This is a genomic window from Pseudomonas sp. TH34, from assembly GCF_016650865.1.
GTDB classification, from domain to species: domain Bacteria; phylum Pseudomonadota; class Gammaproteobacteria; order Pseudomonadales; family Pseudomonadaceae; genus Aquipseudomonas; species Aquipseudomonas yamanorum.
Genome location: NZ_JAEKFB010000035.1, coordinates 286,225 through 343,428, shown reverse-complemented (window position 1 = coordinate 343,428; position 57,204 = coordinate 286,225). Strand labels below are relative to the sequence as shown.

Below are 57,204 nucleotides of genomic sequence, written 5' to 3'. Positions count from 1 at the left end.
ATCTGCGCACGCACACGGTCCGCATCCGCCTGTTTCGGGAACGAGCCCGCCTGCAGGAAGAACTTGGTCACCGGCGCTGCTTTAGTCGTAGCGACTGGCGGCGGCGGCGGCGGGGTAATCCCGGCCAATGCCGCCTGGGCCCGTGCAGTGTCGATTTTCGCCGCTTCCGCCGGAGTCACAGGTGTGGTCGGCACCGGCTGTGGTGTCGGCAGGGTTTTTTCCGGTACGGCATCCGGCGGCACGATCACTTCCGATTCCGGCAGCAATGTGTAGAAGTCGTACTTCGGCTTCACCGGCGCAGTCGGGCTCGGGACGGTCTTGTTCGCTTCGGCCATTTTCGTGGCCCTCTGCTGCTCTTGCTTGACCCGTTTGACGTCATCGCCCTTGCCCGGGTCCAGCTTCATCAGGAACACGACAAACGCGCCGACCGTCAGGCCGATCGCCATCCACAACCAGCCCGGAATAGGTTTCTTCGCAGGTGCCTGGTAGCGGCTGGCGCCGCGCTTGGGTGCAGGTTTTTTCTTGGCAGCCAACTTACATACGCTCCAGAGTTTCCAGGCCCAACAATTCCAGGCCTTGCTTGAGGGTCCGTCCTGCCAGTGCGGCGAGGCGCAGGCGGCTCTGCTTTTGGGCTTCGTCGTCTGCGGTCAGGATCGGGCAGTTCTCGTAGAAGCTGGAGAACAAACCGGCGACTTCGTACAAATAGGTGCAGAGGATGTGCGGCGTGCCTTTTTCACCAACGCTGTTCAGCACTTCGCCGAATTGCGCCAGCTTGGCCGCCAGTTCCTGCTCGTGCGGCGCTTCAAGGTTGATCTGGCCTTCGACTTCACTGAAGTCCTTGCCCAGCTTGCGGAACACACCGGCCACCCGGGTGTAGGCATACAGCAGGTACGGCGCGGTGTTGCCTTCGAAGTTGAGCATCAGCTCGAAGTTGAAGCTGTAGTCGCTGGTACGGTGCTTGGACAGGTCGGCGTATTTCACCGCGCCAATCCCCACCACGCGGGCGATATTGCGCAGGTCGGCTTCGGCCAGCTCCGGGTTCTTTTCCTTCACCAGGTTGTAGGCGCGGTCCTGGGCTTCGTTCAGCAGGTCGATCAGCTTCACGGTGCCGCCGTCACGGGTCTTGAACGGGCGGCCATCGGCGCCGTTCATGGTGCCGAAGCCCATGTGTTCCATCTGCATCGGATGGGTGACGAAACCGGCGCGGCGCGCCACTTCGAACACTTGCTGGAAGTGCAGGGCCTGGCGCTGGTCAACGAAATACAGGGCGCGGTCGGCTTTCAGCACGCCGCTGCGGTAGCGCACGGCGGCCAGGTCGGTGGTGGCGTAGAGGTAGCCGCCATCGGCCTTGACGATGATCACCGGCAGCGGGTCGCCGTCGGCCGTCTTGAATTCTTCGAGGAACACGCACTGGGCACCGTTGCTCTCAACCAGCAGGCCCTTGGCCTTGAGGTCGTTGACCACGTTGATCAGGTCGTCGTTGTAGGCGCTTTCGCCCATCACGTCGGCCATGGTCAATTTGACGTTGAGCAGCTCGTAGATTTCCTGGCAGTGGGACAGGGATATCTCGCGGAAGCGGCCCCACAGCTCCAGGCATTCGGCATCGCCGGCTTGCAGCTTGACCACCAGGCCACGGGCGCGGTCGGCGAATTCTTCGGATTCGTCGAAACGCTTCTTGGCGGCGCGGTAGAAGTTCTCCAGGTCCGACAGCTCGTTGCTGGTGATCGGGTTTTCCTGCAGGTACGCCATCAACATGCCGAACTGGGTGCCCCAGTCGCCCACGTGGTTCTGGCGGATGACGTCGTCGCCGAGGAATTCCAGGACCCGCGCTACGCCGTCACCAATGATGGTGGAGCGCAAGTGACCTACGTGCATTTCCTTGGCCAGGTTCGGTGCCGACAGGTCGATGGCCACGCGTTGTGTCGGGCCGGCCTTGCGTACGCCGATTTTGGCATCCGCCAGGGCCGCGTCCAGGCGCGAAGCCAGGGCCTGGGTGTTCTGGAAGAAGTTGATAAAGCCAGGGCCGGCGATTTCAGCCTTGGTCACCTGCGGGTCGGCCGGCAGCGCGGCGATGATTTTTTCCGCCAGATCGCGTGGCTTCAGGCCGGCCGGCTTGGCCAGCATCATCGCGATGTTGCTGGCGAAATCACCGTGGGTCTTGTCTCGGGTATTTTCCACCTGGATCGCCGGCGTCAGGCCTTCAGGCAACACACCTTCGTTGACGAGTTGGGTGAGGGCTTGTTGGATCAGCTGGCGAATGGTGTCTTTCATGGTGTTCTCTTTCGACCGCAAGCGGTGGCGCGCGATGCGCAGGTGGAAAAACTGGGCATTATCCGTGGCGAGGGCGGGCTTGCCAACCTTCGCTGGACCTTGACGGACGATTAACCTGTGGCGAGGGAGCAAGCTCCCTCGCCACAGGGGGTTAGTACAAATCTACCGGGTCTACGTCCAACGACCATCTCACTTGTCGCCCGCTGGGCATTTGCTCCAGGGCAAGTAACCAGCTGCTTAATAAGCGATGCAGCGGGGCGCGGGCACTGGCTTGCAAGAGTAGCTGGGCGCGGTAACGACCGGCGCGGCGTTCCATGGGCGCGGGCACCGGCCCGAGCAATTCGATGCCGGTCAGACCCAGCTCCCCCAGCAAACGTTCAGCCTCGCTGCACGCTTCATCCAGGAAACCTTCGGCCTGCCCCGGCTTGTGCGCCTCGGCCCGCAGCAGCGCCAGATGCGCAAACGGCGGCAAGCCGGCCGAGCGGCGTTCGCTCAAGGCCTGTTCGGCGAAGGCAAAGTAGCCTTGCTCCGTCAGTTGAATCAGCAATGGATGGTCGGCCAGGTGCGTCTGGATGATCACCTTGCCGGGCTCTTCAGCCCGACCGGCACGGCCTGCGACCTGCACGATCAGCTGTGCCATGCGTTCGCTGGCGCGGAAGTCCCCGGAGAATAACCCGCCGTCGGCATCCAGGATCGACACCAGGGTCACCCGCGGGAAGTGATGCCCTTTGGCGAGCATCTGGGTGCCCACCAAAATGCACGGCTGGCCCTTCTGGATCGTGGCGAACAGCTGATTCATCGCGTCCTTGCGCGACGTGCTGTCACGGTCGACCCGCAGCACCGGGTAATCCGGGAACAGAATGCCCAGCCGCTCCTCGGCGCGCTCGGTGCCTGCGCCCACCGGACGCAAGTCGACTTTGCCGCACTGCGGGCAGTGACGCGGCACCCGTTCCACATGGCCGCAGTGATGGCAGCGCAATTCGCCGGAGCGCTGGTGTACGGTCATTCGCGCATCGCAGCGATTGCACTCGGACATCCAGCCGCAGTCATGGCACAGCAGCGTCGGCGCAAAACCCCGGCGGTTGAGGAACACCAGCACTTGCTGGCCCGCCGCGAGGGTTTGGCCGATGGCTTGTTGCATTGGCCCGGAAATGCCGCTGTCCAGCGGGCGACTTTTCACGTCCAGGCGCAGGAAGCGTGGCTGCTTGGCGCCGCCGGCCCGCTCGTTGAGACGCAGCAGGCCGTAGCGACCGGTGTAGGCGTTGTGCAGGCTTTCCAGGGAGGGCGTGGCCGAACCCAGCACAATCGGGATGTTTTCCTGGCGGGCCCGCACCAGTGCCAGGTCGCGGGCGTGGTAGCGCAAGCCTTCCTGCTGTTTATAGGAGCCGTCGTGTTCTTCGTCGATGATGATCAGCCCGGGATTTTTCATCGGGGTGAACAGCGCCGAGCGGGTACCAATAATAATGTCGGCCTCGCCGTCCCGGGCGGCAAGCCAGGATTCCAGGCGCTCGCGGTCGTTGACCGCCGAGTGCACCAGGGCGATGCGCGCGTTGAAGCGCTGCTCGAAACGCGCCAGGGTTTGCGGGCCGAGGTTGATCTCGGGGATCAACACCAACGCCTGTTTGCCGGCCTCGAGGGTTTCGCGGATCAGCTGTAAATAGACTTCGGTCTTGCCGCTGCCGGTGACGCCGGCCAGCAGGAACGCGTGGAAGCTGTCGAAGCCGGCGCGAATTGCCTCGTAGGCGGCGCGTTGTTCGGGGTTGAGCGGCAATTCCGGCTGAGCCAGCCAGTGTTCGTGGCGCTCGCCGGGGGCGTGCTTGCGGATCTCCACCTGCACCAAACCCTTGGCGAGCAGCAAGTCCAGGCTGTCCTTGCTCAGCATCAGCTTGCTTAACAGCTGATGGGCGACGCCGTGGGGATGCTGGGCCAGGGTTGCCAGAGCTTCACGCTGGCGCGGGGCGCGGGCGATGCGCGGGTCGTCCATGCGCGCCCCCGGGACCATCGACCAGAAACGCTCCTGGCGCGCCTCGGCCAACTCGCCCTGGCGCAACAGCACCGGCAGCGCCCAGCTCAGGGTGTCACCCAGGCTGTGTTGGTAATACTGCGAGGTCCACAGGCACAGCTTGAACAGCGCGGGCGGCAACGGCGGCGTGCTGTCGAGGATCGCCACGGCGGGCTTGAGCTTCTCGGCGGGCACTTCGCTGTGATCGGCGACTTCCACCAGGATGCCGATCATCTCCCGCCGGCCAAACGGCACGCGCACACGCATGCCGGGCTGCAGCTGCGACCGCAATACACCGGCAGGGGCCCGATAATCGAACAGGCGGCGCAGGGGCGAGGGCAGGGCGAGGCGCAAAATGGCGTCGGGCACGCGGGGGTTCTCATATGACGGGCGGCGAAGAAGGGCGGGAGCCTAGCAGACCAGCGGTGGATGTGGGAGCCGGGCTTGCCCGCGATAGTAACGATACGGTGCACCTGCGACACCGCAGCGTCTGCATCGCGGGCAAGCCCGGCTCCCACAGAGCCTTGTGTATGCCGCGCTTTTCTGATGAAAGGGGCCGTTGTGCTTCTTGCGCGTTTAAAAAGGTCTGGTAGAATCCGCGGCCTAATTACGTGCGGTATTCAACAATAGTGTTGATTGGCGGCACGCTAGCCTGAGGAATACACCATGAAAGCCGATATCCATCCAAACTATGTTGCCATCGACGTTACCTGCAGCTGCGGTAACAAGTTCGAAACCCGTTCGACTTTCGGCAAAGCTCTGCCAATCGACGTGTGCAACGAGTGCCACCCGTTCTACACCGGTAAGCAGAAGACTCTGGATGTTGGCGGCCGTGTTGACCGCTTCAAGACCCGCTTCGGTGCTTTCGGCGCTAAAGCTGCTCCTAAAGCTGAGTAAGGCTGGTCCGCTTGGATGGCCTGTATGGCTTGTCCTCGCTGATGAAAAAGGCGTCCCTTGTGGGCGCCTTTTTTGTGTCTGCGATTTGGCTGGCGCCCGCCCAGGCCGAGGTCTTCTGCCCGGCGCCCGGCAATGTCGCTATTTTTGACGTGCAGCGGGTGGTGGATGGCGACACGGTGCGCCTCAAGGACGGCCGCAACGTGCGCATGATCGGCGTCAATGCCCCGGAAACCGGCAAGAAGGGCCGCACTGACGAGCCCTTCGCCGTGGCCGCTCGCGAGCGCCTGCAAAGCCTGGTGGATGCGAGCGGTGGGCGCGTTGGCGTGGTGCCCGGACGGGAGAGCAAGGACCGTTACGGTCGCACCCTGGCCCATCTTTACGGCGCCAATGGCGAAAATCTGGAGGCGCAGTTGCTCGCCGAAGGCCTCGGCTTCCAGGTGGCCGTCGCGCCGAATGTGGAGCTGGTGGCCTGCCAGCAAGCCGCCGAACGCGGTGCCCGGCAGGCCCGGTTGGGGCTGTGGCGCCAGTCACCGGTGGTCGATGCGGCGAAGATCCGGCGTTCGGGCTTTGCGGTGGTCAGCGGCCAGGTGAGCAAAATCGAACGCAATCGCGGTGGAGTCTGGATTGAGTTGCAGGGCTCACTGGTATTACGCATTGCGCCCAATCGGGTGGCCGCGTTCGACAGTGCATTGTTGAAGGGTTTACAGGGGCAATCCATCGAGGCGCGCGGCTGGGTGCTGGACCGTTCCCGGCGCGGTGGCCTGGAAAATGGCCAGGCACGCTGGCTGCTGCCACTGACCGATCCCGGCATGCTTCAGCGGGTGCCGTAAGAAAAAATTGTAGACATTTTTTCGCGTGATTGTGAACAGTTGAGCCCTTGTATCCCGTGGCTCTTGGCCAAAAGTCGTAGGGCAAGGCCCTTGACACCTGTGACTGCCCAGTCTTGTGGGGACTTTGCGACACGCGTATCCTCGGCGGTCCGTCGACCAACAGTAAAAGCGGAATGCCGATATGTCTGATTTGAAAACTGCCGCTCTCGAATATCATGCCCATCCTCGTCCAGGAAAGCTGAGTGTAGAGCTCACCAAAGCCACTGCCACCGCCCGCGACCTGTCGCTGGCCTACAGCCCTGGCGTTGCCGAGCCCGTACGTGAAATCGCCCGCGATCCTGAACTGGCCTACAAGTACACCGGCAAAGGCAACCTGGTTGCAGTGATCTCTGATGGCACCGCGATCCTCGGCCTGGGTAACCTCGGCCCATTGGCTTCCAAGCCAGTCATGGAAGGTAAAGGCGTACTGTTCAAGCGCTTCGCCGGCATTGACGTATTCGACATCGAAGTCGATTCCGAAAGCCCGCAGGCTTTCATCGACACCGTAAAGCGCATCTCCATCACATTCGGTGGCATCAACCTGGAAGACATCAAGGCACCTGAGTGCTTCGAGATCGAAAAGGCCCTGATCGAACAGTGCGACATCCCGGTATTCCACGATGACCAGCACGGCACCGCGATCGTTACCGCGGCCGGCATGATCAACGCCCTGGAAATCGCTGGCAAAACCCTCGGCGAAGCCAAGATCGTTTGCCTGGGCGCCGGCGCTGCGGCCATCTCCTGCATGAAGTTGCTGGTGAGCATGGGCGCCAAGCTGGAAAACATCTACATGGTCGACAGCAAGGGCGTTGTGCAGTCCGAGCGTACCGACCTGAACCAGTACAAGGCGATGTTCGCGCATCCGTCCTCCAAGCGTACCCTGGCTGACGCCCTTGACGGTGCAGACGTGTTCGTTGGCCTGTCCGGTCCGAACCTGCTGAGCGCCGAAGGCCTCAAGTCCATGGCCGCCAACCCGATCGTGTTCGCGTGCTCCAACCCGGATCCGGAAATCTCCCCGGAACTGGCCCACGCCACCCGCAACGACGTGATCATGGCCACCGGCCGTTCGGACTACCCGAACCAGGTCAACAACGTACTGGGCTTCCCGTTCATCTTCCGTGGTGCCCTGGACGTTCGCGCCAAGCGCATCAACGAAGAAATGAAAGTAGCTGCCGCCAACGCCCTGCGCGAACTGGCCAAGCTGCCGGTACCGCAGGACGTTTGTGACGCCTACGGCGGTGCGAAACTGGAATTCGGTCGTGAGTACATCATCCCGAAACCAATGGACAAGCGCCTGATCACCCTGATCTCCGATGCTGTGGCTAAAGCTGCGATCGAGACCGGTGTGGCCACCCTGCCGTATCCGAAGAACTACCCGCTGAAAAGCGTGGACGATGTGTTCAACGGCTAAGCCGTTGTAGCGCACCAACAAAAAGCCCCGGCTCTTGCGAGTCGGGGCTTTTTTTGTGGCTGGCAATTAGCTCGAGCCTGGCGGTGATCCAAATGTGGGAGCGGGCTTGCTCGCGAAGACGGTGTGTCAGTCGGCCCATCTGAGCCTGATACCCCGCTTTCGCGAGCAAGCCCGCTCCCACATTGGATCTGCGGGTTAGAACAAGTCGATCGGTGCCGCCTCATCCGCCGGCAGCGGGCTGCCCGGTGCAACGCCGTTGCCCAGTTCGTTGACCGATGGCGGCGTGTCCTCGCTCTTGAACAGCTCGAAGTACGCATTCGGCGTGCTCGGCGCTGCTGCTCGGCCGCTGACCGGGTCGATCCGCAGGCTGAGTATGCCTTCCGGCTCCGGCTGGGTGTGCAGCGGCTTGTCCTTCAATGCAGCACCCATGTAGCTCATCCAGATCGGCAGCGCGACGGTGCCACCGAACTCCCGGCGACCGAGGCTTTCCGGCTGGTCGTAACCGGTCCATACGGTGGTCACGTAGTCTCCGTTGTAGCCCGAGAACCACGCATCCTTGGATTCGTTGGTGGTACCGGTCTTGCCGGCGATGTCGGCGCGGCCCAGGGCCAGGGCGCGACGCCCCGTACCTTTCTTGATCACGTCTTCCAGGATGCTGTTGAGGATGTAGGTGGTGCGGCCATCCACAACGCGTTCGGCTACCGCCGGCGCTTGTGGTGCGGCAGGGGCGCCGGCGGCCGGTGCTTCGCCTGGCGTCGGCTCGATGGTGATGCCGCCGTTGGTCGGTGCTGCCTGGCCGTCAGTGGCGGCGACGCCATTGACCACGTCGCCCGGTACCCGCGGCGGGTTGGCGGTAAACAGGGTTTCGCCGCTACGGCTTTCGATCTTGTCGATCAGGTACGGGGTGATCTTGTAGCCGCCGTTGGCAAAGGTGCTCCAGCCGGTGGCGATTTCCATCGGCGTCAGCGTGGCGGTACCCAGTGCCAGGGACAGGTTGGGCGGCAGGTCCGACTTGTTGAAGCCGAAGCGGGTGATGTAGTCGATGGTCTTGCCTACGCCCATCGCCTGCAGCAGGCGGATCGACACCAGGTTACGCGACTTGTACAGCGCCTCGCGGACGCGGATCGGGCCGAGGAAGGTGTTGGTGTCGTTCTTCGGGCGCCAGACCTTGTCCAGGTACTCGTCGACAAACACGATCGGCGCATCGTTGACCAGGCTGGCGGCGGTGTAGCCGTTATCCAGGGCGGCGCTGTAGATGAACGGCTTGAAGCTCGAGCCCGGCTGGCGCTTGGCCTGGGTGGCGCGGTTATAGTTGCTCTGCTCGAAGGCAAACCCGCCGACCAGGGCGCGGATTGCACCGTTCTGCGGGTCAAGCGACACCAGGGCGCCCTGTGCCACGGGCACCTGGCTGAATTTCAGGCTGTCGTCCTTCTGGCGCTGCACACGAATCAGGTCGCCGACCTGGGCCACGTCCGACGGCTGCTTGGGCATCGCCCCCATGCTGTTGGTGTTCAGGAACGGGCGGGCCCATTTCATGCTGTCCCACGACACATGTTCTTCGCCGGTGCGGGTCAGTACCTGCACGCCATCTTTTTTCACCTGGGTGACGATGGCTGGCTCAAGGCCGCTGATCGGGCGTTGTTTGCCCAGTTCGACGGTCCAGGCGCTCAGGGTCTTGCCCGGCAGGCGCGATTCAGGGCCGCGGTAGCCGTGGCGCTGGTCATAGGCGATCAAGCCTTCGTGTACCGATTTATTGGCGATTTCCTGCAGGTTGCTCGGAATCGTCGTGGTCACGCGGAAGCCTTCGGTGTACGCCTCGCTGCCATAACGGCCGACCATCTCGGCACGGGCCATTTCGGCGATATAAGGGGCATTCACTTCCGGGGTCGGCACGTGATAACTGGCGTTCAACGGCTCGGCCACCGCACTTTCGTATGCGGCCTGGTCGATTTTGCCCAGCTTGTACATGCGGCCCAGGATCCAGTCGCGGCGCTCTTTGCTGCGCGCCGGGTTGGCCAGCGGGTTGAAGCGCGAAGGCGCCTTGGGCAGGCCGGCAATCATCGCCATCTGCGCCAGGCTGGCGTCACGAATCGACTTGCCGTAGTAAACCTGGGAAGCCGCCTCGATGCCGTAGGCACGGTTGCCGAGGTAGATCTTGTTGACGTACAGCTCAAGGATCTCGTCCTTGGTCAGCTGACGTTCGATCTGCAACGCCAGGAGAATTTCCGTGGCCTTGCGGGAAAAGCTGCGTTCGCTGGTGAGGAAGAAGTTCTTCGCGACCTGCATGGTGATGGTGCTGCCACCGGACTGAATGTGTCCGCTTTTTACCAACTGCGTGGCGGCCCGCACCAGGCTGCTTGGGTCAACGCCATAGTGGTTGGCGAAATTATCGTCTTCAGCCGACAGCAGGGCGTTGATGAAATTGGGTGGAATGTCGGCGAAACGGATCGGGGTGCGGCGCATTTCGCCGAACTCCGCGATCAGTTTTTCATCGCTGCTGTAGACCCGCAAAGGAATCTGCAACTGGATACTTCTCAGGGCCTCTACGGAGGGCAAACCCGGACTAAGGTAGAGATAGGCCCCGCTGAGCACGAGCATCAGCCCGCAGACGATCGCGACAATGGAGTACCCGAAAAACTTCAGCAGACGAATCAAGGCTTTTGGATTTCCAAGGAAAAGAATGGGTTAGGCGTCGGGGCATGCACGGCAAGCGGTGGATCGACCCGGCCAGCAGATAAACGCGGGAAAAAACGCTGGGCATTAAAGCATTTTTCGGCTTCGGGCGTCATTCGCACCGCTCATACAAGCCGACCGAATGCATGAAGCCTGGCAGCAATCAGTCCGTAAGACAGGGAAAGTTTTGGGGAGTTTTATGATAAAGGGATTTTTCAGGCGAAAAGCCGATGCCGTCCTGGGTATCGACATCAATGACGCCGGCGTCAAGCTGGTGGAACTCGAGGTTTCAGGCAACGGCTACAGCGTCCGCGGCTACGCCATGCAGCCGTTGCCGGCCCATGCGGTGGTCGACAGTAGCGTGGTGGATTTTGATGCCGTCGCACAGGCCCTTTCCAGAGCACTGGCACAGGTGCATACCTCGCTCCGACAAGCCGCCGTCGCCGTCGCCGGGCCTTCGGTGATCACTCGTGTGCTCGAGATGGACGCCGGGCTCACTGATGCAGAAATGGTGCAACGAATCCACGGGGAAGCCGACCAGTACATTCCTTATCCGCTGGAGGATGTGGCCATCGACTTTCAGGTGCAGGGCCCGTCGGCCCATGACTCGCAAAGCGTCGATGTGCTGCTGGTTGCCTGCCTCAAGGAACAGGTAGAGGCCCGTGAGGCGGTTTTGGCCTTGGCGGGGCTGGCGACACGGATAGTGGATGTCGAAGCATTTGCATTGGCTCGCGTGGGCAGGCAGGCTTCGGACAGCATCACGCCGGGCCGTCGTGTCGATGGCGCGCAATGGGCCGTGGATGCCCAGGGAATGGGAGTGGCCTGCGGGTTGGCCCTGAGGAGTTTCGACTGATGACACGAATCAACCTGCTGCCGTGGCGCGCAGAACGGAACCAGCGGCGGCGCAAATATTTTCTGGTGTTCCTGGCGGGGGCTGCAACTGTGGCGCTGGCTGCGGTATGGCTGGCAGACCAGGTGATCGACCGCGCGATTGATCGGCAATTGGCCCGTAACAGCCAACTGAAGGTGGGCGTTACCGGGCTCGACTCGCGGATCAAGGCCATCGACGAGCTGCATGAGCAACGCCAGCAGTTGATGGAACGGATGAAAGTTGTGCAGGGTTTGCAGGACGATCGTTCGGCGGGCGTTCAGTTGCTGGACCAATTGGCTCGTGCCATGCCGGATGGGGTGCAGTTGCGTGAGGTGAGTGTTGATGGTGGATCTGTTTCGATCAGCGGTACTGCCGAATCGAACCGTGATATTGCTCAGTTGATGCGTGGCCTTGAGGCAACCGGTGACTTGCAGGCGCCCCGGCTTCAACGGGTTAGCGGTGCGCAGGGCGGTGACGACAATAGCTTTCAGCTGACGGTTCGCCATGGTCATTCCGATGAGGTGCGCCCATGAGAGGGGCGTCAGGCCTGCCAGGGCTGACGGAATCCGATATCACCCAGTTCTGTCGAAACGCTCTCGACTGGCCCCTGCCGGGCAAGGCTTTACTGGGGAGCGCGGTTTTTTGCCTGCTGTGGGCAGTAGGCAACACCTTCTACTTGAGCGGGACGCGGGAGCAACTGCGCCAGCTTGAGGCGCAGGAAGTGACGCTTGAGCAGCAGATCGCGCTGAAAACCAGCCAGTCTGCCGGCCTGGAATCCCAGGCCCGGGAACTCGAAACGATGCGAGGCCGTTTCGCCAACCTGTTGCGGCAGTTGCCTGTTGATACCCAGGTGCCCGGCCTGCTTGAGGATATTGGCCACCTGAGTGCCGCCAATGGCTTGGTGCTGGAGGCCATCGAACTTCGGGATGACCAGCCTCGGGCCTTGTACATCGAGTCGCCCCTGCAGATTGGAGTGACCGGGACTTTTCACGAGCTGGCGGCGTTCATCAACGGCATGGCCGGCTTGCCAAGGATTGTCACGGTCCATGACTTGGCGTTCAGTCATGTCGATCGCTCCCTGTTGCGCCTCAGCCTGGTGGCGAAGACTTATCGGCACAACCGACAGGCGAGCGATGACCTTGAGGTTGGCCTACGCGAGCCGTCGTCTGCTTTCGTAGAGCCAATTGCCTACGATTTTGCATCCTTACGCGATCCTTTCCAGCCACCCTTTCGCCAGCTTGTGAGGCCCGCTGGGCGACCGGCTACCGGACCGGATTTAGCCAGGCCCCGCGGAATCCTCGAAGGCTTCGCTGTTGAGCAGTTCGAGATGGTGGGGACCTTGTCCCTTGGTGCCCAAACCTTCGCCCTGCTGCGGGGAGCGTCGTCTGTCCATCGGCTGGCAATCGGCGATTACCTGGGCCCGGACCACGGGCGCATCACGGCGATTCATGACTCCCATGTCGAACTGGCCGAGCTTTTCCCGGACGGCCAGGGCGCTTGGCTGGAACGCTCGCAAACCCTTGCCCTGAACGTGAATTCATAACGGAAACAAACAATGAAAAGGACTTTTTCGTCCTTCGGTGTGGCGCTATGGATAGCGTTCACGGCACCGATGGTCATGGCTGTGCCCAATCGAATCGACCTGATTCACCTTCCGCCACCTGGCAATGCGCCCCTGAGTACCGAGCGCGTGGCATTTACCGGCGACAAGCTGTCCCTCAACTTCCAGAACATCGAGTTACGTGCGGTGCTGCAGCAGATTGCCGACGTCGCCGGCCTCAATCTGGTGGCCAGCGACGACGTGCAGGGGGCGATCACCCTGCGCCTCAAGGACGTGCCCTGGGACCAGGCCCTGGATCTTGTGCTGCAAACCAAGGGGCTGGACAAACGTGTGACGGCCAACGTACTGCTGGTGGCGCCTGCCGAGGAGTTGGCGGCCCGCGAGCTGCTGGTGCTGGAGTCGCGCAAGCAAATGACGGAGCTGGCCCCGTTGCGCCGTGAACTGCTGCAAGTGAATTATGCCAAGGCGTCGGACCTGGCCAAGCTGTTCCAGTCGGCCGTGGGCCTGGAAGGTGCAACCGATGAGCGCGGCTCGGTGGCGGTGGATGATCGCACCAACAACATCATCGCCTACCAGACCCAGGAGCGGCTGGAGGAGCTGCGTCGGATCGTGGCGCAACTGGATATTCCGGTAAGGCAGGTGATGATCGAGGCGCGGATTGTCGAGGCCAATGTGGATTACGACAAAAGCCTGGGGGTACGCTGGGGCGGGCAGATGAGTCGGGGTAACTGGGGCGCTGGCGGTATCAGGAAGCCGCTGGCCGAGGGCGTCGAGCCTCCCGAAAACCCGCCCAGCTCGCCGTTTGTAGATATGGGCACGGTCAACGGCAGCGCCGGCCTGGGGATCGCCTTTATCACCGACAACCTGCTGCTGGACCTGGAGCTGACCGCCATGGAAAAAACCGGCAACGGTGAAATCGTCTCGCAGCCCAAGGTCGTCACCTCCGATAAGGAAACCGCACGAATCCTCAAGGGCACCGAGATTCCCTATCAGGAATCCAGCTCCACCGGTGCTACCTCGGTGTCGTTCAAGGAAGCCTCGCTGTCACTGGAAGTGACGCCGCAAATCACACCGGACGGCTGGGTGAACATGGAGGTCAAGGTGACCAAGGACGAACCCGACTACCTGAACAAGCTCAACGATGTGCCGCCGATCAAGAAAAACGAGGTCAATGCCAAGGTGCTGGTCCAGGACGGGGAGACCATCGTGATTGGCGGAGTTTTCTCCAATACTCAAAGCAAAGTGGTAGATAAAGTGCCATTTTTGGGCGATGTGCCGTATCTTGGCCGCCTTTTCCGGCGGGATGTGGTTTCGGAGAAAAAATCCGAGCTGCTGGTATTCCTGACTCCGCGTATTATGAATAACCAGGCGATTGCTGTGAGTCGTTGATTCTGTGCGAAATTTGATTCTTGTAGGACCGATGGGGGCTGGAAAAAGCACCATCGGCCGTTTGCTGGCCAAAGAGCTGCGCCTGCCATTCAAAGACTCCGATAAGGAAATTGAATTGCGCACGGGTGCCAATATCCCGTGGATCTTCGATAAGGAAGGCGAACTGGGCTTTCGCGACCGCGAGCAGGCGATGATTGCCGAGCTGTGCGGTTGTGATGGCGTGGTATTGGCCACCGGCGGCGGCGCGGTGATGCGCGATGAGAATCGTCGGGCGCTGCACGCCGGCGGTCGCGTGGTTTATCTGCATGCTTCTGTCGAGCAGCAGGTGGGCCGCACCGCTCGCGATCGCAACCGCCCGTTGTTGCGTACCGCCGACCCGGCAAAAACCCTGCGGGACCTGCTGACGCTGCGCGACCCGCTGTATCGGGAAATCGCCGATCTGGTGGTGGAAACCGATGAGCGGCCGCCGCGAATGGTCGTTCTCGACATTCTTGAGCGCCTGGCACAGTTGCCGCCCCGTTAAAGCCAGAGCCGAAATGCGCTATCCTCGGCGGCGCGTCATGACCGTCCGAGTTGTGGCGTAGAGCCATCAGGCGACGTCAGATCCCGACGATGCCGACAACGTTAATGTAGGGCAGGACGCCTGCTTTCATCTTCAACGCGGGGACACATGCAGACACTTAAGGTCGATCTTGGCGAGCGCAGCTACCCGATCCATATTGGCGAAGGTTTGTTGGACCAGCCCGAGTTGCTCGCACCGCATATTGCCGGGCGGCAAGTGGCGATCATCTCCAATGAAACGGTCGCGCCGCTGTATCTTGAGCGTCTGAGCCGCAGCCTCGCGGCGTACTCGGTGATCTCGGTGGTGTTGCCCGACGGCGAGGCCTTCAAAACCTGGGAAACCCTGCAACTGATCTTTGATGGCCTGCTGACGGCCCGTCATGACCGTCGCACCACCGTGGTGGCGCTGGGCGGCGGCGTGATCGGCGACATGGCCGGCTTTGCGGCCGCCTGCTACCAGCGCGGCGTGGACTTTATCCAGGTGCCGACCACGTTGCTGTCCCAGGTCGATTCGTCGGTGGGCGGCAAGACCGGTATCAACCATCCGCTGGGCAAGAACATGGTCGGTGCGTTCTATCAGCCGAATGTCGTGCTGATCGACACTGCCACCCTCAATACCCTGCCGCCCCGCGAGCTGTCGGCAGGCTTGGCGGAAGTCATCAAGTACGGCCTGATCTGCGACGAGCCTTTCCTGACCTGGCTTGAAGAGCATGTCGACGCCCTGCGCGCCCTCGACCAGGTGGCGCTGACCGAAGCAATTTCCCGCTCCTGCGCTGCCAAGGCGTTGGTGGTAAATGCCGACGAGCGTGAGTCCGGTGTGCGCGCCACGTTGAACCTCGGCCACACCTTCGGCCATGCGATCGAGACTCACATGGGCTATGGTGTGTGGTTGCATGGAGAGGCCGTAGCGGCTGGCACGGTGATGGCATTGGAGATGTCGCAACGCCTGGGCTGGATCAGTGCCCAAGAGCGTGATCGCGGGATCCGCCTGTTCCAGCGCGCCGGGTTGCCGGTCATTCCTCCTGAAGAGATGACTGAGGCAGATTTTCTCGAACATATGGCAATAGACAAGAAAGTGATCGACGGTCGACTGCGACTGGTGCTGTTGCGCCGAATGGGCGAAGCGGTAGTGACCGACGATTATCCGAAAGAGATTTTACAGGCCACGCTGGGAGCGGATTACCGCGCCCTGGCCCAGCTTAAAGGTTAATAAGATCCCGATGACTAGTTTGCATGCCGACGAGGCGTTCCTCGGCCATTACCAGTTAAGCCACGACCCTTTTGCTCCACGGGTGCCTGGTTTCAAATTTTTCCCTGCACAACGCAAGCCGGTGCTCGGGCAGTTGCACCACCTCGCGCGCTACAGCCAGCTGTTGCTGGTGGTCACCGGCCCGTTGGGCAGCGGCAAGACCTTGCTGCGCCAGGCGCTGGTGGCCAGCACCAACAAGCAATCGGTGCAGAGCGTGGTGGTTTCCGCCCGTGGTGCCGGTGATGCGGCGGGCGTGTTGCGCCAAGTGGCCCAGGCCCTGGACGTGTCCACTGCCGAGCCGAATGCGATCCTCAAGCAAGTGGTGCAACTGGGCCTGACCGGCCAGGAAGTCTACCTGCTGGTGGATGACGCCGAGCAGCTCGACGAATCTGCCCTGGAAGCGTTGCTGGCCCTGGCGGCCGGTACGCCTGAAGGTCGTCCGCATGTGTTCCTGTTTGGCGAGTCTTCGCTGATTGCCGAACTTGAGCAGATCAGCGGCGAACAGGAACTGTTCCACGTCATCGAACTGCAGCCTTACGAAGAAGAAGAAACCCGCGAATACCTCGCCCAACGGCTGGAAGGCGCAGGGCAGGGCATCGAACTTTTCTCCGCTTCGCAGATCTCTGATATTCACGAAAGCTCCGACGGCTGGCCTGGCACCATCAACCAGGTTGCCCGCGATGCCATGATCGAAGCCATGATTGCCAGCCGCTCTGCGGTCAAGCGTCCAAAGATGGGGTTCACTATGCCTAAGAAGCACGTATTGGCAATTTCTGCCGTTGTCGTGGTCGCTGTCGCCGCCGCCTGGTTGATTCCAGGTCGCAACAAGGCCCCGACCACCGCTGGCGCGCCAACCGAACAGGCGCAGTTGCCACTGGGCAAGCCAACACCGAATGTTGAATTTGCCAACTCCGGCCAGCCCACCAATCTGCCGATGGTCGGCCAGCCTGTGATGCGTGGTCCATTGGCTGAAGCCGCTGGCGGTATCAGCGAAGGCGACGATGGCGTGCCGGTGGAAGGCTCCAGCGCCACGCCGCCGACCGTGACCACCACTGCGCCCCCTGCGGGCGTGCCTGCGGGTCAGCCAGCGGCCAAGCCTGCGCCGACGCCAGCGCCAGCGCCGGCCCAAGTCGCTACCGCCAAGCCAGCGCCTGTTGCGAAGCCAGTAGTCCCTGCGCCTGTGGCCAAGCCAGCGCCTGCCGCCAAGCCTGCTGAAAAACCGGTGACCGTGGCCAAGGCCGGCGCTACCGGCAGCAGCTGGTACACCAGCCAGCCTACCGGTAACTTCGTGGTGCAGATCCTGGGCACCAGCTCCGAAGCCAACGCCCAGGCGTTCGTGAAAGAGCAGGGCGGCGAGTACCGTTATTTCAAGAAAGTCCTCAACGGCAAGCCGCTCTACGTGATCACTTACGGCAACTTCTCCAGCCGTACAGCAGCGGAATCCGCTATCAAGGCCTTGCCAGCGAAGGTTCAGGCTGGTAAACCTTGGCCTCGCACTGTCGCCAGCGTTCAACAAGAACTGGCAACAACTCGCTGAAGATCCGGCGGCCTTACCCAGGCCGCCCTCTCGGCACCTCAAAAAAAACAACAAAGCGTGCAGCCCTGAAGGCCGCGCGCTTTGTGGTGTCTGCGTCACAGTAGCTTTTGAGTCGTAGCGGTCAGAATTAAAAAAGTTTTGACTAGCACAGCATATCGCTTTAAACCTTTCATAAATGCGACATAGATTTGCGACATTTCGTCGCTAAATTTGTGAGCGTCTGTGTCGGTGTGTACAATGACCTCCCTTTTGCCCCCGCTAAGCCGGCGTACGTTCGGCGTGGAAGGTAACCGGTTGAATTGAAAAGAAATTTGCCTCGAAATAAGAGGCAGCCTGGTGAGAAAGTGTCTATGAAAGCAGGTCTGTACCAACCCGATGAATTCAAGGATAACTGCGGTTTCGGCCTGATAGCCCATATGCAGGGCGAGCCCAGTCATACCCTTTTGCAAACGGCCATCGAGGCCCTGACCTGCATGACCCACCGCGGTGGGATCAACGCCGACGGCAAGACCGGTGACGGTTGCGGCTTGCTGATTCAAAAGCCCGACCAGTTCCTGCGCGCAGTCGCCAAGGAGCATTTCGGCGCCGATTTGCCCAAGCAGTACGCCGTGGGCATGGTGTTCTTCAACCAGGACCCGGTCAAAGCCGAAGCTGCTCGCGAGAACATGAACCGCGAGATTCTGGCCGCTGGCCTGCAACTTGTCGGCTGGCGCAAAGTGCCCATCGACACCAGCGTACTCGGCCGCCTGGCCCTGGAGCGCCTGCCGCAGATCGAACAAGTGTTCATCGCTGGCGATGGCTTGAGCGACCAGGACATGGCGATCAAGCTGTTCACATCGCGTCGTCGTTCGTCCGTGGCCAACGCCGCCGACACCGACCACTACATCTGCAGCTTTTCTCACAAGACCATCATTTATAAAGGCCTGATGATGCCGGCGGACTTGACCGCCTTCTATCCAGACCTGAGCGATGAGCGCCTGCAAACCGCAATCTGCGTGTTCCACCAGCGCTTCTCCACCAACACCCTGCCGAAATGGCCGCTGGCCCAGCCATTCCGCTTCCTCGCCCACAACGGCGAGATCAACACCATCACCGGCAACCGCAACTGGGCCGTGGCCCGTCGCACCAAGTTCGCCAACGACCTGATGGACCTGGAAGAGCTCGGCCCGCTGGTCAATCGCGTGGGTTCCGACTCATCCAGCATGGACAACATGCTCGAACTGATGGTCACCGGCGGCATCGACCTGTTCCGTGGCGTGCGCATGATCATTCCGCCAGCGTGGCAGAACGTTGAGACCATGGACCCCGACCTGCGGGCGTTCTATGAGTACAACTCGATGCACATGGAACCGTGGGACGGCCCGGCCGGCGTGGTAATGACCGACGGTCGCTACGCCGTGTGCCTGCTCGACCGTAACGGCCTGCGCCCGGCGCGTTGGGTGACCACCACCAACGGCTTTATCACCCTGGCGTCGGAAATCGGCGTGTGGAACTACAAGCCGGAAGACGTGATCGCCAAGGGCCGCGTCGGCCCGGGCCAGATCCTGGCTGTGGACACCGAAACCGGTCAGATCCTCGACACCGATGCTATCGACAACCGCTTGAAGTCCCGTCATCCGTACAAGCAATGGCTGCGCAAGAATGCCCTGCGCATCCAGGCGACCATGGAAGACAACGACCACGGCTCGGCTTTCTACGACGTCGACCAGCTCAAGCAGTACATGAAGATGTACCAGGTCACCTTCGAAGAACGTGACCAGGTGCTGCGCCCGTTGGGCGAGCAAGGCTATGAGGCCGTCGGCTCCATGGGCGATGACACGCCAATGGCCGTGCTGTCCCAGCGCGTGCGCACGCCGTACGACTATTTCCGCCAGCAGTTCGCTCAGGTGACCAACCCGCCGATCGACCCGCTGCGCGAAGCCATCGTGATGTCCCTGGAAGTGTGCCTCGGTGCCGAGCGCAACATTTTCCAGGAATCGCCTGAGCACGCTTCCCGCGTGATCCTCAGCTCGCCGGTGATTTCCCCGGCCAAATGGCGTTCGTTGATGACCCTGGACCGCCCGGGCTTCGACCGGCAGATCATCGACCTGAACTACGACGAGAGCCTCGGCCTTGAAGCCGCGGTGCGCAACGTCGCCGATCAGGCTGAAGAAGCCGTGCGCGCCGGCCGTACCCAGATCGTGCTGACCGACCGTCATACTGCCCCTGGCAAGCTGCCGATCCACGCCTCCCTGGCCACCGGCGCAGTGCACCATCGCCTGACCGAAAAAGGCCTGCGTTGCGACTCCAACATCCTGGTTGAAACCGCCACAGCCCGCGACCCGCATCACTTTGCGGTGTTGATCGGTTTCGGCGCTTCGGCGGTGTACCCGTTCCTTGCGTACGAAGTACTCGGCGACCTGATCCGTACCGGTGAAGTCCTGGGCGACCTCTACGAGGTGTTCAAGAACTACCGTAAAGGCATCACCAAGGGCCTGCTGAAGATCCTGTCGAAGATGGGCATCTCCACCGTCACGTCGTACCGTGGCGCACAGCTGTTCGAAGCCATCGGCCTGTCGGAAGAAGTCTGCGACATGAGCTTCCGTGGCGTGCCGAGCCGCATCAAGGGCGCGCGTTTCGTCGACATCGAAGCCGAGCAGAAAGCCCTGGCAGCCGAAGCCTGGAGCGCGCGCAAGCCGATCCAGCAAGGCGGCCTGCTGAAGTTCGTCCACGGTGGCGAATACCACGCCTACAACCCGGACGTGGTCAGCACCCTGCAAGCTGCCGTGCAGCAGGGCGACTACGCCAAGTTCAAGGAATACACCGCGCTGGTGGATAACCGTCCGGTGTCGATGATCCGTGACCTGTTCAAGGTGAAAACCCTGGACACGCCGCTGGCCATCAGCGAGATCGAACCACTGGAATCGATCCTCAAGCGTTTCGACTCCGCCGGTATTTCCCTGGGCGCCTTGTCGCCTGAGGCTCACGAAGCCCTGGCCGAAGCCATGAACCGCCTGGGTGCGCGTTCCAACTCCGGCGAAGGCGGTGAAGACCCGGCGCGCTACGGCACCATCAAGAGCTCGAAAATCAAGCAGGTCGCTACTGGCCGTTTTGGTGTAACCCCGGAATACCTGGTCAACGCCGAAGTGCTGCAGATCAAGGTCGCCCAAGGCGCCAAGCCGGGTGAAGGCGGGCAACTGCCAGGCGGCAAGGTCAATGGCCTGATCGCCAAGCTGCGCTATGCAGTGCCGGGCGTGACCCTGATTTCGCCGCCGCCGCACCACGACATCTACTCCATTGAGGATTTGTCGCAGCTGATTTTCGACTTGAAACAAGTCAACCCGCAGGCCCTGGTCTCGGTGAAGCTGGTCGCAGAAGCCGGCGTGGGCACCATCGCCGCCGGCGTGGCCAAGGCCTATGCCGACCTGATCACCATCTCCGGCTACGACGGCGGCACCGGCGCTTCGCCGCTGACCTCCATCAAGTACGCCGGTGCGCCGTGGGAACTGGGCCTGGCTGAAACGCACCAGACCCTGCGCGGCAACGACCTGCGCGGCAAAGTCCGGGTGCAAACCGACGGTGGCCTGAAAACCGGCCTCGACGTGATCAAGGCCGCGATCCTCGGCGCCGAAAGCTTCGGCTTCGGCACCGCGCCCATGATCGCCCTGGGCTGCAAATACCTGCGCATCTGCCACCTGAACAACTGCGCCACCGGCGTGGCGACCCAGAACGAGAAGCTGCGCAAGGACCACTACATCGGTACCGTCGACATGGTGGTGAATTTCTTCACCTACGTTGCCGAAGAAACCCGTGAGTGGCTGGCCAAGCTGGGCGTGCGTTCCCTGGAAGAGCTGATCGGCCGTACCGACCTGCTGGACATCCTTGAAGGCCAGACTGCCAAGCAACAGCATCTGGACCTGACGCCGCTGTTGGGCAGCGATCACATCCCGGCCGACAAGCCACAGTTCTGCCAGGTTGACCGCAACCCGCCGTTCGACAAGGGCCTGCTGGCCGAGAAGATGGTCGAGATGGCCAGCTCCTCGATCAACGACGCAAGCGGCGGCGAATTCGCCCTGGATATCTGCAACTGCGACCGTTCCATCGGCGCACGCATCTCCGGCGAAATCGCGCGCAAGCACGGCAACCAGGGCATGGCCAAGGCGCCGATCACCTTCCGCTTCAAGGGCACCGCTGGCCAGAGCTTCGGCGTGTGGAACGCCGGTGGCCTGAACATGTACCTCGAAGGCGACGCCAACGACTACGTGGGCAAGGGCATGACCGGCGGCAAACTGGTGATCGTTCCGCCAGTCGGCAGCGTCTACAAGACTCAAGACAGCGCCATCATCGGCAACACCTGCCTGTACGGCGCAACCGGCGGCAAGCTGTTTGCAGCCGGCACGGCCGGTGAGCGGTTCGCAGTGCGTAACTCCGGTGCCCACACCGTGGTTGAAGGCACGGGCGATCACTGCTGCGAGTACATGACCGGTGGTTTTGTCGCGGTGCTGGGCAAGACTGGCTACAACTTCGGTTCGGGCATGACCGGCGGTTTCGCCTACGTGCTGGACCAGGACAACACCTTCGTCGACAAGGTGAACCACGAGTTGGTGGAGATCCAGCGGATCAGCGGCGAAGCGATGGAATCCTATCGCAACCACTTGCAGCATGTGCTGGACGAATACGTCGAGGAAACCAACAGCGAATGGGGTCGTAACCTCGCTGAAAACCTCGATGACTACCTGCGTCGTTTCTGGCTGGTCAAGCCCAAGGCTGCCAACCTGAAATCGTTGCTTTCCAGCATCCGTGCCAACCCGCAGTGATATGCGCCTGAAGAGTTTGATGAGGTTTTAACATGGCTGAACGTCTGAATAACGACTTCCAGTTCATCGATGTCGGGCGCAAAGATCCGAAGAAGAAACTGTTGCGTCAACGCAAGAAAGAGTTCGTGGAAATCTACGAACCCTTCAAACCCCAGCACTCGGCCGACCAGGCCCACCGCTGCCTGGGTTGCGGTAACCCGTATTGCGAATGGAAGTGCCCGGTGCACAACTTCATTCCGAACTGGCTGAAGCTGGTGGCCGAGGGCAACATCCTCGCCGCCGCCGAGCTGTCGCACCAGACCAACACCTTGCCGGAAGTGTGCGGCCGGGTGTGCCCGCAGGATCGTCTGTGCGAGGGTGCGTGCACCCTCAACGACGGCTTCGGCGCGGTGACCATCGGTTCGGTGGAGAAGTACATCACCGACACCGCGTTCGCCATGGGCTGGCGCCCGGACATGTCCAAGGTCAAGCCGACCGGCAAGCGCGTCGCGATCATCGGCGCGGGCCCTGCGGGCCTGGGCTGTGCCGACGTGCTGGTACGTGGCGGCGTAACCCCGGTGGTGTTCGACAAGAACCCGGAAATCGGCGGTCTGCTGACCTTCGGCATCCCCGAGTTCAAGCTGGAAAAAACCGTACTGAGCCATCGTCGCGAAGTCTTCACCGGCATGGGTATCGAGTTCCGCCTCAATACCGAAATCGGCAAGGACGTGACCATGGAGCAACTGCTTGAAGAATACGATGCCGTGTTCATGGGCATGGGCACCTACACCTACATGAAGGGCGGCTTTGCCGGTGAGGACCTGCCGGGCGTGTACGACGCTTTGGACTTCCTGATCGCCAACGTCAACCGCAACCTGGGCTTTGAAAAGTCGCCGGAAGATTTCGTCGACATGAAAGGCAAGAAGGTCGTGGTGCTGGGCGGTGGTGACACCGCGATGGACTGCAACCGTACTTCGATTCGCCAGGGTGCCAAGTCGGTGACCTGTGCCTACCGTCGTGACGAAGCCAACATGCCGGGCTCGCGCAAAGAGGTTAAGAACGCCAAGGAAGAAGGCGTGAAATTCCTCTACAACCGCCAGCCGATCGCTATCGTTGGCGAGGACCGTGTCGAAGGCGTGAAAGTGGTCGAGACCCGTCTTGGCGAACCGGACGCCCGTGGCCGTCGCAGCCCTGAGCCGATCCCGGGTTCCGAAGAGATCATCCCGGCAGACGCCGTGGTCATCGCCTTCGGTTTCCGCCCAAGCCCGGCGCCGTGGTTCGAGCAGTTCGAGATCCAGACCGACAGCCAGGGCCGCGTTGTAGCCCCGGAACAAGGCCAGTACAAACACCAGACCAGCAACCCGAAAATCTTCGCCGGTGGCGACATGGTGCGCGGTTCTGACCTGGTAGTGACGGCCATCTTCGAAGGCCGCAACGCCGCCGAAGGTATCCTGGATTACCTGCAGGTCTGACCCCGATCCCGGATTGAAATGGGATCAAAATGTGGGAGCGGGCTTGCTCGCGAATGCGGTATATCAGTCACCAGATGTGTTGGCTGACCCACCGCTTTCGCGAGCAAGCCCGCTCCCACATTTGTTTTGTGGTGCTTTCATATCCGCGACAAATTGACCCGATAGACAAAAGGCACGGCTCTTGCCGTGCCTTTTGCGTCGCGCTCTGAGAAAATGCCCGCACTTTTTTTGCGGATGCCGACATGACTGCCCTCAAGAACGACCGTTTCCTTCGTGCCCTGCTCAAGCAACCCGTGGACGTCACCCCTGTGTGGATGATGCGCCAGGCCGGTCGCTACCTGCCGGAATACCGCGCCAGTCGCGCCCACGCCGGCGACTTCATGAGCCTGTGCATGAACCCGGAGTTCGCCTGCGAAGTCACGATGCAACCACTGGACCGCTATCCACAGCTGGATGCGGCCATCCTGTTCTCCGATATCCTGACCATCCCTGACGCCATGGGCCAAGGCCTGTACTTCGAAACCGGCGAAGGCCCGCGTTTCAAGAAAGTCGTCAGCACCCTGGCCGATATCGAAGCCCTGCCGATCCCCGATCCCCACAAGGACCTGGGCTACGTCATGGACGCGGTCAGCACTATCCGCCGCGAGCTGAACGGCCGCGTGCCGCTGATCGGCTTCTCCGGCAGCCCGTGGACCCTGGCCACCTACATGGTCGAAGGCGGCTCGTCGAAAGACTTCCGCAAGACCAAGGCCATGCTCTACGACAACCCGCAAGCCATGCACCTGTTGCTGGACAAGCTGGCACAGTCGGTTACCTCCTACCTCAACGGCCAGATCATGGCCGGCGCCCAAGCGGTGCAGATCTTCGATACCTGGGGCGGCAACCTGTCGGCGGCGGCGTACCAGGAATTCTCCCTGGCCTACATGCGCAAAATCGTCAGCGGCCTGATCCGCGAACACGAAGGCCGCAAAGTGCCGGTCATTCTGTTCACCAAGGGCGGCGGCCTGTGGCTGGAAAGTATCGCCGACGCCGGCGCCGACGCGCTCGGCCTGGACTGGACCTGCGACATCGGCGAAGCCCGTCGCCGCGTGGGCAGCAAGGTCGCGCTGCAAGGCAACATGGACCCAACCGTGCTGTACGCCAAGCCGGAAGCCATCCGCACTGAAGTGGGCCGCATCCTCGCCAGCTACGGCAAAGGCAGCGGTCACGTATTCAACCTCGGCCATGGCATCACCCCGGAAGTTGATCCAGAGCACGCAGGCGCGTTCCTGCGGGCTGTGCATGAGTTGTCGGCGCAGTATCACGAGTGATCGAGCGGCAATGAAAAAGCCCGGCAGATGCCGGGCTTTTTTGTGAGCGGTGTTTAAGCCTTAGCTTCCTGCAACGGTGGCAACTTCGCCAGCTTTAACGCCACCAGCAACGCGACGATCAACAGCGCGACGATAAACCCGCCAATTCCGTTCCACCCGGCGTAGTGCCAGAAGAAACCACCCGCCGTCCCCGCAATACTCGACCCGACGTAATAACTGAACAGGTACAGCGACGACGCCTGGCCCTTGGCTTTCAGTGCGCGGCGGCCGATCCAACTGCTGGCCACCGAGTGGGCGCCAAAGAAGCCGAAGGTGAAGATCAGCATGCCTGGCACTACCAGCCACAGCGGGGTAAACAGCGTCAGGGCGATGCCGCCGAGCATCAGCACGATGGTGCCCCAGAGCACGCGGCGACGGCCCAGGCGGTCGGCCAGGGAGCCGATTTTCGCCGAGCTGTAGATACCCGAGAGGTAGACCAGCGACAGCAGGCCTACCACGGCCTGGCTCAAATCGTACGGGTCAGCCAGCAAGCGGTAGCCGATGTAGTTGAACATCGTCACAAAGGCGCCCATCAGCACGAAGGCTTCGAGGAACAGCCACGGCAGGCCGGCGTCCTTGAAGTGCATGGTGAAGCCGTCCACCAGGCTGCGCGGGTGCAGGGTGCTGGCGCGGAAGTTGCGCGATTCGGGGAGGATCTTCCAGAACACCGTGGCCGCGATCAGTGCCAGGGCGCCGATGATCAGCATCGCCGTGTGCCAGCTGACGAAGTCGATCAGCACGCCGATGATCAAGCGCCCGCTCATGCCACCGATGGCGTTACCGCCGATATACAGGCCCATGGCGAGGCCTATGTGTTGCGGGTGGATCTCTTCGCTCAGGTAGGTCATGGCCACCGCTGCCAGGCCGCTGAGGGACAGGCCCACCAGTGCGCGCATCAGCAGGATGCCTTCCCAGGTCGGCATCAGGCCGCTGGCGATGGTGCACAGTGCGGCGCAGAACAGCGCGGCAACCATGACCGGCTTGCGCCCAAAGGTGTCGGAAATCGGCCCGGTGATCAGCAGGCCAATGGCGAGCATGCCGGTGGCCACCGAGAGGATCAGGCTGCTTTGTGCGGCATTGATGGAAAATTCGTGGGACAGCGCCGGCATCATCGGCTGTACGCAGTAGAGCAAGGCAAAGGTGGCGAAACCGCCGGAAAACAGCGCCAGCACCGTGCGCATGAACATCGGGGTGCCTTTTTCGATGTACTGCTCGTTGAGCTGTGCCACCACTTCATCGAGGGCGGTAGGCGGTACTTCTTGAGCAAGCGGAGCGACAGCAGATTTCACGCGGGACCTCGGGGAGGAAAGACTGCCAGGGCTGGCAATGCAAAAAAGAATATAGCTCGCTAATGATTCTTTCCAATATATTGTTCGACCTGTTTAAGAGCTTTTACGACCTAATGAGGTTTTCATGGAATTGCGCCACCTGCGTTACTTCATCGCCGTGGCTGAAGAGCTGCACTTTGGCCGCGCCGCGCAAGTGCTGGGCATCTCCCAGCCGCCGCTGAGCCAGCAGATCCAGGCGCTGGAGCAGGAGATTGGGGCGCGGTTGTTCGAGCGTACCAATCGTCGGGTCGAGCTGAGCGAGGCGGGCCGGTTGTTCCTGCAAGAGGCGCGGTTGGTGCTGGCGCAGGTGGATAAAGCGGCGGATGTGGCGCGTCGGGCGCAGTTGGGGGAGCTGGGGGAGTTGAAGATTGGCTTCACTTCTTCCGCGCCGTTCAACTCCAGCATCCCACAGGCGATCTTCGCGTTTCGCCAGGCGTTCCCGGCGGTGCATCTGAATTTGCAGGAGATGAGCAGCACGGAAGTTGCCGAGTCGCTGGTGGATGAGTCGATACAGGTGGGGTTGATGCGGCCACTACCGTTGGCTGATTCGCTGAGCGTCGTGGAACTGATGCGCGAGCCCTTGGTGGCCGTGCTGAACGCCGGGCATCCGTTGGTGGAGGGCAGTGAGCGTGGTTTACACCTGGTGCAATTGGCTGAAGAGCCGTTTGTATTTTTCCCGCGGACTTATGGCAGCGGCTTGTATGCCCAGTTGCTGAACCTGGCGCGCGATGCCGGCTTCAGCCCGCACTTCGCCCAAGAGGCCGGGGAGGCAATGACCATCATCGGCCTGGTGGCGGCGGGGTTAGGTGTTTCGGTGTTGCCTGCGTCGTATCAGCGGATACGCATTGATGGCGTGGTGTATCGCACGCTTTTGGATCAGGAAGCGGTGACGGCGGTGTGGCTGGTGCAGCGTAAGGGTCAGCAGACGCCGATGGCCAAGGCGTTTGTCGAGTTGCTTGTGGCGAGGGGGCAGTAGGCCAAGCCGAGCGAAGTGTAGGAGCTGTCGAGCTTTAGCGAGGCTGCGATGGCGTCGGCACTGTCAGCAGTGTGTTGCCTGACCTACCGCTATCGCAGCCTCGCTAAAGCTCGACAGCTCCCACACTTCGTCGTTTCTGGCCTGTCAGTTCTGTTTCGAAGTCCCGGTCTGCTGGAACAACTGCGCGGCAGACCCGTTGTCACTCACACCATTGGTGCGCAACGCCGCCAGGATGTCCCGGTCCAGCATGCTCACCCAACGGTTGTAGTTGCGGTGGATCTTGCCGTCCTTGTAGCCCAGGTCGCGGCTGTCGCGGTAGGTGATGGCGTAGCTGGTGGCCGTGTAGCGGATGTCGATTTCAGCGTGGAATTTGTTGCGCACGTTGATCTCGGCCTGCACCAGCTGCGGGCTCAGGCGTTGCACGACCCATTCGCGTTTGTTCAGGGCTGCAACGATGGTCTGCTTCATTTTTTCTTCGTTGACCTGCGGGTTCGCCGGCAAGTCGTGCTGGGGGTTGAGCACCGGTTTATTGGTGCAGCCAGCGGTGGTGAGCAGGGCCAAAGCGACCAGTGTTGCGCGTAGCAGGGAAGACATTCCATTTCTCCAGTCAGTAAAAAAACTTACACCCAGCGGCGGAAAATCAGCGAAGTGTTGACGCCGCCAAAGGCAAAATTGTTGTTCATCACGTAGTCGTTGTGCAGCTCGCGGAACTCACCTTGCAGGTAGTCCAGCTCACCGCAGCGCGGGTCGACCTCGTCGAGGTTGAAGGTGTGCACGTATTGGTCGCTGTTCATCATTTCGATGCTGAACCACGACTCCAACGCGCCGCATGCGCCCAGGGTATGCCCAAGGAAACTCTTCTGCGAACTGATGGGCATGCGGTTGCCGAACAGGCTGTTGGTGGCCAGGGTTTCGGCGATGTCGCCCTGGTCGGTGGCGGTGCCATGGCCGTTCACATAGCCGATGGCGTCGGGCGAAAGCCCGGCATCTTCCAGGGCCAACTCCATGGCGCGGCGCATGGTGGCCTGTTCCGGGCGAGTGGTGTGCTGGCCGTCGGCGTTGCTGCCGAAACCGACGATCTCCGCGTGGATGTGCGCGCCGCGGGCCAGTGCATGTTCCAGCTCTTCGAGCACCAGGATGCCGCCGCCTTCGCCAATCACCAGGCCGTCGCGGCCACTGTCGTAGGGACGCGGGCTGGTTTGTGGTGCATCGTTTTTCAGGCTTGTGGCGTACAGCGCATCGAACACCATGGCTTCGGTAGGGCACAGCTCTTCGGCGCCACCTGCCAACATCAGCGGCAGGCGGCCGAACTTGATGGCTTCATAGGCGTAGCCGATGCCCTGGCTGCCGCTGGTGCACGCGCTGGACGTGGGGATCAGCCGGCCGGTGAGGCCGAAGAAGATGCTGATGTTTGCTGCCGTGGTATGGGGCATCATGCGCACGTAGGAGTTGGCGTTCAGCCCCTCGGCCACCGAGTTCAGCAGCATATTGCCGAAGGCCTTGATCTCGTCGGTGCTGCCGGTGGACGAGCCACAGGCCACGCCCATGCGCCCGTCCTTGATCGACTCGTCGCCCAGCAAGCCGGCGTCTTTCAGCGCCTGTTCCGCCGCCCATACCGCCAGCCGGGACACCCGGCCCATGCTGCGCAGTTGCTTGCGGGTCCAGTGGGCGGGCACCACGAAATCATCAATCGGCCCGGCCAGCCGTGTGTTCAGTTCGGTGAAGCGCTCCCACTCGTCCATGCGCCGGATGCCGCTGCGGTTGGCGCGGAAGTTGGCGGCGATGGTTGCCCAATCGCTGCCCAGGGACGTAACGCCGGCCATGCCGGTGACCACCACGCGTTTCATCAGCACAGGCCTCCATTCACGGCCAGCACTTGGCGGGTGATGTAGCCGGCTTCCGCCGACATCAGGAAATTCACCGCCCCGGCGACTTCTTCCGGAGTGCCCATGCGCTGGGCCGGGATCATTTTCATCAGCTCTTCCACCGGTACGTTTTCATCGAGCATCGCGGTGTCGATCAGCCCGGGGGCCACGCAGTTGACGGTGATCTTGCGCTTGCCCAGCTCGATGGCCAGGGCCTTGGCGGCGCCGATCAGGCCGGCCTTGGACGCGCTGTAGTTGACCTGGCCGCGGTTGCCGATCAGCCCGGATACCGAGGTGATGCACACGATCCGCCCGGCGGCGCGACGACGAATCATCGGCATCATCACCGGGTGCAGCACGTTGTAGAAACCGTCGAGGTTGGTGCGCATCACCACGTCCCAATCGTCTTCCGACAGCGCTGGAAACGCGCCATCGCGCGTCAGGCCCGCATTGAGCACCACGCCGTAATACGCGCCATGGGCTTCCACGTCGGCTTCAAGGATCTCCTTGCAGCTGGCGCGGTCCGCCACATCGAATTGCAACACCCGGGCCTTGCGCCCCAGCGCTTCGATTTCGACCTGCACCGCATCCGCCTCGGCACGCCCGCTGCGGCAGTGCAGCACGATGTCGTGCCCGGCCTGGGCCAGGCGCACAGCGATAGCGCGGCCGATGCCACGGCTGGAGCCGGTCACCAATACGGATTCAGTCATGGCGTGGTGTCCTTCGATTCATCTAAATAGTTGGCCGCCTGGGGCGGTCGAAATACGTTCAAGCGCGCGCTGGCCTGGATGCCGTCGCCGGTGAGGTGGCATTCGAACACACCCATGCCGTTGTCGTCTTCCAGGGAGCGCAGGCCGTGGATGGTCAGCTCGGTGCCGGCGGGAAAGTGCTCGACGTTGCACTCAAACTTGCGCGTGCCCAGCAGGAAGCCCAACTCCACGGCTTCACCTTTCTGGCGCGCACGGCAACCGGCGTAGGCCGCGACGCTTTGCGCCATCAACTCAACGCCGACCCACGCAGGCAGGCTGCCATCGGCGCGGTTGAAAAGACCGCCGGGCTTGACCGTCAGGCGGGTCTGGATCTGTTCTTCATCAAAGCTCAAGACCTGATCGATCAGGATCATGTCACCGGCGTGGGGCAGCAGTTCGGCGAGCGGCCAATCAGTCATGGGGCGTCTCCGATAATCAGGCTGACGTTGTTGCCGCCGAAGGCAAACGAGTTGCTCATCAGGCAGCGTTTTTCCAGGGCGTCGCCGGGCGACGCCCACTTCAGTACGGGCAGGTCGGGGTCCGCCTGGCCATCCCAGACATGCGGCGGCACTATGCCTTCTGCCAGGCTCAGCCAGCAGAACGCCGCTTCCAGCGCGCCGGCGGCGCCCAGGGTGTGGCCGGTCATGGGTTTGGTCGAGGAGCAGGCTACGCCGTCCGGGAACAGGGCCGCGACCGCCAGGCTTTCCATGGCATCGTTATGTTGGGTAGCGGTGCCGTGCAGGTTCAGGTAACCGATTTGTCCGGGCGCCAGTTGTGCGCTGGCCAGGGCCTTGCGCATCGCTTGCAACGCACCCTTGCCGGTAGGCTCGGGGGCGGAAATATGGTGGGCGTCGCAACTGGCGCCACTGCCCAGCAGTGCGAACGGCGCCGGGGTTTTGCTCATCAGGAACAGCACGGCGGCTTCGCCGATATTGATGCCGTTGCGGTTCAGCGAAAACGGATTGCAGCGCTCTGCCGAAACCGCCTCCAGCGACGAAAAACCATTGAGGGTCAGCTTGCACAGTGTGTCGACGCCACCGCAGATCACCGCATCGCACACGCCCAGGTCCAACAGGCGTTGGGCACTCATCAGCGCTCGTGCGCTGGAGGTGCAGGCGGTGGAAATCACGTAGGCCGGGCCGCTCAGTTGCAGCCAGTCGGCGAGGAAATCGGCCGGGGCGCCAAGCGCCTGTTGCTGATAGTCGTAGTCGGCGGGGAACTGGTTTTCCCGCAGATAGTGGGCGATGCCACGGCTGGCTTCATCGATGCCCGAGGTGCTGGTGCCGAGCACGATGCCAATGCGCGACGCGCCGAACGTCTGGATCGCTTGCCGGATCTCGTCGTCAATCTGCAACGCGGCTTCCAGCAGCAACTGGTTATTGCGGCTGCGATGGGATTCCAGCCCGGGCGGTATCGCCGCCAGTTCACCGTGCACAGCGGCCACCGGCAACACACGCTCCGGCACCCAGCCGCTTTCGGCGCGCATGCCGGAGCAGTCGCCGGCAAACAGGCTGCGGCTGACTTCGCGCTTGTCGCGGCCCAGGGCGCAGATCACGCCGAGGGCATTGAGGTAGGCGCTCATCGGGCAGCCCCTAGCGGCGAGATGTGGTAGGTCAGGTGTTGCCCGATCACGTCCACGCGAAACACCAGGGAGGAGTGATAGGTGATCTTCCAGTGGGACGGCAGGGTGCGGATCAGGTCCATTTCCTGGGTCCCGGGGTACAGCCTGGAAACTTCATCCGCCGAGGTCAGGGCGAACAACAGCGCGGCAAACAGTTCACGCGCCTGGGGATTGGGCGGCAGCAGACCGTCGGCCTGCCAGGCGCCATTGATCAGCATCTGCCGAGCCTGGGGAATGCCCAGCGGGTCCATCATCGACCAGCGAATCCCGCCGCCTTCGCGCTGCATCACCAGCAACCAGTCCTGGCGTTGGCCATCCTGTTCGCGCTGCACATGCAGTTGCAACGGCAGGCTCAGCACCGGGTTTTTCGACGGCAACGGCGGCTGGCTGGCGCACGCGCCCAGCAGCAACAGGCAGCCGATCAACAGCATTCGGATCATGTTTCAGCGCTCGCCAGAGGTTTGCGGGCAACCACGTTGACCAGGGTTTCTTCGCGCTGGCCGGCCGGTTTTGGCTGGCGCAGGCCCCAGCGCTCAAGCAGGCCGAAGTCGGTGGCGCGGCTCCACCACAGGTACGGGTACGAGACGTTCTGCGGGCCGAACTCAAAGCCCTGCTCGCGAATCATCTCAAGGTACTCCTCGGCGCTTTTCTGCACATGCATCGGGTGACGAAACAGCCAGCGAATGACCCAGGTGTCGATATAGGCCTCGGTGGATTCGGCAAACAGCAGGTAGCCGCCCGGCTTGAGCACGCGATAGAACTCTTTCAGGGCGCGATGTTGTTCTACCAGATGATGGAAAGTCTGGTGACAGAACAGCACATCGACACTGGCGTCGGCCACGTCGAGGGTCGCGCAATCGCTGCCGATCAACTCGATGGCGATGCCCTGGCGCGCGGCTTCGGCGCGGCTCAGGTCGAGGCTGTGGGGGTCGGCGTCGAGGCCGATCAGGCGTTCGGGGGCGAACACCTGCTGCAGGTACTGGAACGACTTGCCCTGGCCGCAACCAGCGTCCAGCAGCACCGGGGCAACCGGCAGCGGGTCGCTGAACAGGCTGCGCAGGTCGTTGATGGCCACGCGCAGCACATGGTGCTGCCAGGTGTGGCTGCGCAGGAACCAGAAGCCGAATTTGGTTTCTTCGACGTAGTTTTTACTCAGGTATTGGCTGCTCATCTCATCTTCCTTGTCCCGGACGGGCTGGCCCACGGCGCCAGCATGAAGCTGAACGCCAGCCCCAGGCTCACCGACAGCCCAAAATTACTCACCGCCGGTGTGCTGGAAATAGCCAGCAGGCCGAACGATAGCCAAGTAGTCACGGCCGCCAACAGTGTGCCCAACAGGCTCACGGCGGCGCCGCCAATTTGTTCACGCATCAGGATCGCGTAGTCGACGCTGATGGCGGTCACCAGCAGCAGGCCGAACAGGCTGAACAACGTCAGCGGCTGCCCCAGCCAACCGAGGCTGGCCAGGCTGCACAGCGCCGCCAGCAACGGCAGGGCAACAATGCGCAGGGCGCCGCCGAAGCCGAACGGCAGGATCAGCAACAGTACGATCAACACGCACGACATCAATTTCAATTCGGCGGCGCTGATTTGCGTTGCGGCAAACACCTGGTTCAAGTCGCCCAGGCGGTCCACCAACTGCACGCCGGGCAAATCCAGGGCCTGTACCCGCAGCAAGGCCGGATTGTTCAACCCTTGCAGGCTCACCATCGCTGCCACACCACCGTCGACATTCCCCAGCCACAGCGTGCGCCACGGCTCAGCCAGCGGGCCGACCAGCGCTGCGTCGATGTCTTCGGTGGGCAGTGACTGCAACTGGGCCAACTCGGCTTGCAGCGCGGCGGCCGGTACGCCGAGGTCCAGCAATGGCTGCCAGTACTGCGGCAGTTGGTTCAAGGCTTCACGCAGCTGTTGTTGCTCAGCCGGCGGGCTGACCAACTGGTTGAGCGCGAGGTAACCCTGGAGCTTGTCCATGTTCACTAACTGATCCAGACGCTGACTCAGCGCGGCCTGGCGCTCCAGCAATTGCGGTTGATTGTCCGCCCGTACCAGAAAGAACTGGCTGGTGGGCTGGAACCCGGTAATCCGCGCAACGGCCTGGGCTTCCTGCAGCAACTGCGGCGGCGCACCGATCCACTGGCGGATATCGTTTTTGCTGTTCAGGTGCCATAGGCCGCCTGCGCAAAACACCAACACCAGTACCAATAACACCGGACTGGGCAGGCGCTTGAGCAGCGACTCGCGCACGCTCAGCAGAAACTCGGCAATGCGCAGCGGCCATTGGGCCGGACGCAGTTCTACGCCCTTGAGCAAGGCCGGCAGCAGGCATACGGCGGACAGGTAGGCGCCCACGAGGCCCGCCGCCGAGAACACCGCGATTTGCGTCAGCGCCGGGAACGGCGTCCACGCCAGCGCCAGGTAACCGATGCAACTGGTGGCCAGGCTCAGGCTCAAGCCCGGCAAGGTCAGGCGCAAGGCCGGCCAGCTGCGCCAAGGGCTCATGCTCCAGCTCTTGGACAGGTAATGCAGCGGGTAATCCACCGCCACGCCGATCAGGCTCGAACCCAGCACCAGCGTGATCACATGCATATGCCCGAACAGCGCCACACAGGCCACCGCACCAAACAACATGCCCACCAGCACCGGCACAAACGCCAACAGCACACGCCAGCGGCGGAATGCCAACAGCAGCAATAACAGGATCCCGGCAGTCGCGCCGCCGCCGACCCAGGTGATTTCCCGCGTCGCCTGCTGCTGACCATTGGCCGCGTACAACAGGCCGCTGGCCGCGAGCAATTGCGCACCTTGCTGGTCGGCCTGCTCGCGGCTGGCCTTGAGTAGATCAGCCACTTGCAGCGGCAGTTTCATGTCGAAGGCATTACCCGTGGTGCGGGCCCGCAGCAGCACCCAGCTTTTGCCGTCGGCGTCGGCGATCAACGCGCCGCTGCCGATATCCAACTGCACCGAACCGTGCTGCGGCTGGCTGTTCTGGATACGCCCGGTGAGGCCCAGCCAATCGTCCTGGCTCGGCACCAGGCTGAAGCCGGTGAACGGGTCGAACAGCGCCTGAACCCGTTGCTGGATAAACGCCTGGGGCTCGTCGATCAGTTGCTCGCGGTCCTTGGCCGAGAGCATCGCCAGCCGGCCTTGCAGCAACTGCTGACGCAGGGCCGGCAGGTCGGCTTGCAGGTTCCACTGGACCTTCTCAAACAGGCCGCTGGCTTGCCAGGCTTCGCCCAATTGCGTCGCCATGGCCACGGCTTTTTGCCGGTCGGCATGCCCCACCAGCACCAGTATTTCGCGGTTCAGAGGTTCCTGCATGCGTTGTTCGGCGCGCAGCTCCAGCGCATCCGGCGCGGTACCGGGCACCAGTTCCATCAGGTTCGCCGACAGCGGCGCGCCATGGCGCCATTGCCAACCCGCCAGGGCCAACACGGCCATTAGCAGGATCAGGAACAGGCGCGGCAACCAGCGTTCACTCGGCAAAGTCGTGTTGCTCCGCGTCGCTCAAGGGTTGGCTGCTGGTGCTGTCCTGCATGCGCAGTACGGTGCTGTCGCCCTGGGTTTCCAGCAGCTCGATTTTTTGCACCAGCTCGCCGCCGTCGATATTGATCTGGGTGAACACCTGCTTGAGCAGCAGCGAGCGCGGGATCAACGTGAGTTTCCACTGCGTGGTTTCGCCTTGCAGCTGCAGTTCGAAGTCACGCTGCAAGCCGCTGCTGTCGCCCTGCAACACGGCGAGGAACAAACGGTTCTGCTCGGCACCGGCACTCTTGTTCGGCAGCAATTGCCAGCCGTTGGCGTCACGCCGGGCGATGCCGGTGGCGCTGATGCGGTAGTCCTGTTGCAGCGGGGTTTTCAGCAGCCAGAGCAAGCCGTGGTCCTTGGCCAGGACGAAGGTGCCCTTGCTGGTCAGCGGCTGCGGCAGGGCGCGCAAGTGTTTTTCCTGGATGAAGTTGCCGTGGATCACCGTTGGCTTTGCAAGCTGATCGCTGAGTTGTTGCAGGTCGAAGGCGTGGGCCAGGCCTGGAATGCCCAACAACAGGATTAGCGCGGTCCTTGTGGGAGCGAGCTTGCTCGCGAAGAACCTGAGGGCGCCGAGAAGTGTCAGGCGTCTCGCGTTATCGTTGACGACCATCGCGGGCAAGCCCGCTCCCACAGGGTTGTGTGTCATGACAGCGCCCTCTCGACTGCGTCGACAAATACTTTCGGCGATGCCAACTGCATTTCGCGACTGGCAATTTCCACCGCCACCTGCACGGTGCTGGCGCGAGTCAGACGCTCACCGGTGGCCTTGTCGCTGATCAGGTAATTGACCTTCAAGCGGTTCTCCCACTCCACCAGGCTGGCGCGTACGTTGATGGTCTGGCCGAAGGTTGCACCGCGCACATAGCGCAGCTGCATATCGATCACCGGCCAGGCATAACCCGCTTCCAGCATCGCCGTGTAGTTGTGGCCGAGCTTGTCCAGCAGGGCGCAGCGGGCGACTTCCAGGTACTTCACGTAGTGCCCGTGCCACACCACGTTCATGGTGTCGATGTCGAAAAACGGCACGAGGATTTCAGTGTCGCAGTGCAACACGCCGGGGCTACGCATGCAGCCTCCAGTGTTGCTCGGCAATACGCTTGAGGCACAGGCGCAGTTCGCCTTCCAGGGCGCGGTCTTCGATGACCGGCGGGAAGTCTTTGGCCAGCTCGATGTGCATGGCGGCCAGCGCTGGGGGCAGCGGGCGCGCGTCTTCAACCTGGGCCCGCAGCCATACGCCCTGGTTGGCGGCGAGCAAGGTGGCGGCGGCGACTTGTTCGGTCAGTTCCAGCACACGAATCGCATCGCGGGCGGCGATGGTGCCCATGCTCACCTTGTCCTGGTTGTGGCACTCGGTGGAGCGCGAGAACACGCTGGCCGGCATGGTGTTTTTCAGCGCTTCGGCGGTCCAGGCGCTGGTGCCGATCTGCACGGCCTTGAAGCCGTGGTTGATCATCGCCCGCTCGGCTGGCGCACCGGACAAATTGCTCGGCAGGCCGTGGTTGTAGCGCACGTCCACCAGCAGGGCGAGCTGGCGGTCCAGCAGATCGGCGACGTTGGCCACCAGGGTCTTGAGGCTGTCCATGGCGAAGGCGATGTGGCCGCCGTAGAAGTGGCCACCGTGCAGCACGCGCTCTTCTTCCGCGTCGATGATCGGGTTGTCGTTGGCGCTGTTGAGTTCGATCTCGATGAACGAACGCAGCCAGTTCAGGCTGTCGGCCAACACGCCCAAGACGTGGGGCGCGCAGCGCAGCGAGTAACGGTCTTGCAGGCGATGCAGCGGCGCGGTCGGTGCGTCGATGGCCAGGTCCTTGCGCAGCCAGGCGGCAACTTGCATCTGCCCTGGGTGCGGCTTGGCGGCAAACAGGCGCTCGTCGAAATGCTCCGGGTTGCCTTGCAGCGCCACCACGTTCAGCGCGGTGATGCGCGTGGCCAGTTGCAGCAGGTAGTCGGCACGGGCGAAGGCCAGGCAGGCGAGGCCAGTCATCACGGCGGTGCCGTTCATCAATGCGAGGGCTTCTTTCGGGCGCAATACCAGCGGGTCCCAACCCAGCTCGCGGTGTACGTCGGCGGCCTGGCGACGTTCGCCACGGAACAGCACTTCGCGCTCGCCGGACAAGGTCGCGGCCACGTAGGACAGCGGCGTCAAATCACCGCTGGCGCCCACCGAGCCTTCTTCCGGAATCAGCGGCAGTACGTCGAATTCCAGGAACGCATGCAGACGTTCCAGCAACTCCACGCGCACGCCAGAAACGCCGTGGCACAGCGACTGCAACCGCGCCGCCAGCACCGCGCGGGTGGCTTGCGCGTCCAGCAACTTGCCCAGTCCGCAGCCGTGGAACGTGTAGAGGTGGCGGGGCAGCGCTTCGACGTGCTCCAGCGGCACCGCCACCACGCACGAGTCGCCATAGCCGGTGGTGACGCCGTAGATCACGCCTTCCTTGTCCAGCAACGAATCGAGGAACTGCGCGCCCTTGGCGATACGCTGGCGGTACTTGGCATCGTCTTGCAATTGAGTCGGCGCCTGACGGTTGGCCAGGGCCAGCACGTCTTCGATGCGCAGGGGGAGTTCGCCGAAGGTTACCGGCTCAAGATGCGTCGTCATCGGTCTTCCAGAAAGGGTAAAAGTTGAACCATTGTTGGGGCGCTTCCAGGCAGAACTGGCCCAGGCGCTCGGCGTAGCGGGCGGTCCATTGCGCGATCACCTGCTGGCGATCGCTGCGTTTCCATTCGATCAACCGGGCGAACGGCTCGATGATCAGGCGATAACGGCCTTGATGCTTCAAGCACATCAGCAGGTTGACCGGGCATTTCAGCAGGCCGGCCAGCAGCCATGGGCCTTGGGGGAAGGCGGCGTCATGGCCGAGGAAATCCACGCGCACCGTACGCCCGCCATGCAGCGGTACGCGGTCGCCGGCAATTGCCAGCCACTCGCCGTCGTCCAGGCGCTGGCTGAGCATCATCATTACCGCCGGGTCGAGTTCGCTCACTTGAATCAGGCGCAAATTGGTCGCCCCGGCTTCGCCCAATATGCGGTTGAAGCGTTCGGCGTGCTTGGTGTGCACCAGCACGTTCATGGTGACCTTTTCGCCGAGCTCGGCGAGGGCGCGGCACACTTCAAGGTTGCCCAGGTGCGCGCCCACCAGCATCTGCCCGCGCTCGCTGCGCAACTGGCCACGCAGTTGAGCTGGGTCGATGATTTCGATCTGCCCCAGGCGCAACTTGCCGTTCCATACGTCGAGCTTGTCCAGTAGGGCGTCGGCGAACGCCATGAACTGGCCGAAGACCCTTCGGTGGGTAGGGCGCAGGTCGTCGCGCTGGCTCCAGTCGGCCAGGCGCTGCTGGTACTGCCAGGCGCTTTGGCGGGCCGTGCGGCCGAACAGAAAGAAGTAGAAAACGATGCCGTAGAGCAGCGGGCTCAGCAGCCGGCGCCCGAGGACCTTGGCGGCGAAGGCGGTGAATTTCATCAGCCAGAAGCTGCCGCGTTCCTCGCGGTCGGCCCAGTGCTTGGTGTCCTGGGTCATGCCTGCCACCGGCGCCAGAGGATCATCGGCGCGCGCACCAACATGCCGAAGAACAGCCGGGTGTGCATCGAGGAAATCAGCGCGTTGTCGTGGAACAGGCGAAAGTGCGACAGGCCGTCGGCGGGGTAGTGCACCTTGGTCGGCAGCCAGCGCATCGGCTGGTTGCGCCAGGCCAGGCGCACCAGAATGTCGGAGTCGAAATCCATGCGTTTGCCGATGTTGGCCGAGTCCATCAAGGCCAGGGTCGGTGGCAGCGGGTACACGCGAAAGCCGCACATGGAGTCGCGAATTTGCAGCGACAAGGTATTGATCCACACCCACACGTGGGTCAGGTAGCGCGCGTAAAGGCGACCCTTGGGCACGCTGTCGTCGTATTCCGGATAGCCACAGATCACTGCATTCGGGTGGGCGCGGGAGGCATCGAGGAAGGTGCTGACTTCCCGCAGGTCGTGCTGGCCGTCGGCGTCCACTTGCAGGGCATGGGTGAAGCCCAGGCGCGCGGCTTCGCGAAAGCCGGCCATGACGGCCGCGCCTTTGCCCTGGTTGGTGGGCAGGGTCAGCAGGGACACGTTGTCGAGGGTTGCCAGTTGCGTCAGCACGGCGGCGCAGGCGGCGCTGCTGCCGTCGTCCACCAGCAGGCACGGCAGGCCGCTGTCCAGCACGGTACGGACCACGGCGGGCACAGCGGCTTCGTGGTTGTAGACCGGGATCAGGGCGCAAGGGTTATGCATAACAGGCACCCCCTCGCCACAACAGAAGCTTATTCACTCGCCAGCTCCAAAAGAATGCGCCCACTGGAGCAGGCCGCCGCCTCATTGCGGTAGGCGAAGTACAGCTTGCCGCGCTCCTGGTCGAACCGCAGGTGCAGTTCGATCCGGTCATCCGGGCGCACCAGTTGCTGGAACTTCAGCACTTCCATCCCGGCGAACTGCCCCGGCAGGTTGAGCAGTTGCTGGCCCAGGTTCAGCGCCCAATCCACTTGCACCACACCCGGCAGCACCGGGGTTTGCGGGAAGTGGCCGTTGAAGTAGGCGAGGTCCGGCGGGATCGCCAGTTGCAGGGTCCATTCTCCGTTGGTTTCGACTTGTCCCAACACTTCCGGCGCTTTCGGCCGGGGCGCCAGCAGCAGGGTTTCGACATCAGCCTGGGGTAGCTTGCCTTGGGTGTTCAGCGGCAATTGGCGCAGCAGGCGCCAGCGGCGGGGCAGGGCCAGGGCTTCGCAGTGTTGGCTCAAGTGCTGGCGCAGGGTTTGGGTGACGGTGCGCCGGCCCTGGTTGCGCAGGGCGTGCAAACCTTCAGCACTGAGCACCACGAGGGCGCCGAGGGCTGCGCGGTTTTCCTGCACCACGCCGAGGCGCGTTTCGGCAACCCAGGCATGGTTCATCAGCGCTTGTTCGAGCATCGGCAGGGAGATGCGTTTTTCTTCCAGTTTGACGATGCGGTCCAGCCGGCCCAGCAATTCGAAGCGGCCGTCAGCGTGGATGTTGGCGGCGTCGGCGGTCTGTTCGACATGGCCGGCGGGCAAGTAAGGCGAGGCGATGCGCAGCGCTCCGTCGGCGTCCTGACTCAGGTGCACGTCGGCAAACGGCTGCCACGGTTGTTCGCCCTGGCGCCAGGCGATGCCACCGGTTTCCGAGCTGCCAAGGATTTCCGTCGGCCATTGCTGCAAACGCTGATGCAGGCTGCTGGCGGCTTCAAGGGGCAAGGCGCCGCCGGAGGAGAACACCCGTTTGACCGGCGTGAGCGCTGGCCAGTCGAGGTTGTCGCCCATGCGCTTGAGCAACGCCGGGCTGGCGACCCAGGCGAACTGCGAATGCTCACGGCTGGCGCGCTGCAAGTCTTCGGGGAATGCCAACTGCTGGCGCACAAAGGTGCGCCCGGCACACAACGGCCACAGCACCCGGAACAACAAGCCATAGATATGCTGGGTGGCGACGCTGCCGATGATGCACGCCTCGCCCAGGTCGGCGCCCCACAGGGTTTCCAGCGCCTGGACCTCGTTGGCCATCTGCCGCAGGGTTTTGTCGATGCGCTTGGGCTCGCCGCTGGAGCCGGAGGTGCACAGGCTCAGGCAGCTGGTGTCCAAGTCCAGGGCCGCGGCGCTTAAGGGTGCTTGATACAGCGCGTCCAAGTCGCCGGCTTCGGTCAACCAGGCATCGACGGCATCGTCCCAGCGTTGGCGCGTTTGTGGTTGCAGGTCAGCGGGCAACAACACGCTGACGCCAGCACGCCACGCGCCCAATAGGGCGATCGCCAGCACGCCGGCATCCTCAAGGTGCACCGCCAGGCGCTGGATGCCCCGGGCTTGCAACCCGGCGGCCAGGCTCAGGGACTTCTCCCACAACTGTGGGTGATCCAGGGCAGGTTCGGTGGTCACCCAACGCTGCTCTACAGGCTCAAGCAGCAAGTGCTCAAGATTCAACCAATTCATACGCGGCCTCGAACCCTTTGTCGTACCAGCCATTCCACGGCAAACAACAGCCCCATCAGCCCGTAGGCGATCATGCCGTTGTACAACGTCCACCAGCTCAACGGCGCCCACAGGGTGAGGGCGGCGGCGAGCAGGCCGTTACACAGAAAAAACACACTCCACACCACGGTGACCTGGCGGGTATACACAATCGCTTTTTCGGGCAGTTGCGGCTCGGTCATACGGGCCAGGCGCTCGACCATCGGCGGCCCGTATTTCAGGCTCAGGCCGAACAGCGCCAGCATGAACGCACTGACCAGGCTCGGGTACCAGCGCAGCATCTGCGGGTTATCGAACCAGGCGAGCAACAGGCAAAAGACGATGATCGCCGCCGCCATCCAGCGGCTGCCCGGGCGCCTGGCGCCGGTCAGGGCGCGCAACAGCCAAAGGCTGCCCAGCAGCAGGCCAAATTGCCAGGGGGCAAAATGCTCCGTGCCGTAATACACCGCAAAAGGGTACAGCAGCCCCGCCAGCAACAGGCCAAGGCCGATCAGCCGGCTCATGCGGCCGGTTGAACCAGACGGTAGACCGCCTCGACCACGTCGTTCACGGTGCGCACGGCCTTGAACTCTTCGGCAGCGATTTTCTTGCCGGTCTGGCGCTTGATGTGGTCGATCAAGTCCACCGCATCAATGCTGTCGATTTCCAAGTCCTGGTACAGGTTGGCGTCGAGCGTGACGCGTTCAGGTTCCAGTTCAAACAGTTCCACCAAGGCGTCGCGCAAGGTGTTGAAAATATCGTCACGAGTTTGCATGGTACGGTCTCAAGCTGCCTGTCGGGCCGTGACGAACGCCGCGAGGCTGGCCACGTTGGTGAAGTGATTACGGGTGTCCTTGGCGTCGGCATCGATCTTGATGCCGTACTTTTTCTGGATCGCCAGGCCCAATTCCAGGGCGTCGACTGAATCCAGGCCAAGGCCTTCGCCGAACAGGGTTTGCTCGTTGCCGATGTCGCTCTCGCTGATGTCTTCCAGGCCCAGGGCCTCGATGATCAGCGTTTTTATGTCGTGCTCAAGGCTGTGTGGGTTGCTCATCTTCGGCGAGCTCCTTAATAAAATACTGGTGCAGGTAATCGTTGAGCTTGCGTGAAGCCTGGGGCGCGGGCCCTTGTGCGGCAAACGCCTGTGGTTCTATATCGGCACCCACGCGCAAACTGAAGTGAAAGCGACGATTCGGGATGCGATACCAGGGTTCGGCCTTGGTCAGGGTGGTGGGGCTGACCTTGATCACCACCGGCGTAATGATGCTCGCACCGCGCAGGGCAATGGCGGCGGCGCCGCGATGAAAGGTCGGTGCCTGGCCCGGTGAGGTGCGGGTGCCTTCCGGGAAAATGATCAGGGTCTGGCCGTCTCGCAGGGCATCGGCAGCGGCATCGAGCATGTCGGCGCTGCCATCGTTGCTGATGTAGCCTGCGTCGCGCACCGGCCCGCGAGTAAACGGGTTCTGCCACAGGCTCTGCTTGACCACGCAGTTGGTCTGGCGCATCTGGGCGATCAGGAACACCACGTCCACCAGCGATGGGTGGTTAGCGATGATCATCTGGCCCGGGCGGCCGAGCTTTTCTGCGCCTTCGACGCTGTAGGTCAGGATGCCCAGGCGATACATCATGCGAATAAACAGCCAGAACAGGCAGCTGATGGTGTGGCGCGCACGTCGTTGATGCTGTTTAGCGTTACCCGGCAGGCAACTGAGCAGCGGAAATACCAGCACGCGCAGGCACAGGCCGCCGAGGCCAAACAGGGCGAAGGCAGCGGCAGTGGCGAACAGGCGCCAGTAGTAGGCCTTCCGAGGCTTTTCGGTCAGGACTTGCGTTGCCAGTTCCATACTCGGTTCTTCCAGGCATGTTGGCAGGCGCCCTCTTCGTTCAGCAGGGTGCGCAGCAGGTTCAGGGCATGGGGCCACTGGGCTTTGGTGGTGGGTTGGACAGCGGCCGTATTCAGTTCCAGTTGCCACTCGTCGCCCGGTGTCAGCAGCAGGCCGAGGGCGTAGGGGAAGGGCACGTCGTCGATCCAGCGAGCATAAGCTTCGGGCGGTTGTTCCTCGGTAATGATCAGCAATACAGCCGGTGCGCCTTCATTCAAAAGGGCGGCGGCTTCGAGCATGCCGTGTTCCAGGCCGTCGCCGGCGGCGGCGAGGGCCGTCATTTCACTGGTTTCATTGCGCAGGATCGACCACAGGCCAATCACCGCGTTATGCACCGACAGGCTGAACTGGGTCGGCGACAGCGGCTCGTCGTTGGCCAGGTCGCTGAGAATATCGAGGGTGCGCGGGGTTTCGCCGTGACGGGAGACAAACACCAGCGGAAGTTGTTGCAGACCTTCGGCCAGTGGCCAGCCCACGCTGAAGGCCATGCGCGCCAGGCGGCTCAGGCGTCGGCGCTGCATGGCCGGCAGGAACGATACGTCGGGAGCCACGTCGCTGCGGGCGGGCACTGTTGGCTGCTGGCACCATGCACGCCAGTCGTCCGCGCTTTCGAGCCCGGGAGCCCAGGCACGCCATTGGGCGATGTTGAAATTGATCACTGAGAAGTTATCCCGCCCCTGCGGGCTTCCTTGTGCGGCCATTGGCCCCGAATACCGGGACAGGGTGCAATCGCCGAATGGCGCGCATTATCCCGGTGCTGCGGGGTTCTAGCAAACTTTGGTAAAGAATTGTTCACGACTGATTACAAAATCGTTGAAATGAATTACTGATTGTCCGTCGTGGGAGTGGGGCACCGGGTGTCAGGTATTTCCTACTTTGTCAGGTTGGTGGGAAATTGTTGTGCGAGATAGAGCCTCTGATGCTGTAGTACAGAAGCGAACGAGGTAGCAAACCGGCGCTTTTGCCCTCTACACTCGGTCATTCATTGATACACGGAGGTTTTTCCATGCGGCGCGTGGTGTTCAACCAAAAAGGCGGTGTTGGCAAGTCCAGCATTGCCTGCAACCTGGCGGCGGTCAGCGCCAGCGAAGGCTATCGAACCCTGTTGGTGGACCTCGATGCCCAGGCCAATTCAACCCAGTACCTCACCGGGTTGACCGGCGACGATATCCCTATGGGAATCGCCGATTTCTTCAAGCAAACCCTGTCTTCCGGGCCGTTTTCGAAGAAGAACCAGGTGGATATCTACGAAACCCCGTTCGACAACCTGCACGTCATCACCGCTACCGCGGAACTGGCGGACTTGCAGCCCAAGCTCGAAGCCAAGCACAAGATCAACAAGCTGCGAAAGCTGCTGGATGAATTGAGCGAGGACTACGACCGGATCTACCTGGATACGCCGCCGGCGCTGAACTTCTATGCTGTTTCAGCGCTGATTGCCGCTGATCGTGTGTTGATCCCCTTCGATTGCGACAGCTTCTCCCGCCAGGCGCTGTATGGCCTGCTGGCAGAGATTGAAGAATTGAAGGAAGACCACAACGAAGGGCTGGAAGTGGAAGGGATCGTGGTCAACCAGTTCCAGGCCCGGGCGAGCCTGCCGCAGCAGATGCTGGATGAATTGATTGCCGAAGGCTTGCCGGTGCTGCCGGTGTACCTGACCAGCTCGGTGCGCATGCGTGAATCGCACCAGGCGAACATGCCGCTGATCCACCTGGACCCACGGCACAAGCTGACACAGCAATTTGTGGAGCTGCATAACTTGCTGGAAAACGCGTGATCCAGCAGGCAACACATCACCCATGTGGGAGCCTGCTTGTGTGGGAGCCGGGCTTGCCCGCGATGCAGTCAACTCGGTTTGTCAGTTACACCGAGGTGATGCTATCGCAGGCAAGCCAGCTCCCACATTGGTCTCTGTTCCTACAGGGAAATCGTCGTCTTGCGTCGTTGCCTACAGTTACGCCAGAATCCGCCGGCTTGTGCGTCTGGATGGGCGTCTCTAAGGTTGCTCGGTCGCTGAATTCTCAGTGATCGGGTTTAGTAGCCCGAGTGTTTGTCGTTAAGTGCATAAGCTTCATCTTTCAGGCGCTGAGTCTGTGCTTGATGGTAGCTGTGCGTAGGGCGTCTTCGGGCGCGCCGGCTTCGACATTTCCCGGTCTACTAACCTGCGTACAGCTGCCACCCTAATTCGTTTAGTAGCGATCAGATGGCGGCTCCAATCAGGAATGTCGACCATGTTTAAAGCTACTCCAAATCCCCCGTCGTACCTTTTTACAGTCAGCCCCGGCCAAGCCACCGAAACCCTGATCCTCAACTCCTACGAAACCTTCTCCTCAGTCACCACCCTCTTGCTCGACCTTTCCGATGACCTCACCGGCAAGCAGCGCGATGTCGCGTTGGCCATTCATCAATTGAGCGAATTGGGCATATTGCTGATGGGGCAAGTGATGGACCGGGGTGTCCCGTTACCTCAAACGCCCTGACTGCGCAGCCAGCTCATCAACTGCGGCAACGGAAAAGCTCCGCTCTGACGCGCCACTTCCCGGCCATTCTTGAACAGGATCAGGCTGGGAATCGAGCGAATCCCTAACTGAGCGGATAACTGCTGATTGGCCTCGCTATCGAGCTTGGCCAATCGGCACTTCCCGGCCAACTGCCCGGCGGCCTGCTCAAACACCGGCGCAAACGACTTGCACGGCCCACACCATTCGGCCCACACATCCACCAGCAACGGCAGGTCGCCCTTGATCTGGCTGGCGTAGTCGCCCTGTTTCAGCTCAAAGGGTTTGCTCAGCAGCACCGGTTGCTTGCAGCGCCCGCATTTAGGCGCATCGCCGAGGCGTTCATTGGGGATGCGGTTAAGACCGTTGCAGTGGGGGCAGGGAATTACTAGAGAGTCGGACATGCTGGGCTCCGTGAAAGTGGCCAATGGGTTCTATTTGGAGCCGGGAAGGGTGTTTATCAAGGTTCGACGCTAGTGACGTACGCGTTCACATTTTTGGTGGTGACTTCTATCGCGGCGTATCTAGGCTGTTGAAGAGCGCTTGGAATTGCGCCACTGGTCCGCCAAAGAATATCGCATATTGCGATATTTTTTCGGCAAGACTAACCTTCATAGCAAGATGCGATAAGGATGTTGCATGCGAGTGATCAGCGAAAAAAGGATATGGGAAGCGAAAGAAAGATGGCCGCATTCAGCCACAGCACTGGATGAGTGGTATCGCAGAATGAAACGCAACAGTCCCGCCGACTTTGCGTCGATGAAAGGAATGTTCCCTGCAACAGACAAAGTCGGGCAGTTCCATGTGTTTGACATCGGGGGCAATAAGCTGAGGTTGATTGCCTTCGTTCATTACCAAGTACAACGGATTTATATCAAGTACCTGTTCGATCACCGTGAATATGAGCAAGGTAAATGGAAGGAGAAAATCAGATGAGCGCACTCATCAGGCAGGCTGCCGAACACTGGCAATTTGTTTCGCCATTGCTGCGCAAGCCAAGAAACGAGGCGGACTACGATACCTTGGTCAGCGCCCTCGACGAATTGCTCGACCTGATAGGCGAAGATGAATCCAGCCCGCTCATGAGCCTAGTGGACATCCTCAGTGACTGGATCGAGGCCTACGATCTCGAGCACCGGCCGATGCCCGTTGCCAGTGGCGTTGAAGTGCTACGTTCAATGATGCGAGAGCATGGCTTGACCCAAAGTGATCTCCCGGGCGTTGGTGCGCAGTCGGTTGTCTCTGAAGTACTTAGTGGCAAACGCCAGCTCAACCTGCGGCAGATTCGTTGGCTGGCGGAGCGCTTTGGGGTTTCAGTGGAAACCTTTATCTAGGTCGCGCTATGAAGAACAACTAATCTCCAAATGCTTTCCCCAATCCGGCGGCCGCTGGGCGTATTGCTCCATCCCCGGCTGCTCTTCAAACGGTTTGGTCAGCACTTCATGCAGCCGGCGCGCTTCGCTGTAATCCCCCAGCTCTGCCGCCTGGATGGCGTTCTGCGCCAGGTAGTTGCGCAGGATATAAAGCGGATTCACCCCATGCATCCGCTCACGTCGCTGTTCTTCTGTGCCGCTGGCGTCACGCTCCACACGGGCTTTGTACAGGTCCGCCCATTCATCAAACCCCTTGAGGTCGACAAAGTCGTCGCGCAACCGCGCCACGGCCAACGTGGCTGATTCATCCCCCAGCCGGCGGAAGAACAGGGTGTAGTCGACGCCGCTGTTCTGCATCAGTTGCAGCAGGCGCTCCACCAGTTTTTGATCGTCATCTTCGGCGGTGGTGAGGCCCAACCGGCGGCGCATCAGGTCCAGGTAGTGGGCCTGGAACAACGGCAGATACAGCCCCAGCGTTTCCCGCAGCGCCTCGACGCTGATAAACGGCGTCAACGCCTGGGCCAGTGCGCTCAGGTTCCACTGCCCGATCGGCACCTGGTTGCTGAAGGAATAGCGCCCTTCATGATCCGAGTGGTTGCAGATGAACTGCGCGTCAAAATCATCCAGGAACGCAAACGGCCCGAAGTCGAAGGTGATGCCGAGGATCGACATGTTGTCGGTGTTCATCACTCCGTGGCAGAACCCATAGGCCTGCCACTTGGCGATCAGCTCCGCATTACGTTCGACGATTTCACGGAACATCGCCAAATACGGCTCCGGCTGTTCCATGCATTCCGGGAAGTGCAGGGACAACACGTGCTCCGCCAATTGCTTCTGCAATTCAGGCTTCTTGGTGTAGTAGAAATATTCGAAATGCCCAAAGCGCACGTGGCTGTGGGCCAGGCGCAGCACCATGGCGGCGCGCTCCTGTTTCTCGCGCCACACCGGTGTGGTGGAACCGATCACACACAGTGCACGACTGCTTGGAATGCCCAGCGCATGCAGTGCTTCCGACGCCAGAAACTCCCGGATCGACGAGCGCAACACCGCACGACCATCGCCCATGCGCGAGTACGGGGTTTGCCCGGCGCCCTTGAGGTGCAGGTCCCAATGCTCGCCCGCTTCGTTGTAAACCTCGCCCAGCAGCAGTCCGCGCCCGTCACCCAACTGCGGGTTGTACGAGCCAAACTGATGCCCGGAATAGATCATCGCTCGCGGCTCGGCCTCGGCCCACAGCTTGTGCCCGCCGAACAGCTCGGCAAATACCGGTGTTTCGGCCACGGCAGGGTCGAGATCCAGCAGCGCCATGGCCGCTTCACTCGCTACCACTAAACGCGGTTCGTCGATGGGTTCGGGCAGCACATGGGTTGAGAAGCCGTCGCCCAGGCGGGCGAAGCGGTTGTCGAAGGTCAGTTCGTCGAGGGCTTTCAACGGCCATCTCCCAGCAGAATGTCCGACCATTCTGCTGGGGATAGCGCGTTTAGTCGAGTTTGGCGGGCGGCGGCTCGGGCAGGTCCTGGTCCTGGGCGGGCGGCAGGATGGTCCGGTTTTCTTCTTCCACCGGTACCAGCTTGTATTCCTGGCCATGCAGGTTTTTCAGGTAAACCTCCATCTGCCGGAACGAGATGTTGATGTGGTGGTTCTTGAACTCGCGGTTGATGAAGCGGTTGACCTCATCGATCACCGGGTTACGGTCGCCCAGATCCCGCACATGCATGCGCAGTTCGTGGTCGAGGGTACTTTCACCGAAGTTGAGGAAGTACACATGGGGCGCCGGGTCTTTCAGGACGCGCGGGTTTTCGGAGGCGGCCTTGAGCAACAGTTCCTTCACCAGGTCCAGGTCCGAGCCGTAATCCACGCCCAGTTTCAGGGTGACCCGGGTGATGGTGTCGGTCAGCGACCAGTTGATCAGTTGCCCGGTGATGAAGGTCTTGTTCGGGACAATGATGTCCTTGCGGTCGAAGTCGGTGATGGTGGTGGCGCGGATGCGGATCTTGCTCACCGTCCCAGACAGGTTGCCGATGGTGATGGTGTCGCCGATCCGTACCGGGCGCTCAAACAGGATCATGATGCCGGAGATGAAGTTGGCGAAGATCTCCTGCATCCCGAAGCCCAAGCCCACCGACAGCGCAGCCACCAGCCATTGCAACTTGTCCCAGCTCACACCGAGGGTCGACAGGGTGGAAACAAAGCCGACACCGGCAATCACGTAGGACAGCAAGGTGGTGGTGGCGTAGGCGCTGCCCTGGGCCAGGTCCAGTTTCGACAACACCAATACTTCCAATAACCCGGGCAGGTTGCGCGCCAGGGCAAAGGTGATGCCGATGATAATCAGCGCCCCCAGCAAGTCGCCGATGCTGATGGGCACCATACTGATATTGGCGCCGGTGCCGCTGGTGTATTCGTAGAGGGTAACGTTGTCCAGGTAGGAAAATACCGAGATCAAGTCAGACCACACCCAATACAGGGCGGCGATAAAGCCGCCGAGTAGGGCCAGGCGAATCAGTCGCATCGACTGTTCGTTGACCTGTTCGATGTCCAGGGTCGGCTCTTCGATCACCGCTTCACCATCACCCGCTTCCTTGGCGGCCTGGCGTTTGGCCAAGGCCCGCGCATAGGCCAGGCGCCGTGCGGCAACCCCCAGGCCACGGACGAAGGTGGCTTCGATTACCAGCCAGAACATCAGCAGGTAAAGGGTGTTGATCAGCCGGTCACTGAGCTTGAGAGCGGTGTAGTAGTAACCAAAGCACACGGCAATAAACAGTGCGACCGGTAGCGCGGTAAACATCAGGCCGACGGCTTTGCGAAACAGCGAGGCTTTTTCGTGGGTCGGGCTATTGAGCAGCAGGCGGCTGAGCAACCAGGCCATCAAGGCGTAGCAGGTCAGTACCACGCCGATGCCCAATACGTCGTCCGCCAGCGCCGCCGGTTGATGCTCGGCGATGGCCACCACGGCCACCAACGCCAGCACCACCAGCCCGAGCTTGCGGATCCAGCCCTGGAGGAATTCGACCTGGGGTTTTTCCCAGCGAAAGTGCAGCTCGGCGACGCCGCCGGGCGCGAGGATCCGATAGGCGGTGTAGAACACCAGCCATGCCTGGGCGATCTGCAGCAAGGCGGCGCCAAGGTTGGCGTTTTGCCCACGGGCATCGATCTGCAAGGCATAGCCGCACAGCGCCAGGCCCAGGGCCACCGGCATCGCCAGGGCGATGTTCACCAGGATCGCCACCGGCGTGTGCCACTGGCTGTCGCGCTTGAAGTGGCCGATGTCCATATGGATTTTTTTCAGCCGGGCATACAGGTAGCTGCGACGCCACAGCAGCGCGCCGATCAACAACAGCAACGGCAGGAACAGCAGCGGGCGCTGGGTCAGGCCGTCATACAGCTCGCTGACGCTGGACGCCCACGGCAAGGTGGTGACCTGTTTGCTCAGGTGCGCCGGTACGGTTTCCAGCCATTCGGTGTCCAGCGGCTTGTTGCTGGGAATCCAGAACATCTGCTCGTCGAGGGTCGCCCGTAATGTGCTGGCGGTGCTCAGCAGTTGTTTCTGATTCAGTTGCAGGGTGATGGATTCGTTGAGCAGCGCGCTCAGCTCCCGGCTCAGGCGCTCCAGCAGGTCGCTGCGGGTGATCGCCAGTTCCAGCAGGGTGCGGCGCAGTTGGGGTGTGACCTGGTCGGCGGGCTGGGTGGCTAGCAGACTGTCGACATAGGTGCTCGGGGTGCTGATCAGTTCGCGTTGTTGGTTGACCTCGAACTGGTACAGGCGAATGTTGGCGATGTCGTCCGCCAGGTCGCGGTCCACGGTCAGGCGCGGCAAGGCCTGCTTCTGTTTGTAGAGGATCTTGGACAGCAACAGGCTGCCCTTGAGCACGTTGATCTGCTCGTCCAGCGCCGAGTCGCTTTGGGTCACGCTGTCCAGTTGCTGCTTGGTTTGCAGGTTTTTCTGGGTCAGTTCATTGAGCCGGTCGGTACTTTTGAGCAGGTAGTCGGACAGTTTCAGGTTGGCCGCGCTTTCCGTGGCAAGCAGGCTGCTGCCACCGGCTTTCTGGGCTTCGATGGACTGCTGGGTCACGGTTTCCTGGGATTGGGCCAGGCGCTTCTGGTTGATCAGGGTTTGCAGGTCCTGGATTTCCTGCTCCAGGCGTCCGGTTTTTTCCAGCACCAGGTCGTGCTGGCTGTTGCCCAGGTCTTGCAGTTGACTGTTGCCAGCCAGTTCCTGGCGGCGCAAAGGAATCAGTGCGTTGAGGGCGGCCAACTCGGCGTTCAGCTGGTTACGCTGGTCACCGCTGAGAGTCTTGCCGTTGTCTTTGCCGGCCTTGAGGGTCGAGTTGATCTGCTGGATACGCGTCTGGCTGCTGCTGATTTCAGTCTGGGCGCGTTCCGGACGGGTCTGGGCGGCAATGGTCAGGCTGTTGGCGTCGGCCAGCTCCTTTTGCAGATCGCCTTGCTGGGTGGTGCGCTGCACCAGCAGTTGTTCAAGTTGCGGCACAGGCAAGGTGGCGTAGCGCTGGGCGACCGGAATCACCTTGGTGGCCTTGAGTCGGGTCAGTTCGCGCTGGTTTTCGACGGTCTGGCGCGGGGCGTCTTCCAGCTGGCGCTTGAGGTCTACCAGGCGCTGCTGATAGTCCTGCTGGTTGCCCAGGAAGGTGAGGGTCTGCTGAAGGATGGTTTGCAGCGCCTTCATGTCGGCGTCGGGCAGTTTGCGGTCCGGCAGCTTGTCCAGGGTTTGCTGGACGGAGTCGATGCTGGGCGGATCGGCAGCGTGTACGGTGCCGACGCAGAGAGTCAGGCCCAGCAGGGCAGTGGCGAGAAAAGTGCGCAGGGTTGTCATAGAGACCGGTCGAGCAAGGTGATAAATAGGGGGCGTCCTGACATCGACTGGCGCGCCGTCGCCCCGCAGTTTAGAGGAAGAGTCCGGGGCCCGGGCGACTTCCTTCGGGGAATCTGACGCCAACTTTGCCGATCTTGTTCCCGTCCATGACCGCAACGGTCCAGATGGTGTTGTTCCATTCCACCTGGTCGCCGACCACCGGCGCACCACCGACTTTCTGGGTGATGAAGCGGCTCAGTGGCATGTCCGGGTCGATGCCCTCGAGCTTGAGCCCGTACAGCGCCGAAACCGCGCCCAGCTGGGCGTCGCCTTCCAGTACGAAGTCGCCGAAGAAGCGCAGGTCGAGGCCCCGTTGTGGTGCCTGGCTGAACAGTTTGCCGAGGGCCGGCAAGTTGTGTTCATGGCCGATCACACACAACAAATCATCGACTTCCAGCACCGTACTACCCGACGGATGGAGCAGTTGCTGGCCACGAAACAGCGCGGCGATCCGCGTGCCTTCGGGCATTTTCAGTTCCCGCAGAGCGGCGCCGATGCACCATTTCTCGGCGCCCAGGCGGTAGACGAACAGCTCCCACTCGCTGGTGACGTGCACTTCCAGGGCGGCGCGGGAAATTGGCGCGGGCTCGGGCGGTACCGTCACTTTCAACAGTTTGGCTACCCAGGGCAGGCTCGTGCCTTGCACCAGCAACGACACCAGCACGATGAAGAACGCCAGGTTGAAGTACAGCTGCGCGTGGGGCAGGCCGGCCATCAGCGGGAACACCGCCAGAATGATCGGGACCGCGCCGCGCAGGCCGACCCAGGCGATAAACGCTTTCTCTCGACCGTGGAAGGCCTTGAACGGCAGCAGGCCGACGATCACCGACAGTGGCCGTGCGAAGAGAATCATCCACAGCGCCAGGCCCAGGGCCGGCAGCGCGATGGGCAGAAGATCATGGGGCGTGACCAGCAGGCCGAGCACCAGAAACATGCCGATCTGTGCCAGCCAGGCCATGCCGTCGAGCATATGCAAGATGCCATGGCGGCTGCGCACCGGACGATTGCCGATCACCAGGCCGCACAGGTACACCGCGAGGAAGCCGCTGCCGTGCAAGGCGTTGGTCAGGGCGAACACCACCAGGCCGCCGGAAATTACCAGGATCGGGTACAGGCCGTTGGCCAGGTTGATCCGGTTGACCATCTGCAGCATCAGCCAGCCGCCGCCCAGGCCGATGATGCCGCCGATGCCGAACTCACGGATCAGGTGGCCCAGCAGGCTCCAGTGCAGGCCGGTCTGGCCGCTGGCAAGCATGTCGATCAGGGTGACGGTGAGGAACACCGCCATCGGGTCGTTGCTGCCGGATTCGATTTCCAGGCTGGCGGTGACCCGTTCGTTCAAGCCCTTGCCGCCCAGCAGCGAGAACACCGCCGCAGCGTCCGTGGAGCCGACGATGGCGCCGATCAGCAGGCCTTGAATGATGTTGAGGTTGAACAGCCAAGCGGCTGCCATGCCGGTGAGGCCGGTGGTAATCAGTACCCCGACCGTCGCCAGGGACAGCGCGGGCCAGAGCGCAACGCGAAAACTCGCCACCCGTGTTCGCAAGCCGCCATCGAGCAGGATCACGGCCAGGGCGAGGTTGCCCACGAGGTAGGCAGTCGGGTAGTTATCGAAGATGATGCCGCCGCCGTCGACGCCGGCGATCATGCCCACGGCCAGGATGATCACCAGGATCGGGATGCCCAGGCGGGACGAAAGAGAACTCACCAGAATGCTCGCACCTACCAGCAACGCGCCGATCAAGAACAGGCTGTTGATGGTCGTCGCATTCAAAGGCAGTACTCCATGAGCAGGAAAGACGAGGCGCAAACTGACCATGCAGTCTGCGTGCCAGCGATTCTAACCTGTTGAATTGCTGTGCTGTCAAAAAAGGTGTTGGGGATGTACACAGGTCAAATGTGGGAGCTGGCTTGCCTGCGATTGCGGTGTGTCAGTCACTGGAGATCGTGACTGTCAGATTGCTATCGCAGGCAAGCCAGCTCCCACAAAGTATCGCCTGTGTCAGTTAAAGCCTGAACCGCCCCACCATCCCGTTCAAATCCACCGCCAAACGCGACAGCTCACTGCTCGCCGCACTGGTCTGGCTGGCGCCGGTCGCCGACTGCACCGACAAGTCACGAATGTTCACCAGGTTGCGATCCACTTCCCGCGCCACCTGAGCCTGCTCTTCAGCGGCGCTGGCGATCACCAGGTTGCGCTCGTTGATTTCAACGATGGCGGTGTTGATGGTATCCAGCGACATCCCCGCACCCTTGGCGATATTCAGCGTCGACTCCGCACGCTCGGTGCTGTTACGCATCGAATCCACCGCATGCTCGGTACCGGCCTGGATGCTGCCGATCATCCGCTCGATCTCGCTGGTGGACTGCTGGGTGCGATGGGCCAGCGCCCGCACTTCATCCGCCACTACCGCAAAACCACGCCCGGCTTCACCGGCGCGCGCCGCTTCAATCGCGGCGTTCAGGGCCAGCAGGTTGGTCTGGTCGGCCAGGCCACGAATCACGTCCAGCACCTTGCCGATGTCCCGGGATTCTTCCGCCAGGTTGCCGATCAAAGTCGCGGTGGCTTGCACATCGCTGCTCATGCGCTCGATGGCGCCGACGGTTTCCTGCACCAGGTCACGGCCATCGCCGGCCGAGGAGGTCGCGTTTTTCGAAGCTTCGGAGGTGCTGACCGCGTTGCGGGCCACTTCTTCAACCGCACTGGTCATCTCGTTGACGGCCGTGGCGGCTTGCTCGATTTCATTGTTTTGCTGAGTCAGGCCGCGGGCGCTTTCGTCGGTCACGGCGTTCAGTTCTTCTGCCGCGGAAGCCAGCTGGGTGGCCGAGCCGGCGATGCGCTGCAAGGTGTCCTTCAACTTGTCCTGCATCTTGGCCATCGCCAACAGCAGTCGGCCGGCTTCGTCGTTGCCTTCGACCTTGATCGGGCGCGTCAGGTTGCCTTCGGCAATTTCCTCAGCAGCGTCCAGGGCCTGGGCGATCGGCAGGGTGATGCTGCGGGTCAGCAACCAGGCGAACAGCATGGTCAGCGCCGTGGCCAGGATCAGCAGGATCACCACCAGCTCAAAGGCCATGTCGTATTGGTCGGCGGCTTGCTGGTTGGTGGCGGTGGCCATCTTGTTATTGATGTCCAGCAGGCGGTTCAGTACGGCGTTGACCTGTTCCGAGTTGTTCAGCAGCTCGGTGTTCAGCAGGGTACGCAGTTCGTCCACCTGATTGGCCCGGGACAGGCTCTTCATGCGTTCTTCGATCTGATGGTACTGGCCCAAAAGACGCACGTACTCGTCATAGGCGGCGCGCTCTTCGCTGCTGTCGATCAGCTTCTCGTAGACCGCCTGCGCGGTACGAATCTGTTGATTGCGCACATCAAACGCTTCGAGGGTCTTTTGCTGGACGTCGGGCTCGCGGTTGGTCAGCAGGCGATAGGACAGCACCCGCAGGCGCAGGGTCAGCTGGGTGAACTCGTCCAGGGCGCGAATGCTCGGCACGCTGCTGAGGGTAATGTCTTCCGTCGCCGCGCGAATCTTGCTCATCTGGTTCAACGCGAACACGCCGAGAAACAACATCAGCGCGCCAATCAACGCGAAGCCGAGGAAGGCCCGCGGCGCGATATTCATATTACGAAGAGACATGCTGTGATCCTGGGGAGAAGCGCGATCCATGCGAGGTTTGGGCGGGGTGTCCATGACCTATCGGTCATACGACTAAAGTCTTGAGGGGGTGCGCGCTTTTGTCGCAGTGCGGGACGGTCCGACGGGATTCAGGAACCAGATGCCATAAATGCAGTCACTAAGGCTCGAAAGCGTGGCCTGCCCTGTAAAATCAAGGCCCCGCGCCAGGGATAACCCTGGCATCCGAGGTGATTTTTCTTTATCGTCACCGCCCTTTGAAAAAGCCCGAGAAATCAAAATGTTAGAAGCATCCCTCAGCCAATTGGAACAACTGGTCAGTGACCTGGTACAGCAGAACCAGGATCTGCTGGGCACCAACGAATCCCTCAAGGCCGAACTGGCTCGCGCCAAGGATGAAAACGACAGCTTGCAGCTGAACCTGATGGAGCAGGAAGAAAAGCAGGGCGCCACCGCTGCCCGTATCCAGGCGTTGGTTGAGCGTGTGAGCGCAGGTCCTGTCAGCGCATGAATGAAGGGATAAAGGTCGTTTCGATTCTCGGTGAGGATTACTCGATCAAGGCACCGGAAGGGGAAGACAACACCCTGATGAGCGCCGTGACGATGCTCAAGGCATCCCTGGCCACCACCAAGAAAAAGTACCCGACGCTGATCGGTGACAAGCTATTGGTGCTGGCGGCGCTGAACCTGTGCGCCGAGCAGATCGAAATGCAAAAGCACCATCAGCAGGAACTCGACCGTTACCAAGAGCAAGTCAGCGCCACGGTCGAAGTGATTTCCAAGGCGATCGGACAGCCTTAGAACCACTCATCCTGCATCCCCAGGCACGTGTCATCACGTGCCTCGAGAATCGCCAGTTCATGATGGCAGCCCGGTATTTCCCACGTCAGGAAGTACCGGGCGGCCTGGAGCTTGCCCTTATAGAAGGCGACATCGGCAGCATTGCCCTTGGCCAGCCCTTCCTCGGCGCGAATCGCCTGTTCCAGCCAGCGCCAGCCAATCACCGTATGCCCGAACACTTTCAGGTACAGCGCCGAGTTCGCCAGGCTGCTGTTGACCTTGCCCTGGGCGAGATCCGTCAGCAGGCCGAGGGTGACCTCTTGCAGGCGCGTTACCAGCTGTTCCAGCGGTTCCCGCAAGGCAGTCAGTGACGGGTATGCCTGTGCCCGCGCGCCGGTCTCGGCGATCAGGCGGATCAGTTGTTTCAAGCCCGCACCGCCGTTCTGCGCCAGCTTGCGCCCGAGCAAATCCAGCGACTGAATGCCGTGGGTGCCTTCATGGATCGGATTCAGGCGGTTGTCGCGGTAGTACTGTTCCACCGGGTATTCACGGGTGTAGCCGTGGCCGCCGAGGATCTGGATCGCCAGTTCGTTGGCTTTAAGGCAAAACTCCGACGGCCAGGATTTGACGATAGGCGTCAGCAGGTCCAGCAGTTCGTGGGCCTGTTTGCGCGCCGCTTCGGTTTCCAGGGTGGTGGTGTCGTCGAACAGTCGTGCTGCGTACAGGCCAAGGTCGAAGGCGCCTTCCACATAAGCTTTTTGGGTCAACAGCATGCGCTTGATGTCGGCATGCTGGATGATCGACACCGGCGCAGTGTTCGGGTCCTTGCTGTCGGGCAGGCGGCCTTGCGGACGCTCGCGGGCGTATTCCAGGGAGTACAAGTAGCCGGCGTAACCGAGCATCACCGCGCCCATGCCCACGCCGATCCGCGCTTCGTTCATCATCTGGAACATGCAGCTCAGGCCCTGATGCGGCTTGCCCACCAGGTAGCCGACACACTCGCCGTTATCGCCGAAATTCAGCGCGGTCGAGGTAGTGCCGCGCCAACCCATCTTGTGAAACAGCCCAGCCAGCAGCACATCGTTGCGCTTGCCCAGGCTGCCGTCGTCGTTGACCAGGAATTTGGGCACGATAAACAGCGAAATGCCCTTCACCCCGGCGGGCGCGTCCGGCAGCTTGGCCAGCACCATGTGCACGATGTTTTCCGAGAGCGGGTGATCGCCGCCGGAGATGAAGATCTTGTTGCC

The 57,204-nt window shown here is 61.8% G+C and carries 49 protein-coding genes and 2 pseudogenes (2 of these 51 cut by a window edge); 20 read left to right on the top strand and 31 right to left on the bottom strand.

Going from position 1 to position 57,204, the window contains the following annotated elements; translation table 11 throughout:
* The 3 genes from JFU58_RS30810 to JFU58_RS30800 form a co-directional block, all read right to left on the bottom strand.
* A protein-coding gene (locus tag JFU58_RS30810; protein ID WP_017478234.1) for an SPOR domain-containing protein crosses the window boundary here: on the bottom strand, positions 1-533 show its 5' portion. Its footprint begins 172 nt before the window's first position; the window shows 533 of its 705 coding nt (coding positions 1-533); its start codon is at positions 531-533; the stop codon falls past the left edge of the window.
* Position 534: 1 nt separating this feature from the next.
* The gene (gene argS / locus JFU58_RS30805; RefSeq protein ID WP_017478235.1) at positions 535-2,271 is read right to left on the bottom strand and encodes an arginine--tRNA ligase; all 1,737 of its coding nucleotides are present in this window, start codon (positions 2,269-2,271) and stop codon (positions 535-537) included.
* Positions 2,272-2,422: 151 nt separating this feature from the next.
* Positions 2,423-4,642 carry a primosomal protein N' gene (locus tag JFU58_RS30800; protein ID WP_008439257.1) on the bottom strand — a complete coding sequence of 740 codons (2,220 nt, stop codon included), beginning with the start codon at positions 4,640-4,642 and terminating at the stop codon, positions 2,423-2,425.
* A gap of 297 nt (positions 4,643-4,939) precedes the next feature.
* Between JFU58_RS30800 and rpmE the strand changes: the two genes are divergently transcribed.
* From rpmE to JFU58_RS30785, 3 genes are all read left to right on the top strand, one after another.
* Entirely contained in the window at positions 4,940-5,170 is a 231-nt protein-coding gene (gene rpmE / locus JFU58_RS30795) for a 50S ribosomal protein L31 (protein ID WP_003209330.1), read from the top strand.
* Between the two features lie 41 nt (positions 5,171-5,211).
* Positions 5,212-6,000 carry a thermonuclease family protein gene (locus JFU58_RS30790; RefSeq protein ID WP_201143113.1) on the top strand — a complete coding sequence of 263 codons (789 nt, stop codon included), beginning with the start codon at positions 5,212-5,214 and terminating at the stop codon, positions 5,998-6,000.
* A 181-nt stretch (positions 6,001-6,181) separates the two neighbouring features.
* Complete coding sequence (locus JFU58_RS30785) at positions 6,182-7,450, top strand: malic enzyme-like NAD(P)-binding protein (protein WP_017478238.1); 1,269 nt, start codon at positions 6,182-6,184, stop codon at positions 7,448-7,450.
* Between the two features lie 195 nt (positions 7,451-7,645).
* Here the strand turns inward: JFU58_RS30785 and JFU58_RS30780 are convergent, their stop codons facing one another.
* Positions 7,646-10,102, bottom strand: a complete 2,457-nt coding sequence (locus JFU58_RS30780) for a penicillin-binding protein 1A (protein WP_371103579.1) — start codon at positions 10,100-10,102, stop codon at positions 7,646-7,648.
* A 220-nt stretch (positions 10,103-10,322) separates the two neighbouring features.
* Here JFU58_RS30780 and pilM point away from each other — a divergent pair, with 220 nt between their 5' ends.
* The 10 genes from pilM to hemE all read left to right on the top strand — a co-directional run bounded on the left by pilM (position 10,323) and on the right by hemE (position 24,848).
* Complete coding sequence (gene pilM, locus JFU58_RS30775) at positions 10,323-10,976, top strand: type IV pilus biogenesis protein PilM (RefSeq protein WP_177025870.1); 654 nt, start codon at positions 10,323-10,325, stop codon at positions 10,974-10,976.
* On the top strand, positions 10,976-11,527 hold the full coding sequence (locus tag JFU58_RS30770; protein WP_063033468.1) for a PilN domain-containing protein: 552 nt from the start codon (positions 10,976-10,978) through the stop codon (positions 11,525-11,527). Before pilM ends, JFU58_RS30770 begins: the two co-directional genes overlap by 1 nt.
* Positions 11,524-12,537 carry a pilus assembly protein PilP gene (locus JFU58_RS30765; protein ID WP_201143034.1) on the top strand — a complete coding sequence of 338 codons (1,014 nt, stop codon included), beginning with the start codon at positions 11,524-11,526 and terminating at the stop codon, positions 12,535-12,537. Before JFU58_RS30770 ends, JFU58_RS30765 begins: the two co-directional genes overlap by 4 nt.
* A gap of 69 nt (positions 12,538-12,606) precedes the next feature.
* Positions 12,607-13,944 (top strand): type IV pilus secretin PilQ, encoded by a 1,338-nt coding sequence (locus JFU58_RS30760; protein WP_201143112.1) that lies wholly within the window; start codon positions 12,607-12,609, stop codon positions 13,942-13,944.
* A 4-nt stretch (positions 13,945-13,948) separates the two neighbouring features.
* Positions 13,949-14,467, top strand: a complete 519-nt coding sequence (aroK, locus tag JFU58_RS30755) for a shikimate kinase AroK (RefSeq protein WP_003209345.1) — start codon at positions 13,949-13,951, stop codon at positions 14,465-14,467.
* A gap of 147 nt (positions 14,468-14,614) precedes the next feature.
* A complete protein-coding gene (gene aroB, locus JFU58_RS30750) occupies positions 14,615-15,715 on the top strand; it encodes a 3-dehydroquinate synthase (protein WP_003209346.1) in 1,101 nt (366 codons plus the stop codon).
* A gap of 10 nt (positions 15,716-15,725) precedes the next feature.
* A complete protein-coding gene (locus JFU58_RS30745; RefSeq protein ID WP_201143033.1) occupies positions 15,726-17,291 on the top strand; it encodes an SPOR domain-containing protein in 1,566 nt (521 codons plus the stop codon).
* A 350-nt stretch (positions 17,292-17,641) separates the two neighbouring features.
* A complete protein-coding gene (gltB, locus tag JFU58_RS30740; protein WP_201143032.1) occupies positions 17,642-22,087 on the top strand; it encodes a glutamate synthase large subunit in 4,446 nt (1,481 codons plus the stop codon).
* 32 nt (positions 22,088-22,119) lie between these two features.
* Complete coding sequence (locus JFU58_RS30735) at positions 22,120-23,538, top strand: FAD-dependent oxidoreductase (RefSeq protein ID WP_003209353.1); 1,419 nt, start codon at positions 22,120-22,122, stop codon at positions 23,536-23,538.
* Positions 23,539-23,780: 242 nt separating this feature from the next.
* Positions 23,781-24,848, top strand: coding sequence for a uroporphyrinogen decarboxylase (gene hemE / locus JFU58_RS30730; protein ID WP_177071096.1), 1,068 nt, complete (start codon positions 23,781-23,783; stop codon positions 24,846-24,848).
* A gap of 53 nt (positions 24,849-24,901) precedes the next feature.
* Here hemE and JFU58_RS30725 read toward each other — a convergent pair whose 3' ends face one another.
* Positions 24,902-26,119: an MFS transporter gene (locus JFU58_RS30725; RefSeq protein WP_374106748.1), complete on the bottom strand. Its 1,218-nt coding sequence runs from the start codon at positions 26,117-26,119 to the stop codon at positions 24,902-24,904.
* 181 nt (positions 26,120-26,300) lie between these two features.
* Between JFU58_RS30725 and JFU58_RS30720 the strand changes: the two genes are divergently transcribed.
* Positions 26,301-27,191: a LysR family transcriptional regulator gene (locus tag JFU58_RS30720; protein WP_177025875.1), complete on the top strand. Its 891-nt coding sequence runs from the start codon at positions 26,301-26,303 to the stop codon at positions 27,189-27,191.
* A 144-nt stretch (positions 27,192-27,335) separates the two neighbouring features.
* Here JFU58_RS30720 and JFU58_RS30715 read toward each other — a convergent pair whose 3' ends face one another.
* Genes JFU58_RS30715 through JFU58_RS30625 form a run of 19 tightly spaced genes read right to left on the bottom strand, consistent with a single transcriptional unit; the run spans position 27,336 to position 43,466 of the window.
* Complete coding sequence (locus JFU58_RS30715; RefSeq protein WP_093202578.1) at positions 27,336-27,785, bottom strand: hypothetical protein; 450 nt, start codon at positions 27,783-27,785, stop codon at positions 27,336-27,338.
* Between the two features lie 26 nt (positions 27,786-27,811).
* Positions 27,812-29,038: a beta-ketoacyl-ACP synthase gene (locus tag JFU58_RS30710; RefSeq protein ID WP_201143031.1), complete on the bottom strand. Its 1,227-nt coding sequence runs from the start codon at positions 29,036-29,038 to the stop codon at positions 27,812-27,814.
* Positions 29,038-29,766 carry a 3-oxoacyl-ACP reductase FabG gene (gene fabG / locus JFU58_RS30705; RefSeq protein ID WP_087692521.1) on the bottom strand — a complete coding sequence of 243 codons (729 nt, stop codon included), beginning with the start codon at positions 29,764-29,766 and terminating at the stop codon, positions 29,038-29,040. Before fabG ends, JFU58_RS30710 begins: the two co-directional genes overlap by 1 nt.
* Positions 29,763-30,224, bottom strand: a complete 462-nt coding sequence (locus JFU58_RS30700) for an ApeP family dehydratase (RefSeq protein ID WP_177047534.1) — start codon at positions 30,222-30,224, stop codon at positions 29,763-29,765. The genes fabG and JFU58_RS30700 overlap by 4 nt, the downstream gene beginning before the upstream one ends.
* A complete protein-coding gene (locus tag JFU58_RS30695) occupies positions 30,221-31,387 on the bottom strand; it encodes a beta-ketoacyl-[acyl-carrier-protein] synthase family protein (RefSeq protein WP_201143030.1) in 1,167 nt (388 codons plus the stop codon). The genes JFU58_RS30700 and JFU58_RS30695 overlap by 4 nt, the downstream gene beginning before the upstream one ends.
* Positions 31,384-31,866 carry a hypothetical protein gene (locus tag JFU58_RS30690; protein ID WP_023659350.1) on the bottom strand — a complete coding sequence of 161 codons (483 nt, stop codon included), beginning with the start codon at positions 31,864-31,866 and terminating at the stop codon, positions 31,384-31,386. Before JFU58_RS30690 ends, JFU58_RS30695 begins: the two co-directional genes overlap by 4 nt.
* On the bottom strand, positions 31,863-32,597 hold the full coding sequence (locus JFU58_RS30685) for a class I SAM-dependent methyltransferase (RefSeq protein ID WP_003209370.1): 735 nt from the start codon (positions 32,595-32,597) through the stop codon (positions 31,863-31,865). Before JFU58_RS30685 ends, JFU58_RS30690 begins: the two co-directional genes overlap by 4 nt.
* On the bottom strand, positions 32,594-34,912 hold the full coding sequence (locus JFU58_RS30680; RefSeq protein WP_201143029.1) for an MMPL family transporter: 2,319 nt from the start codon (positions 34,910-34,912) through the stop codon (positions 32,594-32,596). The genes JFU58_RS30685 and JFU58_RS30680 overlap by 4 nt, the downstream gene beginning before the upstream one ends.
* A complete protein-coding gene (locus JFU58_RS30675) occupies positions 34,902-35,600 on the bottom strand; it encodes an outer membrane lipoprotein carrier protein LolA (protein ID WP_242488353.1) in 699 nt (232 codons plus the stop codon). The genes JFU58_RS30680 and JFU58_RS30675 overlap by 11 nt, the downstream gene beginning before the upstream one ends.
* Positions 35,597-36,022, bottom strand: a complete 426-nt coding sequence (locus JFU58_RS30670) for an acyl-CoA thioesterase (protein WP_063033454.1) — start codon at positions 36,020-36,022, stop codon at positions 35,597-35,599. The genes JFU58_RS30675 and JFU58_RS30670 overlap by 4 nt, the downstream gene beginning before the upstream one ends.
* Positions 36,015-37,556, bottom strand: coding sequence for an HAL/PAL/TAL family ammonia-lyase (locus tag JFU58_RS30665; protein WP_063033453.1), 1,542 nt, complete (start codon positions 37,554-37,556; stop codon positions 36,015-36,017). Before JFU58_RS30665 ends, JFU58_RS30670 begins: the two co-directional genes overlap by 8 nt.
* Positions 37,540-38,475, bottom strand: coding sequence for an LpxL/LpxP family acyltransferase (locus JFU58_RS30660; protein ID WP_201143028.1), 936 nt, complete (start codon positions 38,473-38,475; stop codon positions 37,540-37,542). Before JFU58_RS30660 ends, JFU58_RS30665 begins: the two co-directional genes overlap by 17 nt.
* Positions 38,472-39,206: a glycosyltransferase family 2 protein gene (locus JFU58_RS30655; RefSeq protein WP_177071101.1), complete on the bottom strand. Its 735-nt coding sequence runs from the start codon at positions 39,204-39,206 to the stop codon at positions 38,472-38,474. Before JFU58_RS30655 ends, JFU58_RS30660 begins: the two co-directional genes overlap by 4 nt.
* Positions 39,207-39,235: 29 nt before the next feature.
* Positions 39,236-40,906, bottom strand: a complete 1,671-nt coding sequence (locus JFU58_RS30650; protein ID WP_201143027.1) for an acyl-CoA synthetase family protein — start codon at positions 40,904-40,906, stop codon at positions 39,236-39,238.
* Complete coding sequence (locus JFU58_RS30645) at positions 40,903-41,448, bottom strand: COG4648 family protein (protein WP_063033449.1); 546 nt, start codon at positions 41,446-41,448, stop codon at positions 40,903-40,905. Before JFU58_RS30645 ends, JFU58_RS30650 begins: the two co-directional genes overlap by 4 nt.
* The gene (locus JFU58_RS30640; protein ID WP_003209389.1) at positions 41,445-41,699 is read right to left on the bottom strand and encodes an acyl carrier protein; all 255 of its coding nucleotides are present in this window, start codon (positions 41,697-41,699) and stop codon (positions 41,445-41,447) included. Before JFU58_RS30640 ends, JFU58_RS30645 begins: the two co-directional genes overlap by 4 nt.
* 9 nt (positions 41,700-41,708) lie before the next feature.
* Positions 41,709-41,978, bottom strand: coding sequence for a phosphopantetheine-binding protein (locus JFU58_RS30635; protein WP_003209392.1), 270 nt, complete (start codon positions 41,976-41,978; stop codon positions 41,709-41,711).
* Entirely contained in the window at positions 41,956-42,768 is an 813-nt protein-coding gene (locus JFU58_RS30630) for a lysophospholipid acyltransferase family protein (protein ID WP_063033448.1), read from the bottom strand. The genes JFU58_RS30635 and JFU58_RS30630 overlap by 23 nt, the downstream gene beginning before the upstream one ends.
* Positions 42,744-43,466 carry a beta-ketoacyl synthase chain length factor gene (locus JFU58_RS30625; RefSeq protein WP_063033447.1) on the bottom strand — a complete coding sequence of 241 codons (723 nt, stop codon included), beginning with the start codon at positions 43,464-43,466 and terminating at the stop codon, positions 42,744-42,746. The genes JFU58_RS30630 and JFU58_RS30625 overlap by 25 nt, the downstream gene beginning before the upstream one ends.
* Positions 43,467-43,813: 347 nt before the next feature.
* On the opposite strand from JFU58_RS30625, the gene JFU58_RS30620 reads away from it, so the two are divergent.
* Both JFU58_RS30620 and JFU58_RS30615 read left to right on the top strand, forming a co-directional pair.
* A complete protein-coding gene (locus tag JFU58_RS30620; protein ID WP_003209397.1) occupies positions 43,814-44,584 on the top strand; it encodes a ParA family protein in 771 nt (256 codons plus the stop codon).
* A 454-nt stretch (positions 44,585-45,038) separates the two neighbouring features.
* Positions 45,039-45,287 (top strand): DUF6124 family protein, encoded by a 249-nt coding sequence (locus tag JFU58_RS30615; protein WP_201143026.1) that lies wholly within the window; start codon positions 45,039-45,041, stop codon positions 45,285-45,287.
* Here the strand turns inward: JFU58_RS30615 and trxC are convergent.
* Entirely contained in the window at positions 45,275-45,709 is a 435-nt protein-coding gene (gene trxC / locus JFU58_RS30610; protein WP_003209402.1) for a thioredoxin TrxC, read from the bottom strand. The genes JFU58_RS30615 and trxC overlap by 13 nt on opposite strands.
* A gap of 235 nt (positions 45,710-45,944) precedes the next feature.
* Between trxC and JFU58_RS30605 the strand changes: the two genes are divergently transcribed.
* Positions 45,945-46,241, top strand: coding sequence for a type II toxin-antitoxin system HigB family toxin (locus JFU58_RS30605; RefSeq protein WP_093202502.1), 297 nt, complete (start codon positions 45,945-45,947; stop codon positions 46,239-46,241).
* Positions 46,238-46,639: a helix-turn-helix domain-containing protein gene (locus JFU58_RS30600; protein ID WP_008439186.1), complete on the top strand. Its 402-nt coding sequence runs from the start codon at positions 46,238-46,240 to the stop codon at positions 46,637-46,639. The genes JFU58_RS30605 and JFU58_RS30600 overlap by 4 nt, the downstream gene beginning before the upstream one ends.
* Before the next feature lie 6 nt (positions 46,640-46,645).
* Here the strand turns inward: JFU58_RS30600 and selO are convergent, their stop codons facing one another.
* The 5 genes and pseudogenes from selO to JFU58_RS32730 all read right to left on the bottom strand — a co-directional run.
* Complete coding sequence (gene selO / locus JFU58_RS30595) at positions 46,646-48,109, bottom strand: protein adenylyltransferase SelO (RefSeq protein WP_063033442.1); 1,464 nt, start codon at positions 48,107-48,109, stop codon at positions 46,646-46,648.
* A 49-nt stretch (positions 48,110-48,158) separates the two neighbouring features.
* A complete protein-coding gene (mscK, locus tag JFU58_RS30590; RefSeq protein WP_063033441.1) occupies positions 48,159-51,509 on the bottom strand; it encodes a mechanosensitive channel MscK in 3,351 nt (1,116 codons plus the stop codon).
* 70 nt (positions 51,510-51,579) lie between these two features.
* Entirely contained in the window at positions 51,580-53,322 is a 1,743-nt protein-coding gene (locus tag JFU58_RS30585) for a potassium/proton antiporter (RefSeq protein ID WP_008439183.1), read from the bottom strand.
* Positions 53,323-53,554: 232 nt separating this feature from the next.
* Positions 53,555-54,154 (bottom strand): annotated as a pseudogene (locus JFU58_RS32735) (methyl-accepting chemotaxis protein); the annotation flags it as partial.
* Positions 54,155-54,460: 306 nt separating this feature from the next.
* A pseudogene (locus tag JFU58_RS32730) lies at positions 54,461-55,114 on the bottom strand (MCP four helix bundle domain-containing protein); the annotation flags it as partial.
* Positions 55,115-55,457: 343 nt separating this feature from the next.
* Between JFU58_RS32730 and JFU58_RS30575 the strand changes: the two are divergent.
* Together JFU58_RS30575 and JFU58_RS30570 are read left to right on the top strand one after the other, a co-directional pair.
* A complete protein-coding gene (locus tag JFU58_RS30575) occupies positions 55,458-55,688 on the top strand; it encodes a hypothetical protein (protein ID WP_003209413.1) in 231 nt (76 codons plus the stop codon).
* Positions 55,685-55,978, top strand: a complete 294-nt coding sequence (locus JFU58_RS30570) for a cell division protein ZapA (RefSeq protein WP_017478279.1) — start codon at positions 55,685-55,687, stop codon at positions 55,976-55,978. The genes JFU58_RS30575 and JFU58_RS30570 overlap by 4 nt, the downstream gene beginning before the upstream one ends.
* Here JFU58_RS30570 and JFU58_RS30565 read toward each other — a convergent pair.
* Positions 55,975-57,204: the 3' portion of an acyl-CoA dehydrogenase gene (locus tag JFU58_RS30565; RefSeq protein ID WP_177025885.1), read on the bottom strand. It continues 573 nt past the right edge of the window; only the last 1,230 of its 1,803 coding nucleotides appear in the window; its start codon lies off the right edge, out of view — the gene reads right to left on this strand; its stop codon occupies positions 55,975-55,977. The two genes, JFU58_RS30570 and JFU58_RS30565, sit on opposite strands and share 4 nt — an antisense overlap.

What these genes read in the sequence shown, in the direction of transcription:
- argS (WP_017478235.1), bottom strand. Translation starts at nt 2,271, where the DNA reads ATGAAAGACACCATTCGCCAGCTGATCCAACAAGCCCTCACCCAACTC.
- rpmE (WP_003209330.1), top strand. Translation starts at nt 4,940, where the DNA reads ATGAAAGCCGATATCCATCCAAACTATGTTGCCATCGACGTTACCTGC.
- JFU58_RS30790 (WP_201143113.1), top strand. Translation starts at nt 5,212, where the DNA reads ATGAAAAAGGCGTCCCTTGTGGGCGCCTTTTTTGTGTCTGCGATTTGG.
- JFU58_RS30785 (WP_017478238.1), top strand. Translation starts at nt 6,182, where the DNA reads ATGTCTGATTTGAAAACTGCCGCTCTCGAATATCATGCCCATCCTCGT.
- pilM (WP_177025870.1), top strand. Translation starts at nt 10,323, where the DNA reads ATGATAAAGGGATTTTTCAGGCGAAAAGCCGATGCCGTCCTGGGTATC.
- JFU58_RS30770 (WP_063033468.1), top strand. Translation starts at nt 10,976, where the DNA reads ATGACACGAATCAACCTGCTGCCGTGGCGCGCAGAACGGAACCAGCGG.
- JFU58_RS30765 (WP_201143034.1), top strand. Translation starts at nt 11,524, where the DNA reads ATGAGAGGGGCGTCAGGCCTGCCAGGGCTGACGGAATCCGATATCACC.
- JFU58_RS30760 (WP_201143112.1), top strand. Translation starts at nt 12,607, where the DNA reads ATGGTCATGGCTGTGCCCAATCGAATCGACCTGATTCACCTTCCGCCA.
- aroB (WP_003209346.1), top strand. Translation starts at nt 14,615, where the DNA reads ATGCAGACACTTAAGGTCGATCTTGGCGAGCGCAGCTACCCGATCCAT.
- JFU58_RS30745 (WP_201143033.1), top strand. Translation starts at nt 15,726, where the DNA reads ATGACTAGTTTGCATGCCGACGAGGCGTTCCTCGGCCATTACCAGTTA.
- gltB (WP_201143032.1), top strand. Translation starts at nt 17,642, where the DNA reads ATGAAAGCAGGTCTGTACCAACCCGATGAATTCAAGGATAACTGCGGT.
- JFU58_RS30735 (WP_003209353.1), top strand. Translation starts at nt 22,120, where the DNA reads ATGGCTGAACGTCTGAATAACGACTTCCAGTTCATCGATGTCGGGCGC.
- hemE (WP_177071096.1), top strand. Translation starts at nt 23,781, where the DNA reads ATGACTGCCCTCAAGAACGACCGTTTCCTTCGTGCCCTGCTCAAGCAA.
- JFU58_RS30720 (WP_177025875.1), top strand. Translation starts at nt 26,301, where the DNA reads ATGGAATTGCGCCACCTGCGTTACTTCATCGCCGTGGCTGAAGAGCTG.
- JFU58_RS30715 (WP_093202578.1), bottom strand. Translation starts at nt 27,785, where the DNA reads ATGTCTTCCCTGCTACGCGCAACACTGGTCGCTTTGGCCCTGCTCACC.
- JFU58_RS30710 (WP_201143031.1), bottom strand. Translation starts at nt 29,038, where the DNA reads ATGAAACGCGTGGTGGTCACCGGCATGGCCGGCGTTACGTCCCTGGGC.
- fabG (WP_087692521.1), bottom strand. Translation starts at nt 29,766, where the DNA reads ATGACTGAATCCGTATTGGTGACCGGCTCCAGCCGTGGCATCGGCCGC.
- JFU58_RS30700 (WP_177047534.1), bottom strand. Translation starts at nt 30,224, where the DNA reads ATGACTGATTGGCCGCTCGCCGAACTGCTGCCCCACGCCGGTGACATG.
- JFU58_RS30695 (WP_201143030.1), bottom strand. Translation starts at nt 31,387, where the DNA reads ATGAGCGCCTACCTCAATGCCCTCGGCGTGATCTGCGCCCTGGGCCGC.
- JFU58_RS30690 (WP_023659350.1), bottom strand. Translation starts at nt 31,866, where the DNA reads ATGATCCGAATGCTGTTGATCGGCTGCCTGTTGCTGCTGGGCGCGTGC.
- JFU58_RS30685 (WP_003209370.1), bottom strand. Translation starts at nt 32,597, where the DNA reads ATGAGCAGCCAATACCTGAGTAAAAACTACGTCGAAGAAACCAAATTC.
- JFU58_RS30675 (WP_242488353.1), bottom strand. Translation starts at nt 35,600, where the DNA reads ATGACACACAACCCTGTGGGAGCGGGCTTGCCCGCGATGGTCGTCAAC.
- JFU58_RS30670 (WP_063033454.1), bottom strand. Translation starts at nt 36,022, where the DNA reads ATGCGTAGCCCCGGCGTGTTGCACTGCGACACTGAAATCCTCGTGCCG.
- JFU58_RS30665 (WP_063033453.1), bottom strand. Translation starts at nt 37,556, where the DNA reads ATGACGACGCATCTTGAGCCGGTAACCTTCGGCGAACTCCCCCTGCGC.
- JFU58_RS30660 (WP_201143028.1), bottom strand. Translation starts at nt 38,475, where the DNA reads ATGACCCAGGACACCAAGCACTGGGCCGACCGCGAGGAACGCGGCAGC.
- JFU58_RS30655 (WP_177071101.1), bottom strand. Translation starts at nt 39,206, where the DNA reads ATGCATAACCCTTGCGCCCTGATCCCGGTCTACAACCACGAAGCCGCT.
- JFU58_RS30650 (WP_201143027.1), bottom strand. Translation starts at nt 40,906, where the DNA reads ATGAATTGGTTGAATCTTGAGCACTTGCTGCTTGAGCCTGTAGAGCAG.
- JFU58_RS30645 (WP_063033449.1), bottom strand. Translation starts at nt 41,448, where the DNA reads ATGAGCCGGCTGATCGGCCTTGGCCTGTTGCTGGCGGGGCTGCTGTAC.
- JFU58_RS30640 (WP_003209389.1), bottom strand. Translation starts at nt 41,699, where the DNA reads ATGCAAACTCGTGACGATATTTTCAACACCTTGCGCGACGCCTTGGTG.
- JFU58_RS30635 (WP_003209392.1), bottom strand. Translation starts at nt 41,978, where the DNA reads ATGAGCAACCCACACAGCCTTGAGCACGACATAAAAACGCTGATCATC.
- JFU58_RS30630 (WP_063033448.1), bottom strand. Translation starts at nt 42,768, where the DNA reads ATGGAACTGGCAACGCAAGTCCTGACCGAAAAGCCTCGGAAGGCCTAC.
- JFU58_RS30620 (WP_003209397.1), top strand. Translation starts at nt 43,814, where the DNA reads ATGCGGCGCGTGGTGTTCAACCAAAAAGGCGGTGTTGGCAAGTCCAGC.
- JFU58_RS30615 (WP_201143026.1), top strand. Translation starts at nt 45,039, where the DNA reads ATGTTTAAAGCTACTCCAAATCCCCCGTCGTACCTTTTTACAGTCAGC.
- trxC (WP_003209402.1), bottom strand. Translation starts at nt 45,709, where the DNA reads ATGTCCGACTCTCTAGTAATTCCCTGCCCCCACTGCAACGGTCTTAAC.
- JFU58_RS30605 (WP_093202502.1), top strand. Translation starts at nt 45,945, where the DNA reads ATGCGAGTGATCAGCGAAAAAAGGATATGGGAAGCGAAAGAAAGATGG.
- JFU58_RS30600 (WP_008439186.1), top strand. Translation starts at nt 46,238, where the DNA reads ATGAGCGCACTCATCAGGCAGGCTGCCGAACACTGGCAATTTGTTTCG.
- mscK (WP_063033441.1), bottom strand. Translation starts at nt 51,509, where the DNA reads ATGACAACCCTGCGCACTTTTCTCGCCACTGCCCTGCTGGGCCTGACT.
- JFU58_RS30575 (WP_003209413.1), top strand. Translation starts at nt 55,458, where the DNA reads ATGTTAGAAGCATCCCTCAGCCAATTGGAACAACTGGTCAGTGACCTG.
- JFU58_RS30570 (WP_017478279.1), top strand. Translation starts at nt 55,685, where the DNA reads ATGAATGAAGGGATAAAGGTCGTTTCGATTCTCGGTGAGGATTACTCG.